General features: G+C 67.3%; 28 protein-coding genes and 1 pseudogene (1 of these 29 only partly in view). 6 read left to right on the top strand and 23 right to left on the bottom strand.

From position 1 onward, the window contains the following. Positions 1-166: 166 nt before the first annotated feature. From VFZ66_27940 to VFZ66_27930, 3 genes are all read left to right on the top strand, one after another. The gene (locus VFZ66_27940; protein ID HEX6293046.1) at positions 167-4,924 is read left to right on the top strand and encodes an RHS repeat-associated core domain-containing protein; all 4,758 of its coding nucleotides are present in this window, start codon (positions 167-169) and stop codon (positions 4,922-4,924) included. Between the two features lie 84 nt (positions 4,925-5,008). Further along, positions 5,009-5,518, top strand: coding sequence for a hypothetical protein (locus VFZ66_27935; GenBank protein ID HEX6293045.1), 510 nt, complete (start codon positions 5,009-5,011; stop codon positions 5,516-5,518). A 223-nt stretch (positions 5,519-5,741) separates the two neighbouring features. Further along, positions 5,742-5,957 carry a hypothetical protein gene (locus VFZ66_27930; protein ID HEX6293044.1) on the top strand — a complete coding sequence of 72 codons (216 nt, stop codon included), beginning with the start codon at positions 5,742-5,744 and terminating at the stop codon, positions 5,955-5,957. A 149-nt stretch (positions 5,958-6,106) separates the two neighbouring features. On the opposite strand, the gene VFZ66_27925 is transcribed toward VFZ66_27930, so the two are convergent. Next, a complete protein-coding gene (locus VFZ66_27925; protein HEX6293043.1) occupies positions 6,107-6,817 on the bottom strand; it encodes a hypothetical protein in 711 nt (236 codons plus the stop codon). A 63-nt stretch (positions 6,818-6,880) separates the two neighbouring features. Then, the gene (locus tag VFZ66_27920) at positions 6,881-12,088 is read right to left on the bottom strand and encodes a hypothetical protein (protein ID HEX6293042.1); all 5,208 of its coding nucleotides are present in this window, start codon (positions 12,086-12,088) and stop codon (positions 6,881-6,883) included. A gap of 112 nt (positions 12,089-12,200) precedes the next feature. Here VFZ66_27920 and VFZ66_27915 point away from each other — a divergent pair, with 112 nt between their 5' ends. After that, complete coding sequence (locus VFZ66_27915) at positions 12,201-12,440, top strand: hypothetical protein (protein ID HEX6293041.1); 240 nt, start codon at positions 12,201-12,203, stop codon at positions 12,438-12,440. Between the two features lie 49 nt (positions 12,441-12,489). Here VFZ66_27915 and VFZ66_27910 read toward each other — a convergent pair whose 3' ends face one another. The 12 genes and pseudogenes from VFZ66_27910 to VFZ66_27855 form a co-directional block, all read right to left on the bottom strand. Next, positions 12,490-15,930, bottom strand: a complete 3,441-nt coding sequence (locus VFZ66_27910) for a MoxR family ATPase (GenBank protein HEX6293040.1) — start codon at positions 15,928-15,930, stop codon at positions 12,490-12,492. Positions 15,931-15,971: 41 nt separating this feature from the next. Beyond that, entirely contained in the window at positions 15,972-17,054 is a 1,083-nt protein-coding gene (locus VFZ66_27905) for a ParB N-terminal domain-containing protein (protein ID HEX6293039.1), read from the bottom strand. A gap of 144 nt (positions 17,055-17,198) precedes the next feature. Further along, complete coding sequence (locus VFZ66_27900) at positions 17,199-18,497, bottom strand: ParB/RepB/Spo0J family partition protein (GenBank protein ID HEX6293038.1); 1,299 nt, start codon at positions 18,495-18,497, stop codon at positions 17,199-17,201. 186 nt (positions 18,498-18,683) lie between these two features. After that, the gene (locus VFZ66_27895; GenBank protein HEX6293037.1) at positions 18,684-19,088 is read right to left on the bottom strand and encodes a hypothetical protein; all 405 of its coding nucleotides are present in this window, start codon (positions 19,086-19,088) and stop codon (positions 18,684-18,686) included. Positions 19,089-19,287: 199 nt separating this feature from the next. Beyond that, positions 19,288-22,422 carry a hypothetical protein gene (locus VFZ66_27890; GenBank protein ID HEX6293036.1) on the bottom strand — a complete coding sequence of 1,045 codons (3,135 nt, stop codon included), beginning with the start codon at positions 22,420-22,422 and terminating at the stop codon, positions 19,288-19,290. After that, positions 22,419-23,489, bottom strand: coding sequence for a hypothetical protein (locus tag VFZ66_27885; protein ID HEX6293035.1), 1,071 nt, complete (start codon positions 23,487-23,489; stop codon positions 22,419-22,421). The genes VFZ66_27890 and VFZ66_27885 overlap by 4 nt, the downstream gene beginning before the upstream one ends. 97 nt (positions 23,490-23,586) lie before the next feature. Beyond that, positions 23,587-23,667, bottom strand: a pseudogene (locus tag VFZ66_27880) (DNA adenine methylase). Between the two features lie 312 nt (positions 23,668-23,979). Continuing rightward, on the bottom strand, positions 23,980-24,507 hold the full coding sequence (locus tag VFZ66_27875) for a hypothetical protein (protein ID HEX6293034.1): 528 nt from the start codon (positions 24,505-24,507) through the stop codon (positions 23,980-23,982). 527 nt (positions 24,508-25,034) lie between these two features. Beyond that, positions 25,035-25,736 (bottom strand): metal-dependent hydrolase, encoded by a 702-nt coding sequence (locus tag VFZ66_27870; GenBank protein ID HEX6293033.1) that lies wholly within the window; start codon positions 25,734-25,736, stop codon positions 25,035-25,037. A 1,008-nt stretch (positions 25,737-26,744) separates the two neighbouring features. Next, a complete protein-coding gene (locus tag VFZ66_27865) occupies positions 26,745-27,773 on the bottom strand; it encodes a replication-relaxation family protein (GenBank protein HEX6293032.1) in 1,029 nt (342 codons plus the stop codon). 48 nt (positions 27,774-27,821) lie between these two features. Continuing rightward, the gene (locus VFZ66_27860) at positions 27,822-29,882 is read right to left on the bottom strand and encodes a type IV secretory system conjugative DNA transfer family protein (GenBank protein HEX6293031.1); all 2,061 of its coding nucleotides are present in this window, start codon (positions 29,880-29,882) and stop codon (positions 27,822-27,824) included. A gap of 34 nt (positions 29,883-29,916) precedes the next feature. Continuing rightward, positions 29,917-31,113 carry a hypothetical protein gene (locus VFZ66_27855; protein HEX6293030.1) on the bottom strand — a complete coding sequence of 399 codons (1,197 nt, stop codon included), beginning with the start codon at positions 31,111-31,113 and terminating at the stop codon, positions 29,917-29,919. A gap of 4 nt (positions 31,114-31,117) precedes the next feature. On the opposite strand from VFZ66_27855, the gene VFZ66_27850 reads away from it, so the two are divergent. Continuing rightward, positions 31,118-31,240, top strand: coding sequence for a hypothetical protein (locus tag VFZ66_27850; GenBank protein ID HEX6293029.1), 123 nt, complete (start codon positions 31,118-31,120; stop codon positions 31,238-31,240). A gap of 159 nt (positions 31,241-31,399) precedes the next feature. Here VFZ66_27850 and VFZ66_27845 read toward each other — a convergent pair whose 3' ends face one another. Both VFZ66_27845 and VFZ66_27840 read right to left on the bottom strand, forming a co-directional pair. Further along, on the bottom strand, positions 31,400-35,536 hold the full coding sequence (locus VFZ66_27845) for a hypothetical protein (GenBank protein ID HEX6293028.1): 4,137 nt from the start codon (positions 35,534-35,536) through the stop codon (positions 31,400-31,402). A gap of 463 nt (positions 35,537-35,999) precedes the next feature. After that, positions 36,000-38,627, bottom strand: coding sequence for a tetratricopeptide repeat protein (locus VFZ66_27840; protein ID HEX6293027.1), 2,628 nt, complete (start codon positions 38,625-38,627; stop codon positions 36,000-36,002). Between the two features lie 460 nt (positions 38,628-39,087). Here VFZ66_27840 and VFZ66_27835 point away from each other — a divergent pair, with 460 nt between their 5' ends. After that, positions 39,088-48,462, top strand: a complete 9,375-nt coding sequence (locus VFZ66_27835; GenBank protein ID HEX6293026.1) for an RHS repeat-associated core domain-containing protein — start codon at positions 39,088-39,090, stop codon at positions 48,460-48,462. Between the two features lie 527 nt (positions 48,463-48,989). Here VFZ66_27835 and VFZ66_27830 read toward each other — a convergent pair. The 7 genes from VFZ66_27830 to VFZ66_27800 form a co-directional block, all read right to left on the bottom strand. After that, a complete protein-coding gene (locus tag VFZ66_27830; GenBank protein HEX6293025.1) occupies positions 48,990-49,184 on the bottom strand; it encodes a hypothetical protein in 195 nt (64 codons plus the stop codon). Between the two features lie 86 nt (positions 49,185-49,270). Next, a complete protein-coding gene (locus VFZ66_27825; GenBank protein HEX6293024.1) occupies positions 49,271-51,634 on the bottom strand; it encodes a type IV secretory system conjugative DNA transfer family protein in 2,364 nt (787 codons plus the stop codon). Further along, positions 51,627-52,040 carry a hypothetical protein gene (locus VFZ66_27820; GenBank protein HEX6293023.1) on the bottom strand — a complete coding sequence of 138 codons (414 nt, stop codon included), beginning with the start codon at positions 52,038-52,040 and terminating at the stop codon, positions 51,627-51,629. The genes VFZ66_27825 and VFZ66_27820 overlap by 8 nt, the downstream gene beginning before the upstream one ends. 55 nt (positions 52,041-52,095) lie before the next feature. Further along, entirely contained in the window at positions 52,096-52,515 is a 420-nt protein-coding gene (locus tag VFZ66_27815) for a hypothetical protein (GenBank protein ID HEX6293022.1), read from the bottom strand. A gap of 120 nt (positions 52,516-52,635) precedes the next feature. Continuing rightward, the gene (locus VFZ66_27810; protein ID HEX6293021.1) at positions 52,636-54,180 is read right to left on the bottom strand and encodes a hypothetical protein; all 1,545 of its coding nucleotides are present in this window, start codon (positions 54,178-54,180) and stop codon (positions 52,636-52,638) included. Positions 54,181-54,183: 3 nt separating this feature from the next. Then, complete coding sequence (locus VFZ66_27805) at positions 54,184-56,259, bottom strand: hypothetical protein (GenBank protein HEX6293020.1); 2,076 nt, start codon at positions 56,257-56,259, stop codon at positions 54,184-54,186. Beyond that, positions 56,260-57,671, bottom strand: partial view of a hypothetical protein gene (locus VFZ66_27800; protein ID HEX6293019.1) — the final stretch only. The gene runs 1,600 nt beyond the window's last position; 1,412 of the gene's 3,012 nt are visible here — the last part of the coding sequence; its start codon lies off the right edge, out of view; it ends in the stop codon at positions 56,260-56,262.

Here is a 57,671-nt window from a genome sequence, read left to right as displayed (position 1 = left end):
AGGAGCGCGTGTGCCACGTTGCCCACGACCTATGCGCTGAGGTGCTAACCTCGCCCAATAGCCCTGCTCGCCTGTTTCGCACCCCCCCAAACCCATGCTGATTGACCTGCGATCACGATCGATCGCGTGGCTCAAGCGGTCACGTCAATCGAGAGAAGGAACTCCCATGCTACGACGGCAATTGAAGCGTGCCGTGTTGGTTTGGCTCAATCTGCTGCTGCTGATGTCGCTGCTGTATAGCGGCTCGCGGCTGGATCTCGCCGACAAGCGCGGGCTGCTGGTTTCACAACGAGCTGAAGCCGCCGTGATTATCCCCGATGCGTCCATTGGCTATAACTTCCAACTGGCCAGCCTGCGGATCACCGACCACAACCAGCAGACGGTGTTGAACACCGCCACGGGTCAGGTCTCGACCTCCGCCGTCCTGGACGGCATTCGTACCGGCAGCGTTGCGCTTGGCGAAACCACCCTCTCCGGAACCACCAAAGTCGGCATCTATCTGGTCAAAGATCAACTGACCACCCTGACCGGCGCGGCAGTCCGGCTCCAGATTCCGCTGCTGGGCTACGATGGACAGCTTGTCGAGACCGCGCCGGGCGTGTATACCGCCAATGTCGCCGATAGCGTAACCTTCACGCCGATCTTTGACGGTCAGGTCAGCGAAAGCGCCACGCGAAGCTGGCAGATCCAGCCGTTGAGCGCCACCTTCGGCAGCGAAGCCCTGCACGGCTCATCGGTAACGGCGTTTATCCCCAACGTGACGATCCCATCCGATGCCAGCCATAGCACCTCGATGTCGGTCTCGATGTCGGTCAAGTTTCTGGACACCGCGGGACAGCCACTGGCAAACAAAACGCTCCAGGCGCAGTTCGGCATCCCGGCCCGCAATTACACCGAGACGATCACGCTGACGACCGATGCCCAGGGCATTGCGACCTACACGCGCACGGAACCGTTCACCGTGAGTATTACTGGCGGTCAGGTCGCCAATCTGATCACGCCGCTCAGTATTCCGGGCGCGAACGCCGAGAGCGTGCGCATTCTGGAAGCCTGGGAAGACGATCCCCCCCCTCCGCCACCAGATCCCGGCGAAGATTCACAAAATCAGGGGCCATCCGGTCACGACGGCAATACCGCCGCAGGCGTAGACCCGATCAACGTGACCAACGGCAACTTCTACACGCAGGATCAGGACCTGTATCTGACTGGACGCGGTCTCAACATTGACTTTGTGCGTACCTACAACAGCCGCACGGAGGCCAACGGCGCGTTTGGCTATGGCTGGGCGCATAGCTACGCGATCGCGGTCAGAGAGCAGGACGATGGGAGTATCGTCGCAATCAATGAGCAGGGCGGGCAGTACACCTTTACCCGCACTGCCGATGGCAGCTACACCCCGCCTGCTGGCAACCACGACACGCTCTCCAAGCTGGCCGACGGCAGCTTTACGCTCCGCGACAAACATGGCGTAACCAAGGTCTTCGATAGCGGTGGGAAGGTGCAGCGGATCACCGATCCCAATGGCAACCAGATCACGATCACCTACGATGAGGCACGCCGACCGATCGTGATCGAAGATACCGTGGGTCGGCAGACTCGACTGACCTACGATGCCAACAATCGGATCACCCAGATGACCGATCCGGCGGGTCGGGTCTTTGCCTACACCTACGACGGGGATAACCTGAGTGTTGTGACCTATCCCGACGGCAAGACCGTGCGCTACGCTTACGACAGCACCCACAATCTGACGGTGATCACCAATCCCGATGGGTATCGCGGCTTCATCGGCTACAACGCCGACGACCGGGCGATCAGCTTCAGCTACGAGGGCGATAACCACAAGGTCACGCTGGCCTACGACGTTGACAACAAACGCACGAGTGCCACCGACTCGCGCGGCAACGTGACCACCTACCACTACGACTTTGTGGGCGGCAACGGCGTGGTGACGCAGCTTGACGATCCGCTGGGCGGCGTGCAGTCGTGGACCTGGGACGGCGATGTCAATCGGACCTCGGCGACCGATGCGCTGGGCCGTACCACGAGCATGACCTATGATGCCAAGGGCAATCTGCTGACCAGCACCGATGCGCTCGGCTACGTGCTTACCAATACCTATGACCCAGTGTATAGCCGTTTGACCAGCACTACGGACGCGGCTGGCGCACGAACTACGATGACCTATGACGCCAATGGCAACTTGACGGTCACGGTCGATCCCCTCGGCAATACCACACGCTACACGAACGATGCCTATGGACGCATGGTGCGCATTGTCGATCCGGCGGGAGCAGCAACGACGCTCGGCTATACCGCCACTAGCAACGTAGCTGAGATTATCGATCCCAGCGGCGCGAAGACGACCCTGGCGTATGACCTGATTGGACGTATCACCAGGGCGACCGATCCCGCCGGGAAGACCAACGCCATGAGCTACGATGCGATGGGCCAGCTCACGCAGGTAACGCAGGCGGACGGCTCGCGGTTCAGCTATACCTACAATGGACAGGGCCAGCGGCTGACTGCTACCGACGCTGCTGGTGCAACCACTCGCTTCGCCTATGATGTCGCCAACCGCCTGATCAGCATCACTGATGCGCTCGGCAACATCACCCGCTTCGCCTATGATACCGAGGGCAACCGCACCGCGGTCACCGATCCCAAAGGCGGGACTACCCGCTATCTGTACGACGCGCTCAACCGGCTGGCCCGTCAAACCGATGCCGCAGGCAACCAGACCGGCTACCAGTACGATGCCGTGGGCAATCTCCTGCAAGAGGTGGATGCCAACGGCCAGGTGACTGCCTATGCCTACGATCGGCTGAACCGGCCCTCGACCATGATCGATGCGCTCGGCAACTCCCAGTACTATTCCTACGATGCGCGCGGCAATATGACGCAGTTTACCAACGCCAAAGGCAACGCCACAGTGAATGCCTTTGACCTGCTCGGACGATTGGTGCGCACAACTGATCCCCTAGGCAACAGCACCCGCTATAGCTATGACAGCATTGGTAATCTCGCAAGCCGCACCGATGCCAACGGCGCGACCACGCAGTACAGCTACGACAGCATGCGGCGGCTACGCGAGATGCGCTATCCCAATGCCACCAGCACGACCTTCACCTATGACCTCCTGGGACGCATGAACTCGGTCACTAGTGCAGCGGGCGCGATCACATACCAGTACGATGCGTTGGATCGGGTTATCAGTGAAACCCAGCCAGGCAATCGCACGCTGCGCTACAGCTATGATGCTGCGGGACGCCGCACCAGTCTGACCGATCCGTATGGTCGAGTGATCCGCTATACCTACGACAGCGCCGGACGCAATACCGCAGTGACCGATCCCGAAGGACGGACAACTGCGTATGCTTATGATGCCACCGGGTTAGTGACGGCGATCACCAATCCCAACAGCACCCGTACGGCGCTGACCTACGATGTCCTCGGTCGCCTGACCCAGCTTGCCAACTACGGTCGCGGCGATACGATCGATTCGCGGTTCAGCTACACCTACGATAAGCTCGGCAACAAGGCAACCGCGACTGACAATGATGGCATCGTGACCGCGTATAGCTACGACGCGCTCAACCGCCTGACTCGAGTGGCGCGCAGCGGCAGCACTGGCGCACTGGATCAGTTCGACTACACCTACGATGCCGTTGGCAACCGCGTCAAGCAGACCACCGGACGCATGGCCCAGAATCAGTGGTCAACGCAGAGCACTGACTACACCTATGACGCTGCTGATCGCCTGCTCAAGGCCAATAGCGATAGCTTTCAGTATGACAAGAACGGTAACGTACTGAACAAGTCGCAGCTTGGCATTACCAAAGCTAGCTACCAGTACGACTACGACAACCGGCTGGTGCAGGCGAACGACGTGCGCTACAGCTACGATGCGCTCGGACGCCGGATCGCCCGCTATCAGGGCAATACCAGCACCTTCTTCGTCTTCGACGGCCAGCGTAACTTGCTGGAGATCGATGGGAGCAGCAACAAGGCCGAGGAGTATATCAGCGATGCCGGTGGACGTCTGATCGCCAAGCTCTTCCTGCCACCGCCGACCAACCAGGATACCGTTGGCCGCTACTACGAGTACGATGGCCTGGGCAGCGTGGTTGGCATGACCAACCAGCAGGGCAGCAAGGTCACGAATTACCGCTACGAGGCGTTCGGTAGTATGGCCGACGAGAGCGGCAACCAGAGCAACGATCTCAAGTGGATGGGCCAGTACGCCGACTCCGCCACCGGCCTATATTACATGAACGCGCGCTGGTACGATCCCCAGATTGGGCGGTTCATCTCCGCTGATCCCCTGCCGGGTAACCCTTTCGAGAGTGGCTCGACAAACCGCTATGCCTACGCCCTCAACAACCCGATCGCCTACGAAGACGTGAGCGGTTTGAGCGCCCGTTCATCCTGGCAAGACTGGCTTAGCCGGATTGGCAGCGCCCTGCTGATCGCCGCTGCGATCTTGGTAGTTATCGTCGTGATAGCCCTCCTCGTATGGTATGCGGCTCCTTGGCTTGCGGCACTGCTTGGCGGAATGGGCGGTGGAGGTCTGGCAGCGGCGACAGCTGGCGCAGGTGGCGGAGCGGGAGCCGGAGCGGCGACGGCAGCGGCGGCCCAAGCAGCAACCATAGCAGCAGCGGCCCAAGCAGCAGCGGCCCAAGCAGCAGCGGCAGCAGCGGCGGCAGCAGCAGCAGGGACCGTCATGCAAATGGCGGGGAATGGAACCCCAGGTAATAATCAGGCTCAGAATAAGCAGTTCCGAGGAGCTGTTCAAGAGGCTGAGGGGAAATTAGGCCGTCGGCTGAGCAAAGACGAGATTCGCCAAGTGCATGATGAGATCAGCGGCCAAAACTATAGCTACCGAGAGATTGTCGATCTTGTCCTTGATATGTTCGGAGGATAAGACGCCGATAACGATGATGTCCGCGCTGGGATCATTGGTAGCAATGATCCCAGCCCTAGCCACTCGTTGCAGGTGGTGTTAATCTTGCTGCAAAACTTCCTGATGACGAAAGGTTTTACCATGGCAGTAACGGATAAGGATGTTCAACGAATCCAAAACACGCTTGCACCACTTATAGGTCAACCGGCGTGGGGCGTATCTTTGGGCATAGGAAGCTTTATCACGCTTGAGTTCGGTGCCCCTACCGGCGGTGGAGCATCGAAGCATATTCACGGAGAATGGCACCTCTGGATCTACTACTGTGCTTGGCGCTTGGAGCAGGGCGACCAAGTACTTGCTGGCTCCGAAGATCCACGCCCGAAAATGGAGTCAGCAGTACGGCAGCTTGAGGGTCTCGATCTTCAGGCCGTGGATCTGGTTCTGCCCGGTCTTGATACTATCTTCACCTTCGGCAACGGCTTCATCTTGCGGATCTTCCCAGTTTACTCGGAAGAGCACGATCACTGGATGTTATATACACCAGACAACAATGTTCTGGTGCTAGGGCCAGGGACAAATTGGTCCTATATCAGCAAGTCGTCAATTCCCGCCTAATATATCCAGCTCTACGCATAGCACGAGGAGTGAGACCGGAACAGTACAAGAACAATGTCTGGTGTCATTGGAAGCAGCGCAAGGCTATTCCTGCGCTGCTTCTCAACACTCAATGATCGTGCCCGAAATCTGGAGGCCCCCAGGTTGCTGTGGGAGTACCCCAATTCGGGTGATGGAAACGCACGCGGGATCACGATCCCGGTCCGGTGGTCGTGGGTGGAACGTGGAGGTTCACGAGCATCCGACGGGTCTGCTCGGTGTCGGGATGATTCAGACCAAGTCGTTCCGTAAAGATCGTCAGCGCGCGTTCGAGGAGGTGCCTCGCCTCCGCGTCATGTCGTCGCGCGTGGAAGACCTTGCCCAGTCCGCGCAGGCTTCTGACCGTGTGGTGATGGTCGGGACCTACCACCTGCTCTGGATCGCGAGCGCCCGCTCATGATAGTTTTGGGCTGCCGCGTAGTCTCCCTGCCCGCAGTGGACCTCGCCCAACTCATTGAGGTTAATCACGGTTTCCGGATGCTCCGTGCCCAGCAACTGCAGGTGGAGGGCTAACGTCTGCGCTAAGTAACGTCAGTTCGGAATAATCCATTACGCGGGGCGTTTCACCCCCTGGAGCATACACAGCACCTCGCGCAGCGGGATCTCGCGCTCCTCCAGGCGAAACACGCGCGTCGCCGGCGCGTCGAGATCGAGGTCCGGCGTGCGCCCTGGGGCCAGATCCAGCAGATCGGCGATGAGCGGCAGCTCCGCCGTCAGCGCCGCCCGCGTCGTCGGGAAGCTCGCCGCCAGATCGGCGCGGGCCACCAGGCTGGTGATCGGCAGCCACTGGTCGGCATAGCGCGGGTCGCTCAACGCGGCGAAGACCAGGCGCGCGATGGCCAGCTGGAGCGGCAGATTCAGCGGCTGGCGGTGGTGTTCCGGCAGCGGCACCGAGACGATCAGCGGGTCGGCGTCGACGAGCAGCCAGGGCTCGCCGGGCGTCTCGTCATCCGTGAACTGGACATAGCCAACGAGCGTGCGCGCATCGGTCGTCCCCGCCGCGCGGCTCACTTTCACCTGCCCGGTCCAGGCATCGCCAAACCACCAGTACGCCACCTGCGGGAACAGGTCCGCGAACTGGAGGTCATACCAGCACGCCCATTCCGTCAGGTGCGGCGGACGGGGCACCTCGGCGATCACCCGCGACTCGCCGCCGTCCGGCGGACGCGCATGCAGCCGGATGCGCGTCTCTGTCACCTCGATGCCGGTTTTGGTCCGTTCGGTGTACCGATGGCCTGGCGCCCATATTTCCGTCGTCATCATGTCACCTTTCATGTACATTATGTTCATTTAAAGAGCGCGAAAGTATACCCGATTTCGGTGTCAGCGCAACTGCTTGAAGATCTGGGAGATGCGCCGTCCGACCGACACCGGAAAATCCTTGATGTCGTTGATCTGGACCCAGTTGCCTGGCCCATACAGCTCGTCCATCTGCTGCGTCGGCGCGCGGGTCCCTAAGAAGATCCCAAAGGTCACCACCCCGTTCCGCCGCGCCTCCTTCAAGATCGCGACGGCCTCCTGGTGATCGCCCAGCGCGCCATCGCTCAGCGCGACAAACAGCTTGTTGCCTTCCTCGCGCGCCCGCAGCGCCTGCGTCGCCAGGCCGGCCGTGCCCGCCATGTTGGTCCCACCCCGGTTGCCGGCCGCCAGCACGGCCGAGCGCTCCGGATCGAAGCGTGGATCACCCATCGACTTGAACTGCGCGGCATCCGAGCCAAAGCCCCGCACCTCGTGCGCGATCGCCAGATCCTCAAACGTGTCGCTCAGGATCATCGTCGCGTCGAAGAGCGAGGCATTCTGGATCAGCGTCGCCATACTGCCCGACAGATCCACCGCCACGCTCGCCGCAAACGCCGTCGCCGGCAGCTCTTTGATCCGGGTTTTGACATCCTCCGCGCCTTTGACCGCCGCCACAAAGCGCCGCCGGTCGATCCGGCCGTCCTTTTGATAGCGCAGGCGCTGATCCGTCTGCTCGCGAATCGCCTTGAGCTGCCTGGCCAGATCCCGCGCAATCTCCCGATGCCTGGGCCGGCGCCGCTCCAGCGAGTCGTTGAGCGGCGCATTGCCACTCTTGGGCGTGGCGACCTGGACCGTTTCGACGCGCCCATCGGGGGTTTTGTAGCGTTGGCGGGTTGCTGCGCGATTGTCCATCGGCCGGTGGAGATCGCGGCCCAGCGCTTCGGGCGTCGCCGCCGCGCGGACGCCTTCTTCGATCGCATGCGCGGCGGCGGCTTCGACTTCGGCCACCGCGTCGACGATCTGCGCCTCGGTAAAGGGCGAGTCCCAATCGCGGAGCTGCCCGCTGCCACCCTGGACGCTGGCCCGTCCACCCCGGCCAACCTGCCCGGTCGAGCCGGACACGGTCCCCCCGTCATCGGAGAAGTACCCGTCGTCGCCGTCGACGTCGCCCACATACGGATCGCCAGCGCCCCAGTCGTCCCCATCATCGTCGTCGGCACCAGCGCCACGGCCGCGTCCGGTTCCCGCCGCATCATCATCGACGCGCGGGTCAGCGCCACCGCCCGCCGGGTCCTCAGGCGCGCCTGGTTGGGGTGGCGCCGCAGCGTCGTCATCCGTGCCACCCAGTCCGTGACCGGTTCCGCGTTCGTCGTCCTCAGCGGTCCGACCCTGGCCACCACCGGCCCCATCGTCGTCGGTCGCTGCGTCCCGCCGCCCGGTAGGCGCGTCATCACCCGCGCTTCCCCCACCTCGGCCCGTGCCGGTTGCGTCGTCCTCGGCCGTCCGACCGCCACCGCCACCGCCGCCGGCCTCCTCCTCGGCCGCCGCCGGACGCCGTCCCGTCGGCGCGTCGTCCTCGGCCGCCCCAGATCCACGCCGGCGACCACCGGGTGCGTCATCATCCTGGCTACCCTGTCCGCGACCACCCCCCGCCTGGCCAGACGGGTCGCTCCCTGGTTGGCCGCCCTGCTGCCCACCTTGCTGCCCGCCGGCTTGTCCCTCAGACGAAGCGCCGGATTGACCCCCGGATTGTCCGCCCGCCTGGCCGCCTTGCTGTCCACCGGATTGTCCACCGGATTGCCCGCCCGACTGCCCACCTGACTGCCCGCCTGACTGCCCCCCAGATTGTCCCCCAGCCTGACCGCCCTGCTGGCCGCTTTGCTGCCCACCGGCTTGCCCGCCTTGTTGACCACCCTGTTGGTTGCCTTGTTGGTTGCCTCGCTGCTGCCCGCCTTTGGGCTGCCCCCCTTCATAGGTCACGCCGCCGCTGAAGGTCGCCTGGCCGCCCCCCTGCTGTCCATCCAGAGCATCGGCGTTTTTGATCGTGACGTGGCCCGTAAACTCGACGTCGACCTCCGGACCACCACCGCCACCGCCGCCCATCTGGCTGGCGTCGATCACCTGATCGCCGTCGATCGTGATCTTGGGCCGGCGGGCCTTGGTGCCTGGGGGCGGCGGTGGCGGCGGCGTCATGCCGCGCCGTTTGGCCTCGTCATGATCGACGATCCCCTCCTCCTCCAGCCGTCTGGCGATGATCACGGCTGCATTGAACGCATCGTCCGGCGATCCGTGGACCGCCTGCCGCACGAGGGGGCGCAACTCCTCGAACAGCCGCCGCGCGCGGGGCGACAGCCGCTCCTCGACGACTTCCGGGCGGACCTTATAGTAGGGCAGCGCCTCATACAAGAGCGCGCCGGTCAGGTCCCCGTAGTCGTCGCGCTGCTCCCCCGGCTGCCAGTGCCAGCGGTCTTCCAGCCGGCAGCTCGCCGCCATGATTTCGCCCGCGCCCGGATAGGTCCGCGCCACCTCGCGCTCCATCCGGCCATCCTCGACGAGGTTATAGATCTGCGGCAGAAACCGCCGCCCCGCGTCGAGGGTGAGCGTGCCGCCGGTAGACGTTTCAAAGTCGACCGGCGTCTCGCTCTTGTGCGCGTCCAGCACCGCCGCCCACAGCTCCGGCGGCGTGAACTGCTCATGCCCGATTTCGTGGTAGAGTCCCGCGCGGGTGACGATCAGGTTATCGCGGGGATCGGCGTTGGGGCCGAGCGGCGTCGGATCGGCCATGATCTTGCCGCGCATATCGGTCGCAAAGCCGCTCGTGAGGTACCGGTGCTCCCCGGTCACCGGGTTGACGGAGAGCGCCCCCGGTCGCAGGATCACCCGGCGTGGCTGGCCGACCAGGCCGCTACACAGGCGGCTGTACAGATCGGCCAGGTGCTTGTTATCGACCGGGCTGGCGTCGTCGTCCAGGTGCCGGGCGGCCTCGGCGATGGTCTTGGGTTTCGGGGTGCCGTCGCGGTCCAGGCCCTGGCGGTTATAGCCATCCCGGTCGTAGCCCTGGCGATCATAGCCGAAGACATCGTAGCCTTCCCGCGTATAGCCCTGGCGGTCCTGCCCCGCCCGGTTATAGCCCTGCCGGTCATAGCCGTCGGCATCAAATCCGTGCTGATTGTACCCGCCCCACTGATAGGTCGGATCATAGTCGGGCTTGTCCGGCACGACCACCAGCGCATTCTGCGACATGACCAGCCCCGAGACGAAGGTGCGGACCCCGGTTTCGTGCGCCGGGAACGACGGGCAGCGGTGATCCGTGCCACTGGTGAACTGCCCGCAGTGTGGACACCGCAGCAGCACGCCATTCCAGCACGCCTTGTCGTCGAAGCGCGCCCGCGCCGTCGCCCAGCGCTGCTCCGGCGTCGGATGCTGGATCTGCTGGTACTGGGTTTTCGCCCGCTCTTCCGTCTGCTGCACCGTGTAGAAATGACCGGTCACGTTGCCCTGCGCGCGGCGGTAGTCGGCGTAGGTCATATCGGCATGGGGCGTGACCGGCGGGGCCGGCTGGGCGCGCATCCGCGGCTGCGCCCGGTCCTGCCCATACCCATCGCTCTTGCGGATCACCACCCCGCGTTTCGTCCAGCGATCCCAGCAGAACGACCCCGGGCCGTAGAAGGCACCATCGCCGGTATGCGCCACCCGGTACGCCGGATCGGTCGGGTCATAACATTCCTGCGTCGCCGGGTCATAGATCCAGCCCCAGGGGTTGCGCTGCACGCCCTGGGCATCGGGCGCGGTCAGGCCGGTCTTGCGGTGATAGCCCCAGCGATCGTAGCCGTCTTTATCCCAGCCGGATTTGTTGTATTTCGGTTCGACCAGCTGGCCCTTCCGGTCGGTGGTCATCCGCGGCTGGCCATGCCGATCCAGACCGTTTTTGTCGTAGCCGGTCCAGCTGAAGCCCTGCGCGTCATAGCCCTCGGCGTCATAGCCCGCCCGGTTCCGCGGCACGCCGTCCGGCCCGACCTTGAACCCGGCGCGATCGTAGCCGTCGGCATCGTTGCCGTCCGCGTTCAGGCCCTGCTTGGTGAACCCGTTGCGATCGTAACCCGCGCTGTTATACCCGCTGCGATCGAAGCCGTAGCGGTCCCGCCCCTGGGCATCATAGCCATCCGGCCCACAGCCCCAGGCATCCAGGCCGTCGCCATAGATGCCCTGCGCGTCGGGCTGCCACTGCGGGTGGAACTGGCCCTGCCGATCCTTGCCCGCGCGGTCGTAGCCCAGGCGGTCGTAGCCCTGCGCGTCATAGCCCTCCCGATCGTAGCCCTGGCGATCCCGCAGCACCTGCTGCGCATCCGGCCGGTACCCTTCTTTGGTCCAGCCGCTGGCATCCGTGCCGTCGCGGGTGTAGCCGGCCGTCGTCAGGCCGCTTCGGTCATAGCCATTGGCGTCATAGCCGTGCCGGTTATAGCCCGCTTTATAGCCGCTTGCCTCATAGCCCTCGCGGTCGCGGCCTTTGCGGTTGAAGCCCTCGCGATTGTAGCCCTCGCGATTGTAGCCTTCGGCGTCGTAGCCGTTGCGGTCGTACCGGGGCTTGGGCCGCGGACAGACATGGGCCAGCGTCAGGCTTTGGAAGCGCTGGCAGTGGGGACAGCGCGTCAGGCCCCCCGCTTCGCAGACGGTGGTGGCAAACCGGACGGCGACCGGGTGGTGTGTGGCATAGGCGCGAAAGGTCCCGGCGGCATTCCGCAGATCCTGGGGCAGGCTCTGGTCGGCGAACCAGGCGTTGGCAAGCGCCACGAGGTGCTCGCTATCTCTGTCTCCGTGCGGTCCCTGACGATAGGTGTACGCATCCGCCACGAGGTCGATCAACTCCGGGCAGGCCGCGAGCGCGGCTCGCGCGGCGTCGCGGGCGGCATCCGGCACCACCGGTCCGGTCGCAGCCGCCACTGGCTGCGGCGCGGTCGCCATCGCCAGGGCCGGCTGGACCGGCTGGCCAGGACCGCTGCCGAGCCACCCGCGCTGTCTGAGGAGATCGTACACGGCGGCATAGCCGGGCTGCGACTCGCGTCTGGGTAGCCCATCCGCCGCATGCGTCGGCGGGGTGAAGCCAGCCTGCTGCATCGCCAGGAACAGCGCGCGCGTTTTGGCCTCCGCCGTCAGCGCCGCGTGCTGATCCGCCGGCTGCCCGCGCCGGGCCTGATACACCTGCTCCAGGTCGGCCACGCCCACGCCCGCGCCCGCGCCCGCTCCGGCGACGACGTGCTGAAAGTATTTGGTACGATTTCCGTCGCAGGACATATACTACGGACCTTTCGCTTCACCGACTGCCTGATTCGACCGCGGCAGGCCCTCGCCGGTCCACCGCCGCGGGCCGCTACCCACACCGGCGGCGTCATGGTACGATACCGCCATGCAGGACACCGAGCTTGAAGCCCTGGCCCGCCGGGCCTTTCCCGACGCCACCCGGATCATCATCCTGGCCGCCGGCGATCCGGGCTGGACCCTGTTTCAGGACGCCGACGCCGACCTCCAGACCGCCGGGATCGCCGCGACCAGTTGGAATCCCACCACCGGGGTCCTCTATCTCCGCCGCCTCCCGCCCTCCCGGGGCGCTGGCCCGACGCCCCCACCCCCGCCCGGTGTCACCTGATGGATGCGTGGCACACCGGAGCCGCAGCCGTCGGCGCGTCCCCTGCGGGCTAATCCTGCGCCGGTGCTGACCGGCTCAGGGCCTCGCCGTCGTCGCCGAAATGGCGGGCGAAGGTTTCCTGCACGAGACGCCATTGCTCGTCGAAGGTGTCATCTTGATCGCATGAAATTTTCAGCGTCTCCAACGCCGAGAGCCAGCCCTGGGTCTTGCCGATCGCCATGAATCTGTTGAGGCGACGAGGACCCGGCGCCGTCGGCGTGTCGCTGTTCAACCCCAGCTTGCGTCCGCCGCCAAACCCGCTCGCCAGCTGCCCCAGCTCGTTGAACAGGCGGACCGCCGCCGCCTTTTCCGCCGCGCTCGGAATCAGCGCCTGACCACTCGGAATCCCGTAGGTGTTCGCCAGGATCTCCTGCCGCCGCCGTTCGTTGTCTGCCGCCGTGGTGCTGCCCCCCGGGTCCGGCGTGCCGAACTGCGCGAAGAACGCGTCGATCCGCCCCTCCTGCTCTTTCGCGCTCGGCGCGCCCAGGTGCAGCGGAATAATCCGCTCCAGTGGCGCCTGCGCCGGGCGGTCCGGATCACCCTCGTTGCCCGGATTCCAGGTCAGCACAAACACCGTCGAGGGATGCACCGGCACCTTGATCAGGTCGCCCGTCTCCGGACTGTTGACGTGGATCTCGCCGTCTTCCAGCATCGACTGGAGCGCCGTCGCCAGCTTGGGGTTGCGCACGATCTCGTTGACGCAGATCACCGAGCCCATTGCCGCCGCCAGGCCGATCTTGCCGAGCGCAACCTTCGACACGGTGGCGCCTGACTGGGGATCGGTCGTCAAGATCGTCGTGCCAATCATCTCGTCCATCGACGATTCGGGGGTGATATTCACCTCGGCGTAGTTCATGCCCTGGGTGATGTTCCCCTGTGCGTCGCGGGTTTTGATCGACGCCGCCAGCTGGCGCGCGGTCGTATTCTTGCCGGTGCCGGGCGGGCCGTAGATGCCAAACGCCCGTGACCAGGTGTTCTGGGCTTTGCCGCCGCCGAGCTGGAGCATCGCCGACATGGTGCGCAGAATCTTCTCGGTTTGCTCGTTGATCGCGAAGTTCGGATCGACGTCCGGCACCCGTTCGGTCAGCGGCCGGTCGAGATCGCCGCCGACGGCGCGCGGCACGTTGGTCAAGAACGGATCGGGCGCGTCGAGGACGACCAGATCCACAATATGTTCCTGCGCGGTTTTCGGCCGGGTGATGTCGATCGGCTTCCCCGCCGTGCGCACGCGCGGTCCCGTGCGCTCCTCATCCGGCGCCGGGCGCTCCGTGGTCGGATCGTCCGCCTGGGTCCGCCCACGCCGCCGTCGCCCGCCCGCCTCGCCGACCGGCAGGCCCTGGCCCGTCGCCGCGACGGCCTGCATCGCCGCCGCCAGCTCGCGCATCGCCGCGCCCACCTCGGACAGATCGGTCGCGGTGGTCGCCTGGGTCGCCGCCGTGGGTGCGATGGTCCGCAGATTGGCCGCGAGCGCCGCGGCAAAGGCGTCGGCATCCAGGGGAACGGTGACCTCGATCTTCGGCTCGACCGTGACCGCGATCGGCGGGACCGGAGGTGCCGCACCCGTCCCCTCCGGCGCGCCAATCGCCACGGTGGGGGCGGCACCCTCGCGCGGTGGCGCGGCGACCGGCTCCTCCACCGGAGACTGGGGATCGGCGCTCGGCGAGATCGGCGCCACGGCATCTGGTACGGATGCCGCCGTTGACGCCTCGGCTGCCGGCGCGGCGACCGCGGCGACCGGGCCGGTCTCCGCAGCGGTCCCCGCGCCATCCGCCAGAATCGGCGCATACGGATCAGTGGGCGTGTCATAGAAGCCCGTCGCGGGGTTGACGCCACCCGTCGCCGGATCGAAGGGGGCCGGTGCCGGGGTGGCCGGGGCTGCAGCACCTGCAGCGGGCGCCACTGCGGCGCTCGCGCCCGCCGCGGGACACACGTGCGCGTCGCCCATGAACTGCCCGCACGCGGGACACTTCTGGGTGCCGACCTGACCACCAAAGGTGATCGTTCCATTCCCGGCCAGCGGACCATTTTTGAACGCGATATAGGCCCCATCCGCGGCAGCCAGCGGCTCGCCGGTCCCCTGCTGGGCGCGAATCAGGTCGTTCGCCAGCGCGACATCGGAGGCCGTCTGCGGATGCAGGGCCAGGTACGCCATCACCGCCGCCACTTGCTCGGCCGAGGCGTTCGTCGCGCCCTGCGTATCGCCGACGGTCTGGGTGGCGGGATCGTACACGCTGAGCAGCTGCCCGCGGCCCTTGGTATAGACCTCCACCGTGCCATCGCTGGTTTCCACGATCTCGCCGTCGAGGAGCAGCCCCACCGCCGCATAGGTGGTGCGGCCCACCCCCACGCTCGGATTGGTGGGATGGGGATTGCGCTTGGTGGCACCTGGCACGGGCTCCACGCCGCTGTGGCGGGCGCTGCCCCAGGCGTTCGGACTCGTTACGCGCTGCCCGACGGTGTAGGTTTTGCCCTGGACCGTCACCGGCGTGCCGAGCGCGTCCGTTTTGCGATACTCGGTTCCGATGAAATGGCCCACATCGTAGGGCTGTCCGCCCGTGACGCTGGTGGTCGCCGCCGTCGCGACCTGATGCGCCGGTAAACTCGGCACGGACGCGGCAGTTCCGGGCACGGCCCCCGGCGCGAGCTGCCGGCCATATGCCTGGGCGGCTTGCCCGATCGCCGTCGGCGCGAGCGCCACGCGCTGCAAGCCGGTGGCGTCGAAGACTGGGACGACGCGCCCACCCACCGCCTGGGCCAGCGCAAAGCCGGATTCACTGCGGAACCAATCGGGCAGAAAGCCTCCGCCCAGCGCCTGCGGCAACCCGTCCAGCGTCACCGCGACCTGCTCGCCGCTGACGCCGTGGGTCATCTGAATGGGGCCCTGCCTGGCCTGCTCGATCAGCTTCGCCAGCACGCCCTCCGGATAGGCGGTCGCGGGCACCCGGAGGCGACGCCGCAGCGCGCGACCCATGGCCTCCGGCGTCGCCGTGGGCGGACAGATGTGGCCGCCCTGCGGCTTGACGAACTGGCCGCACGAGGTGCAGTGCAACCGCCCGATCGCGTTCAGGCCCCGCGCGTCGATCGTCCGCTGCTCCTGGCGTGCCGCCAGCACCTGGCGGGCGAGCGAGGGCAGGGTCTGGCCCCGTTTGAGCGCTTCCAGGGTTTGATAGACGACGTGGTAGCCGCGCTGGGCATCGGCGCGGGGCAGCCCAGACGCCGAGTGCGTTGGTGGCTTCAGCTGGGCGACCTGCATCTGTGCAAACAGGGCCCGGGTGCTGATCTCGGCCAGCTTGGGCAGCTGCTGATCGGTCACCGGCTGGCTGCGGGCGGTGGCGAAGATCTGTTCCAGCGCCGCCTGGGCCTCGGCCTGACCACCGAACGCGGCGGCTGCGGCGCTGCCAGGGCTGCACACATGGGCAAAGTATTTGTTGCGGTTGCCATCGCAGGACATGGACAAATTCCTTTCACGGTGTACTCGTGCAATGCCAAGGCTCAGGTTGGAAGCTCCGTGGTCGCATCGCGCAGCAGGGCGAGCGCGTACTGGGCATAGCCGCCCCAGGGCTCGCCCAGCGCGGCGATCGACTGGGTGCCGATGGCGCGTTTGAAGGTGGCGACGGCGGACGTCACGGAACTGGCGACGTTAATCAGCTCCATGACCGCATCGATCACCGTCTGATCCGGTTGGGGAGGGCCGCTGTCCGCAGCGGCCACGGCCGCGTCATCCGGTCCCCCAGCCGCACCTGGTTCCCCCACATCGGCGTCCCCGCTCAGGGCTGGCAGCTCGCGGGCCGCGCCGCCGTCCGGATCGGCCGCGAACCGCACCCGGCCGCGGGCCTCGTCGAGCGCCTGGTCCAGCGTGTAGGTACCCTTGGTCACCGTGCTGGCGATGCGGCGAATCTTCCGGGCCAGGCGCGGGTCCTCCGCAACCTCCTGCAGCAGCCGCTGTTGCTGGGCCGGCTCCAGCGTCCCCAGCGCCCGCATCGCCGCCGGACTGAGGTCCAGCACGCGGGCCTGCGCCTGCACCGCGCTGTCGAGCGACAACAACCGCATCCGGCGCTTCCGCTGCGCCGGACTGAGATCCAGCCCCAAGCGGTCCAGCACCTGCTCCCAGGTCACCACCGGACGGGTCGGCGCGAAGCCCACCGTGGCGAGGAGCGCCCCCAGCTGCGCGAGCGTCTCGGTCGGCGGGTGCTCCCGTCCGAGGATGTCCCGTGCGGCGACGCCGACGCCCAGCGCATCGGCATTGGCGCGGAACCAGGCGATGCGGAGCGCGCAGGCTTCGTCCAGGGCATCGAGGGCGGCGCGGTGGAGGTTCTCGACCAGGCGCAGTTCGTGGGCCAGGGCCGGATCAAGCGCGGGATAGACCAGACAGGCCAGCGTCGCCCAGCCGGCCGCGGTCACCGCGCGCACGCGCCGCTCGCCGGCGATGATCCGGTACGCGCCGTCGCCGCGGTCCTCGACCAACGGCGGCTGCGCGAGATACGGCTCGGACTCGACGGCCAGGCTGGCGATCAGATCGTCCAGTGCCGTCTCGGTGGCCCGTGGGTTCTGCGCCGTGGTCCGAATCGCCGCCACGGGCAGCACCTGGAGCGTGGGCGGTCCCGGATCAGCCGCCGGGCCGCTCGCAGCAGCACGGGCCGCGCCAGATTGGGGGGAAGATGTCTGCATGATCGTCCTGCGCCTTTGGTCGCCTTCGTTCAGACCCGAGTCCCGACGCGCCTAGTCCGGCTGGGCCGCCAGCCCGGCAGCATCAAGGCGGAGGACCAGTTCCTGCCACATCGGTTGCAGCCAGCCGCAGTGCTGCTCCGACAGATAGCCCGGCCCGACACCGTCCAGCACCTTCAGGGCGGCCTCAAGCGCGCCGGAGAGCTGCAGTGCTTCGTCCTCGGACCAATACTCGTGACCATCCGGCGGCAGCGAGCCCCGGCCAATGTCGCCCCGCTCCGAGACCAGCTTCCGGCCTGGACCGGTTGAAAACGGCAGCGCCAGCGTCGGATCGGGTTCAAACGTCGCGCGCTGATCGGCATCCACATCCAGCGGCAGCCCGTCGTCAGGATCGCCGCGCGCAGCCCGCTGCCCGGCTCGGGCGGAGCTGGGTGCGTCCGCGGTGTCTGCCGCATCCAGAGCCTGGGCCAGGGCTTCGGGCGACCAGTCAGCGATCCGCTCCGGTGCAGCGTCGGTCTGCAGCGGCGCGCTCAGTGCCTGCCGCAGCGCCGCGCCGACATCGTCCTGATCCTGCGCCTGCGCGATGAGCGCCTGCTGCTCGTCCGGCGGACGCTGCGCCAGCTCCCGCAAGGTGCGCTGGCTCACGTCGACGCCGGCCAGCGCGTCCTGGGCCTCCAGCGACAGGTCGAGCAGGCTCAGCAGACGCTTGCGCTGGTCAGCGGTCATCTGCACCAGGCCAATGGCCTCCAAGACCGTCGTCCAGGACACGCGGACGTGGGCGCCGCTGCTCAGGTAGGCGTCGCGGTTCGGAAAGCCGGACAGCGCGCAGAGCCGGTCGCGCAGCGCCGCGATCTGCCGGGCGGGACTGCCCGCCGCCGCCACGAGCACCGCCGTCTGCGTGCCATCATCGCCCGCATCGGCTTCAAAGGCGGCGATCTGGTGGCCGAGCCAGAGCAGCTCCAGCGTCTGGGCCAGCTCCAGCGGCGTCAGGGACTGGTGAAAGCCATTCGTGATGAGCTGACTCTGCTTGACAGCAAGCCAATTCACCTCGTCGCACAGGACACAGGGTACCTCGCGGAGGCCCGCCGCCTCCGCCGCGCGCTTGCGGCGGGCGCCATCGACCACGACATAGCGGCCGTTCCCCACGGGACGGACGAGCAGCGGCTGCTGGATGCCGGCGGCGGCGACGCTCGCGGTCAGCTCCTGCTGGCGATCGTCGGGAAACTCCTGGCGTGGCTGGGTCAGATCCTCGTCCAGATCGACGAGGGCGATCCGCAGCGGCAGGCCAGCCAGCTGATCGGCGACGGCCACGTCAGGCGCGTCGGTGGGTGCGGGGGTCGGGTGGTTCGGCATCGGTCATCCTTTGGACACGGGCGGTGCTCGCTCCTGGCGCATCCAGGGCAGCGACATTCCCGCCGAGACAGCTTGCAGCATCCAGCATAGCGCAGCAGAAGCGGGCTGGGGTGCGGCTTATCTGCCAATCGGTGTCGGTGATGGCCTATCCGCTGAGCGGGACTGTTGGGGGATGGGGGCTGTCGATCAGGCCGCCTGCCGCGCGTGGCGCGCGCGGGCCTGGGCATCGGCGGCGACCTGGCGCTGGAACTGGGCGACCAGATCCGGCACATTCCAGCAGCGCTGGGCGAAGGGGTCCTCGAAGCCAAGCCAGCGGAGGTCGCGAAAGGACGCCTCGAACGCCGCCAGCGCCTCGGCGGCGGAACAGAACCGAAAGGGCGGCTGCGCGATGAGCGACGCCGGAATGGCCAGACGCGGTGGCGGGGTCTCCGCCCGGAGCGGCCACACCAGCAGGGCACGGCCGGTGCCGCTGCCGAGCGCGCTGGACCGGTAGAGCACCACGCCGGGCAGCCCCTCCGCGAGGTAGCCCAGCTCAAAAAAGTCGGTCTGCGCATTGTGATAGAAGAAATAGCGGCGGTGCGTATCTGGCATAGTGTCTCCTCAGGAACATACAGAGTCATGCGTGAACGTGGGTGGTGATTCACTGGGTGGTTTGCTGCGCTCGGTCGTCCCCCACCAGCATACCAAGCCGTGTGGCCAAGATCAGCGCGTTATCTGCCACTTTGCCACGAACGGACATCGGGCTCATCGGCTTCCTCGTCGCCGCGGTGGTGCAGGCTGACCGGTGACCTCAGGCCCGTCGCCGTGCGTTGTCCTCTAATGCGGCGAGCGCTGGCGCACGCCACCGCGGCGCACGAATGCGCTCGGCTGCCCGGTAGAACGCGGCCCAGGCTCCAACGGGAATGGTGGTGCTGGTGGCAATCTCCACAATCGCTTTCGACCGCAGCTCTCCTGACCGGATGCCATCGACGATGATCGAGGCGGCGACATGCCTGCTGCCACGCGCCAAGGTTTCGGTGATGATCGATCTGACAATGTCGCGGTGGGTGGTGTCCTTCAGGAGGGTCGTGGCGCGGACCACCGGCTCAAGGTGGGCTGCTGGGGTCGTCGCGCCCAGGGTGCTCAACACGTCATACTGAATCGTGGAATCGACCCCTGCCTGCAGATCGGTCAGGGCTTCCGCCACGACCGCTGCTTGCGCGTCAGGCGCGGTCAGCGGAACCAGCTGCGCCAAGGCACGTGCCCGATAGGCGGGTACCCGCACCCGTCTCGCCAGCTCCAGCGCGCGGTCCGCAAGGGGTCCATCGCTCGCCCGGTCACCCAGCGCCCGGGCGACCTCGACCAACGCATGGGCGCGGACATCATCATCCGCAATCGCAGCAGCGCAGGTGAGCGCGGCCTGCACCGTGTGCTGGCGTGTCACGCCCTGCAGCGTGGCTGCTGCCTGCACGAGCGTGCGCACCTGCAGCCGTGGGCGTTCCTCCTGACGGACCCACCCAACGACGGCGTCCGCATGACCCTCGGCGATCAACTGGCCCAGGGCAGCCGCACGCGCGTCGTCGTCGAGATCCTGGCTAGCCTGCAGCCGCTGCCTGACGTCGACCGGCGAGCGCGCAGCAGCGGTCGCCTGCCGGGCGAGACGGGTCAGGCAGGCGTGGGACCCATCTGCTACCATCCATGCACCACAGTCGGGACAGCGCTGCCGACCGGCACGACGACACAGCAGGTCCACCAAGGCCATCGCCGCGATCCGCTCCTGGAGGGTGCCGCCCCGCTGCGGCGTATCCAACCCAACCCGGCCGACCTGCTTGACCGCCGTAAGCAACGCGTAGGCACCTGTGGACAGCTCATCGTCGATGGCGCCGTCCTCAAAGCGGACCATGGCCGAAAGGACGGCGCTCAACTCATCATCGGTCAGCGCGTCGCTTGCGGCCAGTCCAGCATGGCGCTGACGGTTCAGCCAGTCCACCAGCGTCGGCGTTGTAGCCAGAGTCGTGACCGCCTCGTCGATCACCCGCGGCACTGACCACCCAGAGCCATCATTGGGACAGTCATGCTGCGCTGGGTCGGCGACATAGGCAGGACAGCCGCCGCAGTGGATCAACCCCGCATCTTCGCACGCCGCCCGCGCAAGATCCAGACAGGCACCTTCCAGCGACGCGACTGGCACGCCAATGGCATACCGTGTTTCCAACTCGTGCAGGCGCATCAGAAAGTTCGCCGCGGCACCCCGCGCGGTTCCATACGTCTGCGGATCAGCGGCAAGTGCCTGCGCCAGGTCCACCAGGGCTTGCAGGTCAGGGCTCGGCTGGCGGAAGCTCGCAGGAAAGCTCCCACGGCCCGAGGCGACAGCGACGATCGTCGGCGTGACCTGGATCGGTGCGGCAGGCAATATCGCCGGACAGCCATGGTCCCGTGATGGTGACATGAACTGCTGGCACTGCGGGCATCGAAGCAGACCGCTCGTCTCCGCGAGAAAGCGCGCAAAGGCGACATCATGCGCAGCCGTCGGCGACCAATCGTTGAACGGACGCTGCTGCTGCCACGCCGCGGCAGCCAAACGCCAATCGATCGGAGCATCGGGCGTACTCAGGAGTCCATTGGCTGTTCCGCGCAGTCCCGCAATCGCCGGCCGGGCATCCTGGTCATGGATGCCATTCACCAGATTGAGGCAGGGCAGCTGCTCGATGCGGCGGGCGATCACCTCGCGCATGCGGACGTGGCTCTGCTCCGTCGCGGGCGTCGTTTCGCCCGCCGCCCACACGATCGCCACAAAGGCCCGGGTTGCCGCCGCGCTCGGACCGGTGGCGGTTGCTCCCAGGTACGTTTCGGCCGCCGCCCGCACGCGTGAGGGGACGGCTGGCCCACACAGCCCCTGTGCCGCCCTCGTCAACGCCGCATGCACCGCCGGCGCGGTCAACTGCTCCAGTCCCTGCCGATCCTGGTACGGTGGCTCGGTTTGAACGCGCAGCGCTGGAAAGGTGTCGATGACGCTGCGGATCGCACAGGCATGCTGCCCTGCGGCATCTTGGAACTGACCGCACTGGGGACAGCGCGGCAGACCGGCTGTCTCGGCGAGCGCGACGGCAAATGCCGCCGCCGTGGATGGATCGGCCTGATAGGCCGCTGCGGCTGCCGCTAACGCAGGTGGAACAGGCTCGTCGCGGTCGTCTGCCGCGCTCACCACGCCCTCGGCCGCACGATCGAGCTCGCGCCGCAGAGCGGGATCACCATCCGCCACATCACCGCGCGCGAGGTCAAGCAGACGGGGCACGCGCATGAATGCCTGCTGCATTTCTTCGGTACGGATCAGACGAGTCATGGATTGGTACAACTCGTCCTCGCTCATCGTTGCAGGGTCCAGCGCCCCACGCATCAGCGCCGTGAGGAATCCGGCGAGCGGTGGTCGATCGGGATCGACCGGGATGGTGCCCAGGTGACCAGCCAAGGCATCCATCTGTGCCGTCACGGTTCGCTGGGGCCCGGATGGGTGCTGCCTCACGCCACGAGCAGCGAGCAGATCATGCGTCACGTCCGGGAGGGGTTTGCCCTGCTCGATCGCGCGGAGCGTTTGCTCGATCGCCGCATAGCCTGCTTGAGCAGCCGCGCTTTTCGGCAGCGCAAGGGAGTGGCCTGGACGTGGCTTGCCATGGACGGGTGGTTTGAGCTTGGCAGCGAGCATCCGATGGAAGAGCGCGGTACACCCGGCTTGCGCTGCCAAGAAAGCCGCGCGTGCCGACGGAGACATATCCCCGGATCGCCACTGCCGCTGATCCGTTCGTTCAGCCTGGCTTTTCGCCGTTTGGTACACCGATTCAAGGACGCTTGCCGCCAGGTTGGAATCGCCGTTGCCCAACGCCGCGGCAACCGCAGGGTCTGCCGCCATCTTCGTCGTAAATGCTGCTCGGTTGTTATCGCAACTCATACCCCTGCCTCATCCGTCTGTCGGAGCCGATAACGGGGATTCCATCCACCACGAACAAGCTCGAAGCGACCAGCAAACACCAGCGCTCGCTCGACACGGCGTACGTGTGCCATTTCGCTGGTAGCTGGCTCGTCAGGTATCCCCATCAGCCGACCAATATCATCTTTGTCGAACACATCCTTTGGTAGGCAATGGGCATTGTTAACCGCCCACTCCTCCCACGTTTGCGGGCCAAGCACGCGGGCATCTTTGTCGGATGACGGGAGCCATCGCCGAGCACCGATCCGCGCGTCGTTTGGACATCTACCATCGCACCGTTCGCGCAACCGAAACCACGCCGCAGACGTTTCACGCTGTCCCCGAGCCGTGCGCTCCCAAACGCAGCCACAGGAAAGGGTCAAGCGGGCACCGATTGGAACCTCGCCGGGATCGTCCTTAAACGTGGTCGAGGAAACGGCGTTTGGCATGGCGGCAAGCAGGGAAATAGCGCGTGCTGTGGTACGAGCGGCGATCTGCCAATCAGGCGTGTTCCGAGCCTCGGACCAGGCGCGGATCGGCACCGGACTGTCACTGCGCAGCAGATAGTCGCATGCCACGCTCAACGCATCACGATCCTCATCGGTCAAGCGCTCAGCTTCTGTGATAGCGGCAACCCGTGGAAGTGTTTTGAGGACATGCCGTGCTGCTCCAGAAGGCGTGTGCTGTTCCAGAATCGCATGTGCCAGCTTCGGCAGGTTCTGCCGCTGCTCGATCGCGCGAATCGTCTGGTGAATGGCTCCATAGCCACGCTGGGCATCTTTCCGGGGGAGGCCGTTCGCGGCATGGGTTGGTGGCGTGAACCCAGCCTGCCGCATCCGTGCAAACAACAGGCGCGTCGCGCTCTCGGCCTGCACGAGCAGGCTCGCTCGTTCTGCTGGATCGTCGGGCAACGGCTGATTGCGCGCCACATTGAACACCGCCTCCAGCACCTTCGGGGCGATCACCGAGCCACCAAGCGCATCGGCGAGCGGTCCGCCATGCTTCGTCAACGCGGCAACATACGTCTTTCGATTCTGGTCGCAACTCATCACGTACCGCTCCATGTAATCTCGACACAGGTAGCCAGATTCCTCGCCACCGCCGAAGCAGTGCGGCATAGGCACTGAAATGGCGCCTGTACCTGGTGGTCGTGTACCGTCCAAACGCCACATTAAACTCGCCGCGCCGATTGAAGCGACACAGGCCGTTGAAGCCGGTGCGGTTCAGGTGGTGTATATGCGCACCCCCTCACGCGGTCAGCGAAACGGCGGAACCGGACGGACCGCGATCGCGGTTGGCTTCGGACCGGGATCGGTCGTACCGGTCAGCTGGGCCTGCCGATCTGCTGCGGCGGATGTCTCGACACGCTGGTTTGCGTGGTTGTGATGCCCTGAATCAGCATGTTCAGACATCCCCGTATCCTGCCGTGCGCACGGTCGAAGGCCGTAGGGCCTGGTAGCGTCGGCTGCGGACGGCATGTCTGGACATGCTGGTTTGCGTGATTGTGATGCCCTGAATCAGCATGTGCAGACATCTGCCTTATGTGGCGACACGCCCGGTTGTTCGCCTGGCGTGGATTTCGTCCATCACGAGCTGCAGGCTTTCGTCGAGCAGCGCGCGCAGCTCCGGCGCGAGGGCGAGGGCGCGCACCGCCTGAATCTGGCGGATCAGCGCGCTGTTCGCCGACAACAGCTCGCAAACCGCCTCGATCGCCGCCACGTCGTCCACGGCGCGCAGCTCCGGCTCGTCACACGCATCTGCGTAGCGGTTAATGTAGGGCGTGTGGATCTCCAGCAGGCCATGCAGCACCTTGGCCACCGCATGCGCCGTCTGCTCCAGGTGTTCCCCCGCGGCTGGCACCGCGACACAGCACCGGCCCCCAAAATCCAGAAAGCCGGCCGTGACCTGTTCGGCATCGATCGCCCGCGCCACCTCCGCTGCATTGGCCCACTCCGGCAGCTGGAGCGCCACGCCGACGAGCGGGCGCAGCACCACCTCGCTCGCCACATCGGCATGGGCGACGATGTGGGCACGCAGCTGCTCGGCGAGCGCGCGATCCTCACCCAAAGGAACTCGTGATCCCCGGACCGGGGACAGCGGATCATCGACCGCCAAGGTTCAAAATGCGTCGTACGTCAGGGTCATTGTGTCCTTCTTTCTGGCGCTGATCGAACGTCCATCCCGGCGTTTGCGCTCGCCGGTCCAGCCCCAATCCGCAGGTCTCAACGAGCATGATCGCGAGGTCTCGCCACGCGATTTGCCGCATCAGGACGCACTATCCCGCATGGCGAGACGTGGTCCTCACGGCAGGTCACACCCCAGTGCGTGGCCGTTGACGGACGGCGCGGCTCCGCATCCGTGGCTCCTGCCGCCCGATCCACCCCGACGCATGCACCTACCACCAGACGCGCGCCGGTCCGTGCGCAGACCCGAGGTCTCGCCACGCGATTCGTCCGCCTGCCGTGCCAGGATGAACAGGCCGTGCAGCTGGTCGCCGAGGGGATTCCCAGCGTCGTGACCGGCGGTTGCCAGCACGGTGAGCCGGGTGATCCCGATCGAGCGACCGTTCCGCTGGCCCAGCGCGCCCTGGTCGATCATGCGGCCATGCCCCAGAGCAGCCACGAGCCGACGAGCAGGGCCACGACCGTGATCAGGGGTTCGCCGACCACGGCGAGCGGTCTGGGCAACCCGAAATCCCGTGCGCTGATCGGGTGCAGCAGGGGCACGCCTGCCACGGTCACGAGGTCGCCACACAAATGCAGCCACTGAGATCCGACCAGCGCCGCCGGCACGAGCGCCCAGATCGGCTGTCCATTCCGCCAGAGCGCCACCGCCAGCGCGGCCAGCACGCCACCAAGAACGAGGCTGTGCGTCAGGCGGCGATGCCCGCCCGCGCCGATCCGAATCAGCCGGAGCAGCAACCAGCCGAGCAGCGGCCCGACGAGCAGGGCGCCGAGGAGGAGCCCCACGACGGCGGCACCTTCGGGACGCATCGGTAGCCGTCCCTGCGCGGCGAGGGCATAACCGACCAGGCCAACCAGCGGCGCAGCAATCAGGGCCACCGCCGCTTTCAACCGGCGGGACATCCACGATCCTGGCTCGTCCAGATCCGGCCAGAGGTTTAAGAGCGCGGAGCCGAGGATGATCCCAAGGCCCGTGAGGCCGAGCGGAATGATCGGCGCGCCCAGCTGCCAGACGCCGCTCGGCAGCGGTAGCACCTGGGTATGGTCCAGCCAGCGGGCAAGGCCCAGGCCGCCCACCGCCCCAATGATCAGATGTGTTTGAAAGCCCGACATGACGACGTCCCTTTCTGCACTGTGGGCCCGCACGTGCCGCTGGAGGCGCGTATCGAGGCCGTGCTGCTATGATTCCGGTGTTCCTGGTGGATCGGCTCGATTGCGCCGTTCCTGGCCGCTCTGAGGGGCGTCCTGGTCCCCGGCGGCGGGTCCGTCACATCTCGCCTGCGGCTGTTTCGACCGCTCCCGATCACCATGTGACACCTGTTTAGTTATGTCAATATACTCGAAGGATCTCACCCGTCACATCCCCTGCGACGCCTGCCCAGGGTAGGGACGCACGCGCTCCTACTCGCTGACCTGCCAGGTCTGCCGATCTGCTCTTCGGCGATCGCCACCTGGCACGCGCGCGTCCCTAGTCCCATTCTGCCCGCCTGCGGCTGCCGACCTGGTGTACGCTGCCGACGTGCCCCTGCGCACCCGCCGACGAGCCGCTCCAGCCATATCCTGCCGACATGGCCTGGTCGCTTCCACCCAGCGCGGCGCGGACCCAGGACTGCGGCGCTCGCACCGGGGGCTAGCACGCTCGCTCCCTCGCTGGCGCTCGGATGCTCCGTGCGTCCCCCTGGGAGTGGGATCGCGCGCGTCCCCAGTCACAGCACCACCTGGCTCGCAGGGCAGCAGCAATGCAAAGCAATGCAGAAGCAATGCAATGCAGGGCAGATTGCAGGGCAGATGCAGGGCAGATGCAGGGCAGATGCAGGGCTTCACCTTGCCCCGCCTTGTGTCGCCTGGCTCCGCCTCGCCGAAGCAGCGCGAATCGCCCGGATGCGTGTCCTGACCTTGGAACCGGACTGGCCCATCCGAGCTGCGGATCGGACTCGTGATCGGGGCCGCATGCACGTATAATGTCGGGCGGTTTTTCCGCTCTGGGAGCGCCGAAACCCCATCGTCTGTGGCGCGGTTATGGCGCGGTTATGGCGCGGTTGTTGCACGGTTATGGCGTCGGTTATCGCGTCGGTTATGGCGCGGTTGTGGCGTCGGTTGTGGCGTCGGTTGTCGCATGACTTAGCGACCCGTCACGGGCGCCGGCGTGAGTCGTTCCGGCAATTCCGGCACCCACGCCGCCACCAGCGACCCCCAGGCGTCTGGTGACCCCACCAGCGATCCCAGGAGATTCGCCCGCTGCGGCGGTACATCCTTCAACGTCAGATACTCCCCCCACAGCGCCCCATACACCGGATGGGTCGCCTTGCTCGGCGTCGAGATGACGCCCGGTCCGCCCGGCCACGCATCCTGCCATTCCCGCGCGATCTGTGCTGCCCGCTTGCCCGGCGGCACCAGAAACACCGGCAGCACGGGGCCGCCCAGGGTCTGGTGATACACCCGCTCCGCCGTCAGCGTCCGGTACATCAAGCCTTTGCCGAGCAGCACCTTCAACGGCTCGGTGCCCCGGTCCACTTCCAGCGCCAGCCGCACCGTCTGATGCTGCGGACCGTCCGGCGAGCCGTCATGCCAGGGAATGTCCCACCCGGATCGCGCCTGGGTCCGCTGCTGCGTGTTGAACCGAATCACCAGGATCGCGTCGATCCGCTGGCGGGGATCGCTCACATACTCGACATGGCAGAAGATCGCGTCGACCATCGGGCAGCGCCGCGCCGCGTCGATCATCGACACGCACCACGACGCCGCCAGCAGATCGTGGGCCAGCTGCGCTTTCGGCACGTCCGGCGCGCGGCGATCCCGCGTCCGCAGCGCCGCCAGGCTCGGCGCGTAGGGTTCCAGATCCAGCGCGTCGAGGAGATTCCTGCCTTCCGGCGTCAGCCCGTAGATGTAGGGCAGCTTCAGCGTGCGCTGCCGACTCCCCGTCCTGGCCGGCGCGATGTCGGCATGCGCCGTCTGGGTGTACCAGATCAAGCCCAGCTTGACCAGGTGGCTCAGGCGGCGAAACATCGTCGTCCGATCCACCCTGGGAAAAAACAGGTCTTTGAGCCACCGGCTGGCCATGAACTCCAGCCGTCCGAGCGCGCGCAGGACCGCCATGTCCCGCTCGTCGCCCAGGCCAATCAGATCTTCAATCGGCAAAATCGCTGTCATGGAATGAGTCCTTTTCAGATATGGTACGTGGGACGCGAGCGACGCCGGCTAGGCGTCCACGTCCGGTTCAAAGCCTTCAAAGCCGCCCACCAGATCGTCGGCCGCGCGCCGCTTGCCCCGCGCCGCCATCAGCTCGTCGAGCGTCGGAATCGTGTCCAGCTGGGTCCGCGTCGCCCGGTCACGTTCCGCGGCGAGGGCTGCCACGGTGTCCTGCTGCATCAGCTCCTCGGCCGTCGGCGCGCCCAGCGGACCGGCCGGCGCGACACGTTGGGGCGGCGCGTTCCCACCACCCTTCTTCGCGGCTTTCTTGGCGGCTTCCGCCGCCGCCGCCCGCTCTTTACGCACCTGGCTCGCCTCCCGCGACGCCATCAGCAGCGCGAACGCCATTGCCTCGGTTTCTAGCTTCGGCACGCCCGATCCCAGATCGGAGAGGATGCGAATCCGGTCGACTTTCTGCTGCTGGATGGCTGCCTGCCCCTCCAGCTCCGGGTCGATCCGCACGCAGCCGGGATGATCCAGGATGAACTGCCGCCGGGCCTGACGGTGGGCTTTGGTCCGCGCGCAGAAGGCGTCGAAGGCCGCCGGGTTGTGCATGCAGACCGCGCCCAGCCGCTGCACCGCCTCGTCCCAGCGCACCTTCGCCAGCTCATGAAACCGTAAGATCGTGGCATCCAGCTCGCGCTCCCGGCTATTGGCCGCCGGCGCCAGCAGCGTCCGCCAGTTGCGGTACACCCGTGGCGGCGGCTCTTCCTGGACCAGCTCCGGCTTGGGCAGTGGCTCGGCGCTGAACAGGTTGCCGCGCCCGGCCAGCTTGAGATACTGGTGCAGCGCGTAGTTGTGGACCGGGTGGACTTCCATCTGGGTAAAGTCGGTCTGGGTCAGGCCCAGCGCCCGGTACAGGCTGGCATAGGTGCTCGCGTCGTCGGCCTCGCAGCCCAGGATCACCCGCGTCCCGGCGTTATCGGCCAGCGCGCCCATCACCTCGGCGTCGAGCTGGCTCAGGCCCTGGTGGACATACACCTGGCCGATCCGCATCGAGCGAAACTGGCTGAGCATCGTCTTGAAGAGCGGGATGTTGTCGTTGGCGATCACCTGCACCTCGTCCACGATGATCGGCCAGTCGGGACGCTGGGCTTCGGGGACATTCGTGCGCGACAGCGCGGCCAGGCGCAGCTGAGTGAGGAGCAGCGTAATCGCGATCGACGCGATCTGACCCTGGCTGGCGCTCACCCCCATCAGCAGGATGCCGTTGCTATCCATCAGCTTGCGCAGGTCGATGCTGCACGACGGCGCGACCAGCATCGCCTGCAGTTCGGGAAACGACATCAGCTGGTCAAGCCGCCGCTCGAACGAGGCCAGCGATGCCTGCTGGGTCTGGGGCATCTCCGGGAAGCGGCGGTCCCAGAAGTCCTGGACCTGGATGAACGCGCCCGGCAGCCGCCCCACCACCTGCGCCCGGTAGTCCTCGTCGCCGAAGAAGCGGATCAGGTGCATCAACGTCGGCTGCGGCTCGCCGCCGAGCAGCGCCAGCATGCCGAAGTTGGCAAACTGCTTGATGCCGACGGCCTCGTTGAAGCGCGGATCGAGCGTCGGAAAGATGTCGAGGACGGTCGAGGCCATCATCGACGGGTCGAGGCCGAGCGATTTCGCCAGCGTGGGGCTGAGCAGGTTCATGCCCGGTCGCAGGTCTTCGCCGGTGATCCGCGAGCCGTCCAGGTTGACGATCGTGACGTCCTTTTCCCGGCCCAGGGGGATAATCGGCAGCGCCGTGTTGACCAGATCTTTCGCTTTACAGTCCAGGCCCATAAACCCGGCCCCGGCGCGGAGCAGCCCCTGCATATAGTTGAGCAGCATCACCGACTTGCCGCGGCCCATCGGCGCGGTAATCCAGGCGATGAAGCGGAACATATCGTAGGGCATCCCGATCGGCGCCCAGCTCCCGTCGCTGCGCTCGCCCATCCCCATCGCGAGGTGGTGGGGATTGTGGGGATCGATAAAGGCGTTGGCGGGCGGCGGCAGCCACTGGGCCATCACCCGCTCGACCCGATCGGCGAAGTCGGCGGTCGGCGGACACCAGAGGGTGGCGATTTCGGCGGCACTTAAGATCATGCTGGTCTCCTTGGTTGCTTGGGTGGATGGGATATTAGGACCGATGACCGAGCCAGTCGCTCCAGATCGGCACGACGCGCGGATTGCGAACGGGCATCACGCTCGCGAGTACCGTGGCGAGACGCTGGGGCAGACCGGCCCGCGTCCTCCGGTACCACAGCGTGCCGAGAACCGCGCGCGGCAGGGCGACGAGCGGCACGGGGAGCGCCCAGATCGCCGGTCCCAGCCCTGACGAGAGGGGGGTTCTCGACACGGCAACCAGCGCGCTGAGAACGGCCGCGGCGAGGATCACGCCCGTAACCCAGGCGAGTCGCGCGCGGGTGACGGGGAAGGGTGGCGGCGCGGGAATCACCGCCGGCAGCACCTGAATCGGGCCGGCGACGAGCCGCTGTTCCGCGTTGGCGATCGCCTGCGCTGAGGCGGCCAGCGCCGCGCAGATCGTGGTGACCATCGTCTGTCCCGCTTCCGGCGAGGCCGCCACGACGATCGCCCGGACATGCAGGTCGAAGGCCGGTCCGGCGGCTTTCTGCTCCAGCACCCGCTGTTCGCTCGACCCGGCGTCGAGCTTTAGCCGCTCCAGCATCGCCAGCACCCTGGTTCGCCAGGCGCGATCCGCGACGGGGCGGAGCAGAATCTGGAAATCGCTCACAAAACAGTCGCGCAGCGGCGACAGCGTTTGCAGCAGGCCACTCAGCAGCGGACTCTCGCGGGATGGAATCGCGATTGCCAGGGCCTCCGGCCCCTGGAGCTGGATGTCGGTCCAGCAGACGACGCGGCCCGGCTGCAGCTCGGCCAGCAGCGGGTCGGGCTGCACGTCGATCTTGGTGCCGCGGCTCACGCCCTGAAACACCTTTTGCAGACTCGTGACCAGGGTGGGCGGTCCCTGCACGCTCAGGCCCTGGACCACCGCCAGCTCGGGCCGCCCGGTCCAGCGCAGCACCACCGGCGTGCCGTCGCCGCGCAGCAGATTGGCGCGGGGCAGGAGGCCGTGGAGCGTCCGGAGCAGCGTCACGCCATCCTCCGGCTTCAGCGTCACGCTAAACGGCGTGCGCAGCCGCAGATAGGTCCGCTCCAGCGTGAGGGGACGGGTCCGCTGCGCGTACAAACTCATCAGGTGCTGGATCAGGCTGCCGATCAGCCAGAACCCGGCAACGGCCCAGGCGAGGTACAGCCAGGTCAGCAGGGGCTGGGGCGGGATCGGCGCGGTGCCCGCCGGCGGGAAGGACTGCATCAGGGTGGGTTCGAGACCCTGCCAGAACCAGCCCTTCCAGTCATACCCGCCGACCGGCGAGGGCAGCTTCGGCACGCCAAAGAACCCGATTGGCGCGAGCGCGGCGGCGAGGCGGATCAGCGCCTGACGCGATTGCTGGGTGTTGTAGCGGACCGCCAGCGAGACGGGCTTGGGCGATGTGGTCGGTTTGGCACGGGCGCTTGGCATCAACGTTCCTCGTCAGCTCAGGATTCAGGTCGGTGTGGGTGGGCTCTGATCCGGTCGATCGGCAGCGGACCCCGCCGCGTCAGACGGCGACGCGCCTGGCCAGTTCGGCGCGCATAATCCGCACCAGCCGGTCATGGGTCTTGGTGCGCACGGCGCCGCCGGCGGGATAGCGCTGGCGGTTCATCCGCTGCAGCAACGCGTCGTAGCGTTCCTCCTGCGCGCGCAGCGGCCGTTTGTTCGCGACCACGCGCTCCACGATGTCCCAGGCGTCGACGTCCGCGACCAGCCGCGGCACGACGACCTGATAGATCCGCTCGCGGGCGGCTTCGGCCTGCGCTCCCCGATCGAAGCCGCTCAGGTCGCGCATCAGGGCGAGCAGCGGGACATCGGCCTGCCAGGCGGTCCAGATCGCATCGTCATCCGCATGCGCCGTTAAGCCGGACGCCGAGGCTGCCTCCGGAGCCACGTCCGGCGCGTCCATGCCGCCAGCGGCAGACGACAACGCGGTCGTCGCCGCGCCGCTCGGCGGGCGGCTGCTCCCGGCGACCATACCGTCAGGAGTCTGCGCGTGGGCACCCGCCTGGACCGGGGCGCGACCGAACGGCTCGTCGCTCGACAGCGATGGCAGGATCACACCTGCTGCCGCCTGGGTTGCTCCCAGGCGCGTCCGCTCGGCGAGGTGGCGATCGATCCCGGCCTTAACCGCCTGCCGGATCGTCGCGGGATCGCGCTCGGGGCAGGACGCGGCGATCTGGCGGACCAGCGCCGGGATGCCCGTGCCCGCCTGCCAGGTCGTCCAGATCCGCGCGTCCGACCAGCCCGGCACGGTTTCCGCTGGTGCCTCCGGCGCGAGCAGGCAGCCATCGCCCACGAGGACCAGGTCGTCGTCGCTCGTCCCCGCAGCGGCAGCCACGGTCGCCGGGAGGTCGTCCGCCGCGGGGTGCTCCACGGCGTCGCGGGGCAGGCCGTGTTCGCCGTTCCTGCCAGCGGCTGCATCGCGGATCGCTTGTGGCTCCTGCGTCCCAGCTTCGACCAGCTGACCATCCGGCTGCCCCGCGCTGTCCGGCGCATCATTCCGCGCCGGCGGGTCTTCGCCATCCGGCGACGCGCCGAGTCCGTGCGCCCTGGGAGGCGTCGAGGTGGGGACCGGCTGCGGCGCCAGGCGCTCGGCAATCAGTCGATCGATCAGGGCCTTGACGTCGATCCGCAGCGCCCGTGGATCGAGCTGCGGATGCTGCGCCGCGAGATCGCGGACGATGGCGGGGATGCCCATTCCACTCCGCCAGCGTGTCCAGATCGCTTCTCCATCAAGGGTGATGTCGCCCAGCCACAACGGTGCACCACTGCGGAGCGCGATGGAATCGTCCGCGTCGTCCATGAGCCCTGAGTCATCGCCACCAATCAGGACCGCCCCGTCGACTGCACCCGCGCTGGGGATCGGCAGGGGCGCAGCATCAGGCGCAGGCAGCGGACTGAACACGGGTTCGAGCACCGGGCTGTATGGCGGATCGGCCTCGCCACTGCTCGTCACAACCATAATCGAAGACTCGTCTTCGGGAGGAGATGGGGACATGACCTGCGGAGCGGCATCGGTGGGATCATCCACGCTGATGCCGAGGGATGGCAGGTCAGACGCGGCTGGGAGCGGCAGGGCAGGCCCATCATGCTCGGACTCCTGATCCACGTCGGCGAGCGCGCTGGTCGGCGCTGCGGCCACGGGTTCCAGCTCGCGCCTGGGAGCCGCCGGTGTGCCCGGCATCCAGCGCCGCCGAGGTCGTGCCGCCAGCACCGAGCGGCGTGACGCTGGCTGATGCGCCTCGTCACTCGTCTCGTCGTCCTGCCGGGTAAGACCATCCAGCGGCAGCGCATGCCCCATGGTGTCATCGGTCGCAGCGGCAAGCAGCAGATCGTCGGGAGCCGGATCTCCCTCCCGTGTCTGCGTGTCGGCCAGCGTCAGGTGGGCCGCTCCGAACAGCTCACGCGCCCCTGCCAGGAGGCGATCCGGAGCGGGTTCCGGCCGTGGCTCGTCGCGCGCGGGCAGTGCCGCGAGCAGGGTCGCATCCGGCGCGAGCGGATCGTCGCCGCCAGGTGGGGTGTCCAGCAGCAGAACGAACCCGATCGGCTCGTCGTCCTCGACGAACAGCAGATCATCGAGCGTCAGATCGCCAGCGCCACCGGGGACCTCGTTGGGATCAAGCAGGGCCACATCCCAGTCGTCGAGCGACGCGAGATCGGTCAGCACCGGTTCCACGTCCGTGTCGGCGGCACCCACTGGCGCGGCTTCGAGCAGCAGATCGACGGCCGGATCGTCCAGCGGCAGATCCCAGGTCGATTCGTCCGGCAGGGTGACTCCCGGCGTGAGCAGCACGGCGTGCAGGTCCAGGGTGGCACCGGCCAGGTGGACCGTCGCATCGTCAGCCGCGACGGCGGCGTCAGCAGGTGCCGCCGTTTCCTGCGCCGGAACAGCATCGACCACGTCCACGAGGGCGGGTTCGGCTGGATCGGTCAGGTCGTCCTCGGTCGTCTCCCCCGCATCACGCGGCAGTCCCAGGAAGGGATCTCCGGCCAGCGCCGCCAGAGTATCTGGCACGTCATCTCCAATCACGGCTGGCACCTGCTCGTTCGTGGTGCGTGCCGTGGCATGGACCACGGTTGCTGGCGTTGGTTCATCCCAGCTCAGGATCACCGGCGCGGCGCGTGGCACATCCCGCGCTCCATCAGGTTCTTCCGTGGCGATCGCGTCCGGCAGCTCAGGCGCCTGGTCAGAGAGGAGGGCGGCGGTTGGCTCCACCGTGGTCGGGGGACCGGCATACCAATCGTCCGCATCATCCTGCGCTGCCGCCGTGTGGTGCTCCGGTCCGTCGAGCGTGGTCACCAGCGATGTATGGAGCGCCAGGTCGAGGCCCGTCGGCTCGGCGGTCAGATCGGCGCTTAAGCGGATCTCCGCCCCGCCCGTGGTCGACGTGAGCAGCCAGCCATCGGAGGCGGCGCGGAGCGTGGCGTGGGCGGCGGCGTTCCCGCCCAGCACGAGTTGGATCGCGCGCGTCCCCAGTGCATCCGGTATGGCGAGCGCCGCGGGACGGATGATCAGCAGCGGTCGCTCCCCGTCGCCTGCCGCCGCGCAGGCCGCCAGCACCAGGTTGGCCAGCAGATCGCCTTCACCCGTGCCCTGGTCCACCAGGATGACGCCGCCGCCGGCCAGCAGCACGCCGGCCAGATCATCGCCCGGTCGCGCGGTTAAGCCCCGCACCGCCTCGGTCGCGAGATCGGCCAGGCCGACCTGCGCCAGCACGTGGGCAAACGGATCGGGGAGCGGATCGGGCAGCGGCTGTCGCGCGCCGGCAGCCTGGAGGATGGCCTGGAGCACGTCGCGCTCCAGCGCATGCCACGGGATCGCGGCGCTGGCCCACAGATCGCGCCCGTCGAGCAGGCGAATACGCGCGGCCCATGGCGCAAGCACGCCATCGGTCAGCAGCAGCCGGGGCAGGATCGCCAGCACGCCCATCCCCTGCCCCAAGGCGCGTCGGAGCAGCGCGAGGACGGCCTGGCGCTGCCGGGCCAGCGGCGCGTCGAGGGCCAGCGTGAGGGCATGCCAGGCCAGCGTGACGCCCGTGCCGTCCGGCGTCACGCCCAGCAGGAGGCCCGGCGCGCCGGGGGCTGCCAGCACGCTGGGATCGGACGCGGCACCTGGGGGGACGAGGTGAGCGGCAGACCCGGCATCCCGTTCAGCAGCGGATGGCGCGGCTGGTGGCTGGCTGGTCGCCGTCGGGAGGGTCACGGTGGGCGTGCTGCGCGGTCCCAGCCAGGGCGCGCCAGGATAGGCGTGCAAGCGCACCGGACGGGCGAGGACCTTGGCCGCCACCGCCGGCAGGAGCGTGACCGTCCAGCCCCGGTCACGGAACGCGCGCAGGCGCTCCCGGTCGTCTGCCGACGCGCGGAGGAGCCCGGCACAGCGACCGGGTTTCCAGTGCAGCTGGACGCTCAGGGAAGCCCAGGGGAGCGTGTCGAGATCGAGCAGCGGCTGCGCCTGGGGAGTGGGGTGCAGCAGGGCGCGGATCGTCCACTCCGGGCGGTCGGTAATCGCCGCAATCGGCGGCACCGTCGCGTCGCCGCCCAGCAGAATCGGGAAGACTTTGGTCGTCAGCACGTCGGCGACGGCATCCGGGACATCGATCACCCAGGCCACATAGGGCGTCGGCTTGTAGGGTGGTCCCACCAGCACGGTGCTGATGATGAAGCGGCCCGCGTGCGTCAGCAGCCGCTGCAGTTCCTCGGTCACGATGGCGTCCGGACTGGTGATGGGAATGGTGATTCGGTAGCGCATCCTTGCTCCAAGAGCATGTCTGGGATCACGGCGGCGGGCAGACCTTCCCCTGCCACCGATACAGCTAGCCGAAGCATAGCGCAGGGGAGCGCCGATCGGACCCGGCTTATCTGCCAATGTTGGGGCGTGTCGGCCTATGGAGGAACTGGGACTATTGGGGGACTGATCCCGATCGCGAGTGCACCGAGACGGGTCCGCGCTGGGGCATGCACGACGGAGCGCAGCAGATTCACCGCAGCCGCGGCCCGAACCAGACCGGATGCCTGATCAGCTGCCTGGGCTATGTCGAGACGTGAAATGAGAAGGGGCCAAAAGGAGCAGGCGCATCGGATAGCACCTTCCGACGCCCTCCGGTTCACGATCCCACATTGGCCCTGGTCCATGTCGCTTGAAGAGCGTTGAGCGTCTGGCGCGTCTGCTCGGTGTCGGGATGCTGCAGGCCCAGCCGCTGCTCGAAGATCAGCAACGCCTGCTCAAGATACTGTCGCGCATGCGCCACCTCGCCTTGCGCATGCAGCACCTCGCCCAGCCCACGCATGCTCCGGGCCGTGTCGGGATGGTCGGTTCCGAGTACCCGTTCATAGATCACTAACGCCTGTTCATAGGAGCGCCGCGCCTGCGCGTACTGGCCTTGAGCGGCAAGCACCTCGCCGAGATTGAGGAGGTTGTACGCGATATGGCGATGGTCGGCCCCCAGCACGCGCTGCTGGATCGCTAACGCCTGTTCATAGAAGCCTTGCGCTTGCGCGTAGGCTCCTTGAGCCCGGAAGACCAAGCCCAGATTGATGAGGTTGACGGCCGTCCACGGATGGTCCACGCCCAGCACCCGCTCCCGAATCGCCAGCGCCTGCTCATGATAGTGCTGCGCTTGCGCGTAGGCTCCTTGGGCACGCAGCACCTCGGCCAGATTGCTGAGGCCATGAGCGGTGCGCGGATGATCCAGGCCCAACGCCTTCTGCCAAATGGCTAACGCCTGCTCATAGCAGTCCTGCGCTACAGCATACAGCCCTTGCTCGTACAGCGCGCAGCCCAGATTGTTGAGACTGTCCGCCGTCATGGGATGATCCAGGCCCAGCACCCGCTCCCGAATCGCGACGGCTTGTTCATGATAGTGCTGCGCCTGCGTGTATTGTCCTTGTTCACTGAACAGCCATCCGAGGTTGTTGAGGCTGCTGGCGGTGTCGGCATGGTCCCTGCCTAGCATCTGCTGCCGGAGCGCCAACGCCTGTTCCAGGTAGTGCTGTGCCTGCGAGTACTGTCCTTGTTCGAGGAGCACCAGACCCAGGACGCTGAGGCTCCCGGCCGTGTCGGGATGGTCGGTCCCCAGCATCTGCTCCCGAATCGCGACGGCCTGTTCCAGGTAGCGCTGGGCTTCTGTATACACACCGAGTTCCCGCAGATGAACGCCCAGGACATGGCATAACGCCGCTGTGCGGGCATCCGCACGCGCCTGGGCTGCCTCAGTCATGAAGCGGAGATGGGGCTGGACGGCCAGTAACAGGTGGGGATTCCCGTGCTTGTTGGGGTCCTTGGCGACCCGCACCATGGTCGTTTCCACCGCCGCTTCGACCGCTCCGTCGACCAGCACGGCCCGTGCAAAGGCCGCGAGGAGCCGATGCAGACGGAGCGCGCCTGCGGCATCGGTGTCCAACAGGCCCAGGTCGATCAGCCGCGTCAGGGCGTCCTCAGCTGCCAGGGCGCCTTCTGGGTCGTCCCCAGGCAGATCCAGGGTTTGGAGCAATAACCAGCGCGGCAGTGGCTCTCCGGGCGCGAAGCAGGCAGCATGCGCGAGGAGCGTGATCGCCAGCACATCCGTCGGATCAGCCGGATCGAGACGCGCGTAGCTCTGCTCAAAGGTGCGCGCCACATGCTGCACATGCTGCGTCGGCGACAGCCCCGCGGCTTGCAGCGAGCGATCGTCGAGGATGGTTGGGGCATCGAGGCGCGCGCGATACTCGGCCGGGGTGAGCGCATGGCGATATTTGGCGAGAAAGCTGCCGGCCAGATGCAGCGCCAGGGGCAGATGGCCGAGTGTCTCAGCAATCGCAGCAAGATCGGCGTCGTCGGCAGGCACGTCCGGGCGGAACTGGCGGAGCAGCGCGAGACTCTCAGCGCGGGTCAGCACATCAAGCGGCACCGTCTGCACGCCCAGCGCCAGGTCCCAGTGATGGCGGCGGCTGGTGAGCAGCACCCGGCAGCCGCCGTGCGTGGGTCGCCATCGCTCCAGCAGGGCCTCGTCCTCGCAGTTATCGAAGATCAGCAGGCGCGGCGTGGCGCTCGCCCAGGCAGTCAGGACGAGTTTGATCTGCTCGTCGAGCGGCAGGGTCCCGAATTCGGGGCGGAGCTGCATCCCGCCTGTGTCGCCACACGCAGCGACCTCCGCGGGGACCGCCGCGGGATCGGCGAAGCTGAGCCAGAAGACGCCGCCAGGGAAGAATTGTCCGTAGCAATGCACAAATTCACACGCCAGTTGCGTCTTGCCGATCCCGCCCAGGCCCGTCGCCGCGGCGATCTCCAGCTGCCCAATCGCGGCGGTCGTCCCGATGTGGAGGGCCGTGGCCAACTGGCGCAGGTCGGCATCCCGCCCCACGAAGAGTGGATTGCGGCGGAGCGGCATGCGCGAGCCAGGCGGCAGCGGCGCTGGCGGGGGCACGCGGTCACGCGGAAGCGGCTCCATTGGCGGCTGGGTACTGGATTGCGGACCGTCAGGGTCGGAGGCGATCGTGCTAGCTCCGTCATCCGCAGGGCGCTCCCCGCGGGCGACCTGGAGAAAGCGCGCGCGCTCGTTGGGGGGAATAGCCAGGCAGGTCGCCAGACGATCCGCCGTTTCCCGCGAGGGACGCCCCAGATCCTTTTCCCATTTGCGGATCGTCACGACCGCACAGCCCACGCGCTCCGCTAAGGCGGCCTGGGTGAGATCCAGAGCTTTGCGGCGGCGGCGGACCCACGCGCCCAGCGACGGCACGGTTTCCTCATCGGACATGACCCAGTCCCCCAAGCATGCGCGCGGCACACGAGCGCGGCGAAGTAGTGGGGGGTAGGCCGGAGTGATCCTCGCGCTGATTATACCTTGGATCACTTTTTGGATCACAAACCGATCCCCAATCTTGCGCCAACTATGGTCTACTAGACACGCCTTGGGCGATTCGTCAGCAGCGCCATCATGGGCCCGGACCCGCGGCGACCCCGGCAGGGAAGCAACTCGCTCCGCGCGCGATCCCCCAGAGCGCGCCATGGGCAGGCTGGCGGTTGTCCACTGCCACCGAAGCCGGTACCGGATGACGCCGCATGCCCGAAGGTCGGGCTGCCTGCATCTGTGGTCTGCTTAAGTCCGTTCCGTCAACCGAGTCCACCAGAAGGTCCCATTCGCCAGCGCGTGTGGATGGGTTCTATCGCGCCACGCTGTCGTTGTCCCCTGCCATGTGTCATAAGGGAGTGTTGGAATGTACCACCGTCGTCTGCCCCTGCGGTCCACGCTGATCCACCTGTTCGTCTGTTGCGCCCTGCTCCTCCAAAGTATTGCCTGGCCCGCCCCCACCACGGCCACCACCCTTGCCACTCCCGAAAATCGACCACCCGTTGCGAACGGTGGTGGCCCCTACACGGTGGCGGAAGGCGGCAGCGTGCTGCTGGATGCCGCCGCCTCAACCGATCCCGATGGCGATCCGCTCACCATCACCTGGGATCTCGATGACGACGGCACGGATGAGACGGTGGGGCAGACCGCGACCTTCTCAGCAGCGAATCTGGATGGGCCGCGCACCGTCCCGGTCTATCTCCAGGTCTGCGATCCGCACGATGCCTGTAGCACGGACGTGGTTGAGGTACGCATCGCCAACGCCGCGCCAACCATTGGCGCGGTCAGCGCCCCGCTCGATCCGATCGCCGTCGGCAGCGTGGTCACGGCGACCGCTACCTTTACTGATGTCGGCGTGCTCGATACCCACACATCGCGCTGGCAGTGGGGTGACGGCACCATCAGCGGCGGCACGACAACCGAGGCAGACGGCGCAGGTACGGTTACGGCGACGCATCGCTACACCACGCCGGGCGTGTACACGCTGAATGTGGATCTGTTCGACGACGACTGTGGCCTGACCCAGGCGCCCTTCCAGTATGTCGTCGCCTATGATCCCCACGGCGGCTTTGTGACCGGCGGCGGCTGGTTCGCCTCGCCCTCCGGTGCCTATCCCGCCGATCCAGTCCTGACGGGACGCGCCAACCTCGGCTTCAACGCCAAGTACCAGGCGCTCTCGACCACGCCCACGGGCCAAACAGAATTTCAGTTCCAGGCTGGCAATCTCCAGTTCCGCAGCACGCGCTACGACTGGCTGGTGGTCGTCGGCGGCCAGGCCCAGTACCGCGGCACGGGCACGATCGGCGGCGCCACCTATAGCTTCCTGCTGACTGTCGTGGATGGCAACTCTGTCGTCGGCGGTGCCGCCGACTCGGTTCGCATGAAAATCTGGGACCCGGCGCGGAACATCGTGGTCTATGACACCCAGCCCGGCGCGAGCGACGCCGCGACGCCGACCACGACGCTCGGCGGCGGCTCGATCACGATCCGCACGTTGGGCAAGGTCCTCCCGCCGACGCCGGTCCCGACGCCCAGTGCGACCGCCACGCCACTGCCGGATTGCGTGCCTTCGGCGACGCCTACGCCCGCGCCGACGCGCACGCCGGTGCCGACCAATACCCCGACACCGACCACTACACCAACGCCCACCGCGACCGCGACCCCCACGGCTACGGAGACGACACCGCCGACGCCGACGCCAACAGCAACCCCGCCCGGACCCGGCTTGCCGCCTGATCCGGCCACCATCGCGCCGCCGTCTGACCGCACGGTCAGCAGCGATCTCGCCAGCGATACCGCGTTCCTCTACACTGGGTCCAACCCGATCCAGGTCGGCGTTGCGCCCGGCACGATCGACCCACAGCGCGTGGCCGTGCTGCGCGGTCGCGTCACCGATGCCGCGGGCGATCCTCTGCCTGGCGTCGCCATCGCGGTGCTTGACCATCCCGAGTTTGGCACGACCCATACCCGCGCGGATGGGATGTTCGATCTGGCGGTCAATGGCGGCGGACTCCTTACGCTGACCTATAGCCGGGACGGCTATCTCCCGCTCCAGCGGCAGCTCACCCCGCCCTGGCGGGACTACGCGTGGCTACCGGAGGTGACGCTCCTGGCGCTCGATCCGGTCGTGACCGCCGTCGAGCTGGACGGATCGAGTGAGGCACTGCTGGCCGCGGGTAGCGAGGTCACCGACGCAGACGGCACCCGCCAGGCCACCTTGCTCTTTCCGTCAGATGTGACGGCAACGCTGCAGCTCGCCGACGGCTCGACCGCGCCGCTGTCCACGCTGCACCTGCGCATCACCGAGTATACCGTGGGCGAGCGCGGCATCAGCGCCATGCCGGGTGTCTTGCCGCCGAGCAGTGGCTATACCTACGCCGCCGAGTTCAGCGTGGACGAGGCCCTGGCGAGCGGCGCGACGGTGACATTCAGCCAGCCGCTCATCAACTATGTCGAAAACTTCGTCGGCTTCCCGGTCGGCGGGATCGTGCCCACGGGTTATTACGATCGTACCAAAGCCGCCTGGATCGCCTCCGACAACGGGCGGATTATCAAGCTGGTGAGCATCACCGATGGCCTGGCGGACCTCGACATCACGGGCGATGGCGTGGTCGACGACGCGACCAGTCTTGGCGTCACCACCGAGGAGCGCCAGCAACTTGCCAGCCGCTACGCAGCAGGCCAGGAGCTGTGGCGGGTACTGATCCCCCACTTCACGCCCTGGGATCATAACTGGCCCTATGGCCCGCCGAATGACGCGATCAGCCCCAACGGAGGTCCGCCGGAGCATGAGACCCTAGAGGACAACCCGTGCGAGCGGAGTGGCTCGATTATCGAGTGCCAGAATCAGACGCTCGGCGAGGAGATCGCCGTCAGTGGCACGCCCCTGCATCTGCGCTATCAAAGCGATCGGGTTCCTGGGCGGACTGCGCCGAACGAGCTAGAGATCCCCCTGAGCGGCGCGAACGTGCCTGGCAGTCTGCGCGAGATCCGGCTGGAGGTGTCGGTCGCCGGGCGACAGTTCACGCAGACGGTGGCGGCCGCGGCCGATCAGCGGCAGACCTTCACCTGGGATGGTCGCGATGCCTATGGGCGGCGACTCCAGGGCAGCCAGGACGCCACGATCCGCATCGGGTTCGTGTATGACGCGGTCTATCAAGAGCCAGCCACGTTCGCGCAATCCTTTGGTCGCTTCGGCAGCGGCACAACAATCACAGGGGATCGGTCTCTGAGTAAGGTCGTGAACTGGCAGGAGTATGAGGCGCCGATCGGAGCCTTCGACGCCCAGGGGCAATCGCTGGGCGGCTGGACGATCGACCTGCAGCATACCTACGACCCGGCCGGGCAAACGCTCTATCCCGGCAGCGGCGGTCGGCATAGTGCGCAGGATGTCGGCAGCATTGTGGTAACAACCGCAGGTGGTGGGTATGGCGTACCCGGCGATGGCCTGCGTGCCGTCACAGCACCGCTGGATAGACCACAGGATGTCGTGTTGGGTTCGGATGGTAGCCTGTATATCGCTGATACCTTCAACCACCGGATTCGGCGCGTTGGGCCTGATGGGATCATCAGCACAATTGCGGGTACCGGCGAGTCCGGCTTCAGCGGCGACGGCGGTCCTGCTACCGCCGCCGAGTTAGACTATCCCGTCGCCCTCGCGTTGGCAGCGGATGGCACCCTGTATATTGCCGATTCGGACAACCATCGTATCCGCAAGATTGCGCCGAACGGTATCATCTCGACCGTGGCGGGTGGTGGCAGCATGCTTGGTGATGGCGGTCCTGCCACCAGCGCGCAACTCCGGCGTCCCGACGACGTGATATTGGCAGCGGATGGCACGCTGTATATCGCCGATACCGGTCATGGGCGCGTCCGCAAGGTCAGCCCAGACGGGATCATCACCACCGTCGTCGGCACGGGCACGGCAGGCTTCTCAGGCGATGGCGGTCCTGCCACCAGCGCCAAGCTCTCCAGTCCAGCCGGTCTCGCGCTGGCGGCGGACGGCAGCCTCTTGATTGCTGATACGGGTAACAACCGCATTCGCAAGGTCAGCCCCGACGGAATCATCTCGACGGTCGCCGGCACCGGCGTGTATGGTTCCAGTGGTGACGGCGGTCCTGCCACCAGTGCCAACCTATCCTGGCCGACTGATGTACTGGTGGATGCCGATGGACGCCTGTATATCGTCGAGGAGGATCACATCCGGCGCGTCAGCCGCGACGGCACGATCATGACCGTGGCAGGCCCCAGAGGACTCCGCTCGATCTGGGGAGATGGGTATCCGGCACTAGTGACGAGCATGAACCCGGTTAGCATGGCACTGGCGACGGATGGCAGCCTGTACTTCGCTGATGACGACCAGTATAGTATCCGCAAGATCGCTCCTGACGGCATCGTCTCGACCGTAGCAGGCACCGGCTGGGGCGGGTATGAAAGCGTCGGCGACGGCATTGCCGCCACGCTTGCTCGCGTGAGCGACCCGGATGACATTGCGCTCGGCCCAGACGGTAGCCTCTACATCGCCACGAGGGGCGAGAACCTGATCCAGCGGGTTGGACGCGACGGGATCATCACGACCGTCGCGGGCATAGGAAGCCCCGGCTTCAGCGGCGATGGTGGTCTGGCAACCAATGCACAGCTCTCCGCCCCGGAGGGCATTGCCGTCAGTCCCGATGGCAGTGTCTTCATCGCCGATATGGGTAACAACCGTATCCGCAAGGTCAGCCCGGACGGCATTATTACAACCGTCGCGGGCACGGGCGCCGCAGGCTTCTCAGGCGATGGCGGTCCCGCCACCAACGCCCAGTTCAGCCGGGTAACTGACATCACGCTGGGTCCCGACGGCAGCCTCTACATCGCTGACCAGGACAACTACCGCATTCGCAAGGTCAGCCCGGACGGGATCATCACCACCGTCGCTGGCACCGGCGTGTGGGGCTTCTCAGGCGATGGCGGTCTGGCGACGAACGCCCGGCTCGCCTATCCGGAGGGGGTCGTACTGGCTCCCGACGGCAGCCTGTACATCGCCGATACCTACAACCACCGCATCCGCAAAGTTGGACCCAACGGCATCATCACGACCATGGCGGGCACGGCCGCCGCAGGCTTCTCAGGCGATGGCGGTGCGGCGACAACTGCGCGGCTCAACTCGCCCACCGACGTGGTCGTTGCCAGGGATGGCAGCGTCTATGTCAGCGATCAGGGCAATCGCCGCGTCCGCCGGATCGGTCCGACAGGCATGATCGGCACCGTGGCGGGCGGTGGCGAGTGGGGCGACCGCGCTGATGGCCGCCTGGCGACCAAGACCTATCTCTATCCGCAGGGACTGGTCCTGGATGCGGACCACACCCTGTATCTCGGTGACGGTGATCGCGTTCGGCGCGTGCAGTCCGTGCTACCTGGGTTCAGCGGCGGCGATCTGGCGGTGCCGTCGGCTGATGGTCGCGAACTCTACCAGTTCTCGGCGACGGGCCGTCACCTGCGCACCCGCGATGCGCTGACCGGCGACATCCTCTCCACGTTCGGCTATGATGCAGCGGGGCGGCTCATCACGATCACCGATCGGGCTGGTTTGCAGACACGCATCGAGCGCATTGCAACGGGAGCGCCCCAGGCGATCGTCGGCCCCTATGGGCACCGCACCACGCTGACGCTCGACGCGAGCGGGCGGCTCACGCGTCTCACCAATCCTGCCAATGAAGCGACGGAGTTCACGTATACCGACGACGGCTTGCTGACCAGTCTGACCGATCCGCGCGGCGGCCTGCATCGCTTTAGCTACGATGCCCAGGGACGGCTGATCCGCGACGCGAATCCGGTCGGCGGCGTGACGACGCTTACCCGTACAGGAACCGCGCAGAGCTACACCGTCACGGTGAAGAACGCCCTGGACGACGCCACCCGCTACACCGTCGAGCAGGTGCCCAACGGCGACCGACGGCGGACGACCATCGCGCCGAACGGCGCCGTCACCACCACGCTCATCAAGTTGGACGGAACGGAGATCATTACCGCTCCCGACGGCACGATCACCACCCGGGTGCTGAGTCCCGATCCGCGCTGGGGCATGCAAGCGCCCTATATCGCATCGCTGACCACCAAAACGACCGACGGCACGCCGTTCCTCACCATCACCGCCAGTCGCAGCGTGACCCTCGGCGATCCCCGCAATCCCTTGAGTCTGCTGACTCAGACCGATACCATGACCGTCAATGGCCGGAAGACGACGACCGCCTACGACGCCGCGGCCCGCACCCTGACGACGACCACGCCCGCCGGGGAGCAAACGCGCATCGTCCTCAACCTGCAGAGCCAGCCGGTCCGCCAGCAGACGACCAACCTGGCGACCACCCTCTTCGACTACGATGCCCAGGGCCGCCTGATCCGCACCAGCGAGGGGACGGGCGTGGTCACCCGCACCGAGACGCTGGCCTACAGGCCGCAGGGTGACCTCGCGAGCCTGACCGATCCGCTCGGCAACACGACGAGCTTCACCTATGATGCGGTCGGTCGGCTGACGAGCGAGGTGCTGCCGACGGGCCAGACGCTCAGCTACAGCTACGATGCCAGCGGCAATCTCGTCAGTAGCACGGACGCGCAGGGCGTCCGCACGACTTACGCCTACGATGCCCAGAACCGCCGGACGAGCAGGACGCTTGACTCCGAGGGTCGCGCCGTCCGCACCACCTACACCTATGACACCGCCGACAATCTGACCCAGATGGTTGAGGATGCAGGCAGCGGGCGGCTCAACGTCACCACCCGCTACGCCTACACGCCGATCGACGCCCAAGGCTATGCCGTCAGCGCGCTGACCGATTCTCTTGGTGGCGTGACCCGAACGACCTATACCTCCTTCGGTGAACCCAGCACCATCACCGACCCGCTGAACCGGACCACGACGATCAGCTATACCGCGCAGGGTTGGATCGGGAGTGTGACCACGCCCGGCGGATTGCGCGCCACCACGAGCTATACCACCGACGGGCTACCCGCCCGCGTGACCGATCCACGGGGCAGCGCCACGGTCATGACCTACGACACGGCGGGTCGTCTGGCGACGCTGACCACGGGCGCGGCGGCGATCGGCACGCTGCCTGCGCTGAACCTCAAGACGACCTACACCTACGACGTGAACAGCCGCGTCACCAGCGTGACCGATCCGCGCGGTACGGTAACCCGCTACAGCTACGATGCGTTCGATCGCCCGATCAGTAGCACCGATCCGCTTGGCACCGTCACGAGCTTCGGCTACGACCTGAAGGATCAGATGACCAGCGTGGTCCAGGCGGCGAATGTGCCGAGTGAGGCGCTCGCCGTCGCGTACACCTACGACGCCGTGGGCCGCCTGCTCACCCAGCGCGTCGATCCCGATGGACAGAACCTGCTGACCCAATACCGTTACACCCGCCCAGGCAGCAGCGATACCTGGAATCTCCAGCAGGTGATCGATCCGCGCGGCAACACCACCGCGTATCGCTACAATCCGCTGGGTCTGCGCGATCAGACCACGGATGCGCTGGGCAGCACCTGGACCGTCAGCTACGACAACCTGGGGCGCGCCACAGGCCAGACCGATCCTCTCGGCCAGAGCATCACCACCAGCTACGATGCGCTGGACCGAATTATCGCGGAGACCGAAGATGGCCGGACCCAGCAGTGGAGCTACCACGGCGACTCGACCCTCGCCAGCTTCACCGACTTCCTGGACCGCATCACCCGCTACAGCTACGATCTGGACCGGCGGCTGACCGGCGTCGATTATCCAACCGGCACCGCCGATCCCAGCTATGCCTATGATGCCGCCAGCAATGTCACGCGTATGACCGACGGCCTCGGCACCACGGAGTACACCTACGATGTGGCGAACCGGTTGATCAGCCGGGCGCGCGGCGGTCGCACGGTCGGCTATGCCTACAACCCCAACAATCAGATCACGGCAATCAATTATTGGGGGCAGGGCGAGGTGCGCTACGGCTACGATGTCGCTGGGCGGCTGACCAGTCTGACACCCTGGACCGCCAGCGCGACGACCTACACCTACCGCGCGACGGGACTGCTGAAGACGCAGACGCGCGCCAATGGCACGACGACCAGCTATGGCTACGATAGCGCCAGCCGCCTCACCAGCCTCCGGCATGCGCGCGGGACGACGACGATCGAGCAGATGACCTATGTGCTGGACGCCAACGGCAACCGGACGCAGCAGACGAACGGCGACGGCGTGACCAACTATGGCTACGACGCGCTCAACCGGCTGGTCGAAGCCAGCTATCCGGCGATCGCTGGCGGTCCTGGCGCGAGCAGTGTGGCGTATGGCTACGATGCAGTGGGTAATCGGACGACGATCAACGGTGTCCCGACCTACAGCTACGACGCAAGTGGCCGGATCACCAATCCCGGATTCAGCTACGACACGAACGGCAACCTGCTCAGCGACGGCACGACCGCCTACACCTTCGACGCGGCCAACCGGCTGATCCAAACCGTGCGCGGTGGCACGACGACCAGCTACGACTACGACGGCTGGGGCAACCTTATTCGCGAGACGGTCGACGGCGTTGCCATGGACCTGCTCGTGGATGAAGCAGCGCCGTTACCAACCGTCCTGGGCGAAGTCCGCGCTGATGGAACCGAACTCCGCTACGCCTACGGACCGGACGGCGTAGCGGCGCAGCAACAGCGCGCGAGTGGCAGCGCGCAGCCCGTCGCGTTTCCGCTGCTGGATGGCCTGGGCAGCGTGCGGCGGCTCACAGATAGCACGGGCGCGAGCGTGCGAACCAGCAGCTACGATGCCTTCGGCAGCATCCGGCACCAGATCGGCTCCGCCACCACGACGCTTGGCTTCACGGGCGAGCGGACGGGGACGGCGGACAGCCTGGTGTATCTGCGCGCACGACACTACGCCCCTGAGCTAGGGCGCTTCCTCCAGCGGGATACGTTCGCGGGTTTTGTGGACCGTCCGCAGTCGCTCAACCGCTACACCTACACCGAGAATAACCCAGTTACCTTCACCGATCCGACTGGACATTGGTGCGATTGTGGCAGAGGCGGCGGTGGCCGCGCTAACGATGGCTCGGCACGGAAGCGGGCTGGTCACAGCCTCATCAATGAGGGACGACTGCGCGATCAGTATCATAAGGGCAAGGCGGAACTGGCAAATGACATCCGTCGCCAAGTGGAGAACGGGCGTCCAATCAATGAAGAATTCGCGCGTGAGGTGGTCGATAAGCGCAACCAACTCCGGCAAGACATTCGGAACAAGGGCGAACCTATCATCGATTTGTACAATCAAGTAGAGCGCGGCCCAGCCGATATGCCATCGTATGAGTACCAGCGCGACGTGCGGGGCAAGACAGTCAAGGACATGTTGGAAAGCGCGACGCGCGCGAATGCTGGGGCTGATCTCTTGGCTGAGGGCTTCAAAAAAGGAGGCGCTGTATTGCTGGGTGCAGATGCTGGGATTGCCATCGGTAACGTGATCAATGCACCGGAAGGCCAGCGTGGACGGGTCGCGTTGCAGGAAGCAGGGGGGTTTAGTGGGGCGCTTGCCGGGGGCTTAGCAGGAGCCAAAGCCGGCGCGGTGGGTCTTGGTACCATTGGCACAGCGATCGCTGGACCCCATGGTGGACTTGCCGGCGCGGCTGTCGGCAGCGTTGCTGGGGGCGGTGTCGGCGCAATATTAGGAGACCGGTACGTCCGCAAAGCCGCTGACAGACTGGCGAATTGTTTCGGGCTATAATGCAGCGGAGGAGGTCAAGTGGAGATTCTGCTCCTACGCTGGTCGCCGGGAATAGTTATGCTCAGTGAACTGACGCCGTCGGCGAGCGGGTTCGTGGCACAATCACGGCTCCAGAAGCGGTGTCCGTCGGGCAGACCTGGCGCTCTCCGGCGGGTCAGCGTTGATCGTCAGACTGCCCGGCGCGTCACGCACGCCGTTTGTTCAATCGTCAGATGGCGGTAGAACATTTACGTGGGTGGAGCCGATCCCGGGGATCGGCTCCTTGGCGCACGAGCATGATCGCGCCCACGTCGATTAGATGCTGACGATGATCGAGAAACGCACCCGCTGGCTGCGGTCGTCGGATCAGCCCCAGTGACTGGGGCTGCCACTGTCGCCAACCATGCACGTCCAAAATGTCTCGCATAACACCGATGGTTGCTGGCATTTGGTCAACGCGACGCCCAACGACTGGGCGCCGAACACGCCCACCACAGCAGCGCCTGCGATTGCGGACGGTGGCACAGCGCGGTTCGTGCCGATCCCTATCATAGCGTGCGCGGGGGCGCCGGCGGACCAATGGCGGAGCCGAGAAGCTGCGACATGTTGATGCAGAGGCGCTGTTTGACGATCTTTTGTGTTTCCTCTAATTGAACGCCGAGAATCGTTGGAACGCGCAGCGATTCCCCGACCAATCGATCCGTTGAACACCAAAGCAGGCTGAAATAGCCGATGAAGCTCAACGTTGAGAGATCCTCTATCTCGACGATGCCCGCTTACTAATGGTAAACGCGCTGATAGCCCTCTGCCAGAAAGCAGATCTTCCACACTACGTGCCGGTAAACACCCGCAGCTCGGCATCCGTCGGCTCGACCCGGCCCACAAACACCTCGTTCTGGCGATGGGCGTCATCATCCGCCTCCCAGACCAGCACACATTCCCCCTGGCCGAGCTGCTTGATCTGCTGCATATGCGCCACGCGCAGCCCATCGACCACATGCCCCAGCCGCTTGGCCGGCTCGGCATCCTGCCGGAAGATGATCTTGATCGTCGCGTTCTGGAAGATCGACAGCATCGCCTCGTCCGCCACCCCGCCTTCGGCACCCAGATACGTATGCGCATCCTGATCGATGGTCCAGAAATGCCCATTGAACGTCCGCCAGGTCTTCGTGGCTTCCGCCGCGAACGTCGCCAGCCAGGGCACCCGGCGCATGTACTGGAACTCGTCGATCGCCGCGACCAGGGGGCGGGACCGGTCGCGCAGCGGCGAGCGGATTACCCGGTTCAGCGCCGCGAATGCCTGCCCGTAGAAGAACGTCCGCAACTCGCCGTCGGGGATCGCGCTGAAGTCATACGCGGTCACATCGTGGGTAACGTTCCAGTCCACCGTCGTGTGCGCGTTGAAGGTCGCGCCCAGCGAGCCGCGCACCAGCCGTAGATTGATCTCGGTCACCACCCGCTGCGCAATCGTCGCCCCTTCCCCTTCCCCTTCCGCTCGCAGCTGCTCCGCCACCGTCGCGAGCGCGTCGCACAGGTCGCCCAGGATCGGCGTCTCCGCCACCGTCACCGTTTCCAGGTCCACGTCCGCGTAGAGCTGCTGCAGCGCGAGATCCAGGATGCCCCGCTCCAGGCTCGTCCACTCCCGGGCCAGAAAGACGACCTTGCCATCGCCACCGGGGCGGCTGGTGCCGAGCAGCACGCTGAGTTGCGCCGTCACGTGCGCGATCTGCTCGCCGAGCGACGGCGGCCGGCCCTGCGCGTCGCGGGTCGCCACCACATCCAGCACGTTGACCTGCTGCCGCAGATCCAGCACGTAGCGCGCCCCACAGCGCCCGGCCGCTTCCACCAGGCGCCGGGAGTGGCCCTGCGGCTCGTAGACCACGACCTGGCAGCCGAGCGCCGCCAGCCGGGTGGACCAGGTATTCAAGCTAAAGGTCTTGCCATACCCTGGCTTGCCCAGGATCACCGTATGCCCCGCTCGACCCGGCGGGAACGGATCGAACAGGATCGGGGTATCGCCCTGGAGCAGCCACAGGATGCCGTCGGTCCGATCCGGCTTGCGCAGCCCGAACGGCACCGTCACCGCCACGCCCTGGCTGGGGATGCGCCGCGGCCGGGCCACCGACTCGATCCGGTTGGTCGGCGTGGGACCGAAGAACTGGAGCAGCGGCCCCTGCCCATACGGCGGGCGGAGCAGCTTCAGGCGCGAGCCGCCCGCGGCGATCACCTGGCGGACGTGGTGCTGCAGTTCGTCGAGATCCCGGCCCTGCACGGCGACGACGATCCGCACATCATGCAGCTGCTGGGTGTCGAGCAGCTCCTGGATCTCCTTCGCGGCGCGGTAGCGCTTCAGCACCTTATGATCGCGCGTGCCCTCGCGCATGAGCGTGTTCTCGGTCACGGCGGCGGTATGTTCCGCCTGCCATTCGCTTTTCAGGCGGGAGACCGGGGCGCTGTCGACGCAGATGGCGAGGTCCAGGTCGAGGCCGAGCAGGCGGTGCAGGGTCCGCACATCCCAGGTGCCGGCCAGGTCATAGCTGCACAGCAGCGCCACAAACGGGTGGTGCAGCTCGACCGGCTCCAACCACTGCGCCTGCTCGGTATACTCGCCCGGCAGCAGCGGGGGCAGATCGGCGACCTGTACCGCCGTATCGAAGGCGTGGGCGACCAGATCGGCCTGGTCGTCGGGGCGCATGCCCTCCGGCAGCCAGGCCAGCAGATAGTGGTGGAGGCCCCGCAGCGCGACCTGGTGCATCAGCAGGTCATACAGCTGGTGGTAGTCTTTGAGCCAGCGCCGCCAGCTCAGCGGCTGGCCCAGCCGGTCCAGCGCCTGTTCCCAGGTCGCGCGCTCCTGCGGGGAGCGCCCGCCGAGCGCCTCCTCCAGATCCTGCCGCACAGGGCCGGGCAGCGCGGCGACCGCCTGCTCCAGGCTCGTCGGCGTCGTCGGCCCCTCCCAGCGCCCGACCAGCTGCGCGATCGGCGCCAGGCGTTTGGCGCGGAGGTCCAGCGGCTGCAGCCGTGCGTCGATCCGCTCCTGGGGCGCGCGCAGGTCGAAGCGCCGCGTCATCGAGATGATCCGCAGGGGGCCTTCCTGGCCGGCGAAAAACGGGGTCCACTGCTCGTCGAGCGACCATTCGTCCTCGCGCATGCCCTGGTCGAAGGACTGGACCGCGAACACCACCGGCTCAGGCATCGGCGTCCTCCTCCGGACGATACGGGCGCAGCAGCACCTCGCCGTCCCGGTACACCGCCGGCATGCCGCCGTCGGCGTCGCCGACCACCGCCGCCTGGGGGCGGAGCCGGGTGTGGCGGGCCAGGCGGCGCTGCTGAAAGCCGATCCAGAGCAGCAGCCGGTCCAGCAGCGACAGCCCGCTCCAGCGGAAGGTCACGGCGACGCCCAGGGCAGCGCCGGCCAGCACCAGCGCGGCCTGGACCCAGAAGCGCGCGTCCCAGAAATCGCCCGTGACGCCGAGCATGCGGGTCAGCTGCCAGACAACCAGGCCGAGCACGCCCGCGCCCGCGGCGTTGGCGGTGGTGAAGATGCCGAGCTGCCGGCTCTGGCCGCGGGCATTCAGTTCTTCCTGATGGGTGTAGGGCATGGGTGGAGTCCTCTCCCAGAAGCTGGGGCGCATCTGTTCCGACGCGCCCCAGCCATTAGATCGACCGCCGGACGACGACCGCCAGCGCCGGACGCTCCGGATTGCTGCTGCCCGAATCGCGCGCGGCCTCGGCCTGCGAGATGATGAAGCTGACCACCAGGTTGAGGCCGGCCATGATCAGCACGCCGTTGCGGAGCATGCCGCGCATCTGGTTATACACGTCGGGGATGACGCTCTGGAACCAGTAGGCGGCGGCCCAGACCAGCGCGCCGATGCCGCAGGCGATCCAGACCCAGAACACCAGCGAGCGGACAAAGCCGAGGGCGGCGTCCTGCGCCCCGGCATCGGCGAAGGGATTGCCCGGACCACCATCCTGAGCAAACGCCAGGCGCGGCATGAGCAGGAGACCGAACAGCAGGACGAACCCGGCCAGGCGGAGTACCGGTCCCGGATGACGACGAAGCAGAGCAGACATACAATGGTTCTCCCATATGCGATGAAACGACGACGACGACACGAACATCACCCACCGTGGGTGCCCCGGCGGGCTGCGCGCGGGACGGCGGACCCGAATGATCAGCACATTCACCTCCGCTTACCAGCCAATGCGGGCGCGGTACCCGGCCAGCACGATCTCGACCGATCCCCGCGCGCGATCCAGCGGAATCCCGATCGTCACGGTGGCTGGCTGACCCGCCGTCACGGTCGGCGGCGCCCACTCGACCGTGGCGATCGCCGCGCCGCCTTCCCGGCTCACCACCAGATCGCCCGGCAGCAGCGTCAGATCCGGCGCGCCGTCGGCGAGGGCGAGCGTCAGCGTGACCTCCACCTGCTGCCGGCCATCCCGGCTTACGACTCGGGCGCCGCCCGGACGCACCGTCAGGCGCTCGCGGAGCAGCTGCGCGCGGCTGACGGGCGCGGGCAGGCTGAGGGCCAGACGCCCCGGCAGGCCGCCATCCAGCGCGACCTCCCACCCGGCATCCTGGGGACCACTCGCAAGTGGGACGAGATAGCTCAGCTCAACCCCCTCGCTGATCGGCGTGGTGGCCGTCGGCGACCATTCCGTGCCATCGGTCAGAATCAAGGTGGTTCGTCCGATCTCCGCGTCGCGCACCTGGAGATCCACCCGCATGCGCTCGGCCGGGATCGTCGCCGGGTCCGTATCCGGCCCCCAGACGGCGACCCGAGTGATCAGCGACGGATCGAGCGGCTGGCTGGTCTCCGTCGCGACCAGCGCCGCCGCCCGCAGCAGCCTGGGGGGAGATACGTCGCAGTCCGCGACCACCAGATCGCGCGGCGTGCCCGCGAGATCGGCATGGAGCCGGTAGGTCCGCCGGCTGTCCGGTCCCGCGACGTGGACCTCGGTGCCCGCGGTCGCGACCGCCTGCTGCTCCTCGGACAGGCAGATCAGGAGCGGATAGCCCAGCGCGGCACCGCTGATCGGGCGCTCTACATCGCCCACGGTCACGGTGCGGACCTGCCAGAGCTGGGTGGATTGCTGGCCCACCTGCGCTACGGCTGCCGCTGCCGGGGCGGCCGTCCCGTCCGCCGCGAACGGCCGCAGGATCAGGACGAGGAGGATCGCAAGGATCAGGACGGTCCCGCCGATCACACCGAGGCGCCGGCGCTCGATGCGCGCCGCCGCCGTGCCGAGCAGCAGGTAGTCGTCGTCGCTGGTCCGGCTGGCGACCGCGCGGTGGTTGAACTCGTTCATCCGCTCTGGATGCTGCGCGCTCTCCGGCAGCAGCGCCATCCCGCTCTTCGCCACCCGGCCCTCCAGCTCCGCCTGGATCTGGTCGAGGAGCTGACCGAAGACGACCTCGCTCTCCGGGATGGGCTGCCCCAGCTGGCGGGCCTGCGCTTCGGCCTGCGCCTGGGCTACGCGGCGGCGATACTCCAGGATCGCGCTCAGCTCCTGCCGCTCGGCGGCACTCAGCCGCGCGCGGACCACCTGCGTCGCCGCGCCGTCTGTCTGCGTCAGATCATCCAGGCCCGCCCGCTCGGCCTGGCGGCGCTGGTGCTCGGCCTGTTTTTCGCGCAGAAAGGCGCGCCATTTGCGCCAGGTCGCCTCGCTCTCGGCGATCAGCTGCTGCCGCGAGAGCTGGGTGGTTTTGGCGCGCGGGGATCGTGCAAACGCCATCGCTTAACCTCCACTCGTGCCCGGCACGCGCACCGGGATCTGCGTATCGGTCTCGCCGATTGCCGCCTCGACGCCCAGCACCGGGATGCGGAGCAGCAGCTTGCTGCCCGCGGGGACGCTGAGCGACAGGCGCACCGTGCCGGAGCTATCGGTCAGGCCCTGCGTCAGCACCCGTCCCGTCGCCACCTGGACGATCTCCACGCGCACGCCGCGCAGGGGTGTCCCGCAGGTGCCTGGCTTGGTCGCCGCGCCACACACCTCGATGGTCAGCGTCCGCCCCACCGGGCGCTGCGGCACGGCGGTCGGCAGCGGCCGGGGTGCGAGATCCTCGACCACGGCGGGACGCTCACCCGTCGCTGGAATCGTCGGCGTCGGCGCGGCAGGTCCACCGGGTCGGGGCGTGGTCGTGCCGTCGGGCGTGGGGCTTGTCGGGGCATCCGGCGCGGGCGCGGTCTCCACGGGGCGGAGATCGGGTCCCCACATCCAGCCGGGGGTCACGCTATCGTCGGGCTGGACCTTGACCCAGCCGCGGTAGCTCATGCCGAGCAGCCGCACCCGCGCGCCTTCGGCATAGCTCGCGAGTTCATCCCCATCCGCCGGCGGGGCCGCCCCATACAGGCGGGTGCCATCCTTGACCACCACGGCCAGGCCGGTACTCGACGGCTCGCGGACCACCTCGCGGTGATCCTGCGCCGGGGCAGTCCCCACGGCAGGTGGCAGCGGTGCGCTCGTCGGCGCGCGCGTTGGGACCGGGGTGGGCACATGCGTCGGCAGCGGCAGCGCGGTTGGGTCCGGGCGTGGCGTTGGCACCGGCGTCGGATCGCTGGTCGGCGCGGGGGTCGGCGTGGGCGGGAGATCGCGCTGGGCCGCGAGCACCTCGCGGAGCGCCGCGTGATCCGGACTGCCCACGATCAGCCGGTAGCGCCCGGCGGGACCATCTGCGTCCGGCACAACCGGCGGATTCGCCCGCGCCGAGGACGCGACGACCAGCAGCGCCTCGCCATCCCAGTCCGGCGTCAGCGCCACCAGGCTGCGCAGCGTCCAGCCGGGCGCGACATCGTCGTTGACGGCCAGCAGCCGCCAGCCCGGCAGCCGGCCCGCGCCGACGATGGTTTGGGCCGCGTCGGGCCGGTAGAGCGACAGATAGGTGTCCGCGCCCGGTCCGAGGTCATAGGTCAGCGCGACGAACGGCACGCCGGCTTTGACCGGCACGCGCAGGAAGTCATGATCGCCCGCCGGACAGGCGGCTGGCTGCGGGTCCGGGCAGACGAGGCTCAGGTCATACGGCACGGCCCAGCCGATGCGGGCCGCGTGGTCCCCATCGTAGTTGTTTTCTAAGAGATCACCACTTGACGGCGTCGGCACCGGCGTTGCCGTGGGCGTGCCCGGCGCGGGGGTTCCCGCCAGCGCGCTGGAGCGAACGCTCACGCTATAGATCCGCCCGCGCATCTCGCCCGGTGCCTGATTCTGCACCGCGACGAGATACCAGGCATCGGTGGTGATCACGATCTCGACCTGGGCATCGCCCGAGCCGGGCGCCAGGTCGTCGTTCTCGGCGACGATCCGGCTCGTGTCCGCCGCCAGATAGAGCTTCAGCACCGGATCGATGCCCGTCGCGCTGCTGGCGCGGATGGTGTAGCGGCGCTGGGCCTTCAGCAGCACGCTGTACACATCCGGCGTGCCATCCACGAAGCTCAGGTTCGGCACCTCGACCTCGGTCGGGATCGCGCAGGGCTGCACGAGCGTATTGTTCGGCTCGCAGGCGTCCGGCCCATACCCCGGCGGCAGCGCGGTGGGGGTCGGCGTCGGCGTCACCGTCGGCGCGGTCGTCGGCGTGGGGAGATCCGTTGCCGTCGGCGTGGGCGTAGGGACATCGGTCGGCGTCGCGGTGGGCGTGACGGTCGCGGTCGCCGTCGGCAGATCCGTCGGCGTGGGCGTCGGCGTCCAGGGCGCGGCCTGCGCCGCGACCAGGCGGGGATCGACGACGGCGGGCCGCAGCCACGGCGCTGCCACCACCCCGCCCAAGAGCGCCAGGAGCAGGCCGGCGATCAGCCAGCGCAGCGGAATACGCACGAGCATTTAGCGTCCTTGTCCTTTCGTCTGCGACCCGCGCGGCGTGGGCCGGGGTCCGAGGGTGGTCAGCCGCCGCTGATGCGCGCGTTGCCAGGGCCGCATGGCGCGATCGACGGGCGGGATCGGGGAGCCGGTCAGCCCTGCTCCACCGGAGGGCATGGCTGACGACGGGCTGCCCACTGGCACGCCGGGAATCACGCGGGGATCGCCCGCTGGGGGATGGGCGACGGTGTGCGGCGACACGCTGGGTGATCGACTCGGCGCCGCGGCAGCGCTCACCACTGGCGCGACGGGTACCGGGGTCTGCGCTGGCGCGGGTTCAGGAGTCAGCGGAACGCTTGGCGCGGCCACAGCAACACCCGGGTCCGCTCCCGGTACCGGCAGAACCGCGACGGGTGCCGGCTCCACGGGCGGCGGTCCATCACCCGATGGGTGGGGCGCTGCCGGGGCTGACGCGGGCACCAGGCCCGGAGTTGGCGGCGCAGCGGGTCTGACCGGCACCGCGAGACCGCCAACCGGGAGGCTATTGATGGTGATCGACGGACGACCGGTACCGGAGGGATGGACGATCGTCCGCTGCCCGCTCATACTCCGACTGCGCGGCGCCAGCGCATCCGCCGGGACCGATCCCGCTGCGGTTCCGGCAGAACGCGCCGGTGGCGTCAGCTGCAGCCCGGGCGACTCGGACGCGATCCGTCCAGTAGGACGCGCCGGCTGGTCGGGCAGGGCCACCAGGCGCAGGTGATCCGTGGTCGTCGCCGTCCCCAGCCCAGACGCAGTGCTGGACGCCGTGCCGGACCCGGTGGCATGACCGGGCACCGTCCGCTGGTCACCTGGCGCGAGATGCCACTGGCTCGACCGCGCGTCGGCGGGGATCGGCTGCGTGGATGCTGCGGTGCTGGTCACCCCTGATCCTGGCGATTCGGCGCGACCGTCGAGCGGCGGCGACACCGGGGTCACGCCTGGCTGATCCCGATCGCCGTCCAGCGCCAGCCGCAGATCGGGAGCGACGGGTGCGCCATCCGTGTCGACCACCATCTGGGTTCCTGCCGGACCAAGCGCCAGTTTGGTCCGGCGACGCTGCAGCCGGCCGCCCCTGGCCCGCCGCTGTGGCGCGGCGCGTAACGGGGGAAGGGGTGCCCCCGCGACCTTCGGTGTGAGCCGCTGCGTGTCCGCCGCGTGAATCGATGCGGACGCTGCGCGCTGCGGACAGACATGCGCCCGCAGCGCCTGGGCCGTGAGCAGCTGCCCACAGCCGGGACAGGCGCTGACCGCTTCCCCCGTGTAGGGATCGACCGCCCCGGGAGCGGGATCAGCTGCCCGCGCGGGGCGGGTGCGGATCACCGGCGTCGCTGGTCCTGAGCCGGTGCCCCCGGGCGGATCACCCGTCGGCTGGGCGTAGGCGCGGGTCTCGGCCC

The sequence above is a fragment of the Herpetosiphonaceae bacterium genome (assembly GCA_036374795.1).
Taxonomy (GTDB): domain Bacteria; phylum Chloroflexota; class Chloroflexia; order Chloroflexales; family Kallotenuaceae; genus LB3-1.
Note: the sequence above shows the minus strand (reverse complement) of the source record. Positions and strands in the feature narration are given on the sequence as shown.

What these genes read in the sequence shown, in the direction of transcription:
- VFZ66_27940 (HEX6293046.1), top strand. Translation starts at nt 167, where the DNA reads ATGCTACGACGGCAATTGAAGCGTGCCGTGTTGGTTTGGCTCAATCTG.
- VFZ66_27925 (HEX6293043.1), bottom strand. Translation starts at nt 6,817, where the DNA reads ATGACGACGGAAATATGGGCGCCAGGCCATCGGTACACCGAACGGACC.
- VFZ66_27920 (HEX6293042.1), bottom strand. Translation starts at nt 12,088, where the DNA reads ATGTCCTGCGACGGAAATCGTACCAAATACTTTCAGCACGTCGTCGCC.
- VFZ66_27915 (HEX6293041.1), top strand. Translation starts at nt 12,201, where the DNA reads ATGCAGGACACCGAGCTTGAAGCCCTGGCCCGCCGGGCCTTTCCCGAC.
- VFZ66_27910 (HEX6293040.1), bottom strand. Translation starts at nt 15,930, where the DNA reads ATGTCCTGCGATGGCAACCGCAACAAATACTTTGCCCATGTGTGCAGC.
- VFZ66_27900 (HEX6293038.1), bottom strand. Translation starts at nt 18,497, where the DNA reads ATGCCGAACCACCCGACCCCCGCACCCACCGACGCGCCTGACGTGGCC.
- VFZ66_27895 (HEX6293037.1), bottom strand. Translation starts at nt 19,088, where the DNA reads ATGCCAGATACGCACCGCCGCTATTTCTTCTATCACAATGCGCAGACC.
- VFZ66_27890 (HEX6293036.1), bottom strand. Translation starts at nt 22,422, where the DNA reads ATGAGTTGCGATAACAACCGAGCAGCATTTACGACGAAGATGGCGGCA.
- VFZ66_27885 (HEX6293035.1), bottom strand. Translation starts at nt 23,489, where the DNA reads ATGAGTTGCGACCAGAATCGAAAGACGTATGTTGCCGCGTTGACGAAG.
- VFZ66_27870 (HEX6293033.1), bottom strand. Translation starts at nt 25,736, where the DNA reads ATGTCGGGCTTTCAAACACATCTGATCATTGGGGCGGTGGGCGGCCTG.
- VFZ66_27865 (HEX6293032.1), bottom strand. Translation starts at nt 27,773, where the DNA reads ATGACAGCGATTTTGCCGATTGAAGATCTGATTGGCCTGGGCGACGAG.
- VFZ66_27860 (HEX6293031.1), bottom strand. Translation starts at nt 29,882, where the DNA reads ATGATCTTAAGTGCCGCCGAAATCGCCACCCTCTGGTGTCCGCCGACC.
- VFZ66_27855 (HEX6293030.1), bottom strand. Translation starts at nt 31,113, where the DNA reads ATGCAGTCCTTCCCGCCGGCGGGCACCGCGCCGATCCCGCCCCAGCCC.
- VFZ66_27840 (HEX6293027.1), bottom strand. Translation starts at nt 38,627, where the DNA reads ATGTCCGATGAGGAAACCGTGCCGTCGCTGGGCGCGTGGGTCCGCCGC.
- VFZ66_27835 (HEX6293026.1), top strand. Translation starts at nt 39,088, where the DNA reads ATGTACCACCGTCGTCTGCCCCTGCGGTCCACGCTGATCCACCTGTTC.
- VFZ66_27825 (HEX6293024.1), bottom strand. Translation starts at nt 51,634, where the DNA reads ATGCCTGAGCCGGTGGTGTTCGCGGTCCAGTCCTTCGACCAGGGCATG.
- VFZ66_27820 (HEX6293023.1), bottom strand. Translation starts at nt 52,040, where the DNA reads ATGCCCTACACCCATCAGGAAGAACTGAATGCCCGCGGCCAGAGCCGG.
- VFZ66_27815 (HEX6293022.1), bottom strand. Translation starts at nt 52,515, where the DNA reads ATGTCTGCTCTGCTTCGTCGTCATCCGGGACCGGTACTCCGCCTGGCC.
- VFZ66_27810 (HEX6293021.1), bottom strand. Translation starts at nt 54,180, where the DNA reads ATGGCGTTTGCACGATCCCCGCGCGCCAAAACCACCCAGCTCTCGCGG.
- VFZ66_27805 (HEX6293020.1), bottom strand. Translation starts at nt 56,259, where the DNA reads ATGCTCGTGCGTATTCCGCTGCGCTGGCTGATCGCCGGCCTGCTCCTG.